Annotated in this window: 50 protein-coding genes and 3 tRNA genes (2 of these 53 running past the window's edge); 18 read left to right on the top strand and 35 right to left on the bottom strand. The window is 33.5% G+C overall.

The window, feature by feature from the left end:
* The 3 genes from JC605_RS00750 to sppA form a co-directional block, all read right to left on the bottom strand.
* Positions 1-888, bottom strand: partial view of an AsmA-like C-terminal region-containing protein gene (locus tag JC605_RS00750; RefSeq protein ID WP_198854420.1) — the 5' end (the start) only. 1,716 nt of this gene lie to the left of the window's left edge; 888 of the gene's 2,604 nt are visible here — the first part of the coding sequence; it begins with the start codon at positions 886-888; its stop codon lies off the left edge, out of view.
* A 174-nt stretch (positions 889-1,062) separates the two neighbouring features.
* Positions 1,063-2,010: a S9 family peptidase gene (locus JC605_RS00745; protein WP_198854419.1), complete on the bottom strand. Its 948-nt coding sequence runs from the start codon at positions 2,008-2,010 to the stop codon at positions 1,063-1,065.
* Between the two features lie 10 nt (positions 2,011-2,020).
* Positions 2,021-3,778, bottom strand: a complete 1,758-nt coding sequence (gene sppA, locus JC605_RS00740) for a signal peptide peptidase SppA (protein ID WP_198854418.1) — start codon at positions 3,776-3,778, stop codon at positions 2,021-2,023.
* A gap of 138 nt (positions 3,779-3,916) precedes the next feature.
* Here sppA and folK point away from each other — a divergent pair, with 138 nt between their 5' ends.
* A complete protein-coding gene (gene folK / locus JC605_RS00735) occupies positions 3,917-5,050 on the top strand; it encodes a 2-amino-4-hydroxy-6-hydroxymethyldihydropteridine diphosphokinase (protein WP_198854417.1) in 1,134 nt (377 codons plus the stop codon).
* A gap of 84 nt (positions 5,051-5,134) precedes the next feature.
* On the opposite strand, the gene JC605_RS23650 is transcribed toward folK, so the two are convergent.
* From JC605_RS23650 to JC605_RS00720, 3 genes are all read right to left on the bottom strand, one after another.
* Entirely contained in the window at positions 5,135-8,458 is a 3,324-nt protein-coding gene (locus JC605_RS23650) for a T9SS type B sorting domain-containing protein (protein ID WP_233074000.1), read from the bottom strand.
* Between the two features lie 115 nt (positions 8,459-8,573).
* The gene (locus JC605_RS00725) at positions 8,574-9,107 is read right to left on the bottom strand and encodes an RNA methyltransferase (protein WP_198854416.1); all 534 of its coding nucleotides are present in this window, start codon (positions 9,105-9,107) and stop codon (positions 8,574-8,576) included.
* Between the two features lie 75 nt (positions 9,108-9,182).
* On the bottom strand, positions 9,183-9,614 hold the full coding sequence (locus JC605_RS00720) for a DUF1573 domain-containing protein (protein WP_198854415.1): 432 nt from the start codon (positions 9,612-9,614) through the stop codon (positions 9,183-9,185).
* 159 nt (positions 9,615-9,773) lie between these two features.
* Here JC605_RS00720 and mutS point away from each other — a divergent pair, with 159 nt between their 5' ends.
* From mutS to JC605_RS00700, 4 genes are all read left to right on the top strand, one after another.
* Positions 9,774-12,380 (top strand): DNA mismatch repair protein MutS, encoded by a 2,607-nt coding sequence (gene mutS / locus JC605_RS00715; protein ID WP_198854414.1) that lies wholly within the window; start codon positions 9,774-9,776, stop codon positions 12,378-12,380.
* Between the two features lie 161 nt (positions 12,381-12,541).
* Positions 12,542-12,614, top strand: a tRNA-Gly gene (locus JC605_RS00710).
* Positions 12,615-12,629: 15 nt separating this feature from the next.
* Positions 12,630-12,715, top strand: a tRNA-Leu gene (locus tag JC605_RS00705).
* Between the two features lie 169 nt (positions 12,716-12,884).
* Complete coding sequence (locus tag JC605_RS00700) at positions 12,885-13,268, top strand: DUF1508 domain-containing protein (RefSeq protein ID WP_198854413.1); 384 nt, start codon at positions 12,885-12,887, stop codon at positions 13,266-13,268.
* Positions 13,269-13,395: 127 nt separating this feature from the next.
* Here the strand turns inward: JC605_RS00700 and JC605_RS00695 are convergent, their stop codons facing one another.
* Entirely contained in the window at positions 13,396-13,611 is a 216-nt protein-coding gene (locus JC605_RS00695; protein ID WP_008467260.1) for a hypothetical protein, read from the bottom strand.
* Positions 13,612-13,949: 338 nt separating this feature from the next.
* The gene (locus JC605_RS00690) at positions 13,950-15,179 is read right to left on the bottom strand and encodes a 3-deoxy-D-manno-octulosonic acid transferase (protein WP_198854412.1); all 1,230 of its coding nucleotides are present in this window, start codon (positions 15,177-15,179) and stop codon (positions 13,950-13,952) included.
* Positions 15,180-15,316: 137 nt separating this feature from the next.
* Here JC605_RS00690 and JC605_RS00685 point away from each other — a divergent pair, with 137 nt between their 5' ends.
* From JC605_RS00685 to JC605_RS00660, 6 genes are all read left to right on the top strand, one after another.
* The gene (locus tag JC605_RS00685) at positions 15,317-16,450 is read left to right on the top strand and encodes a DegT/DnrJ/EryC1/StrS aminotransferase family protein (RefSeq protein ID WP_198854411.1); all 1,134 of its coding nucleotides are present in this window, start codon (positions 15,317-15,319) and stop codon (positions 16,448-16,450) included.
* 2 nt (positions 16,451-16,452) lie between these two features.
* The gene (locus JC605_RS00680; protein WP_198854410.1) at positions 16,453-16,893 is read left to right on the top strand and encodes a nuclear transport factor 2 family protein; all 441 of its coding nucleotides are present in this window, start codon (positions 16,453-16,455) and stop codon (positions 16,891-16,893) included.
* 15 nt (positions 16,894-16,908) lie between these two features.
* Positions 16,909-17,925 carry a UDP-glucose 4-epimerase GalE gene (gene galE / locus JC605_RS00675; RefSeq protein ID WP_177210867.1) on the top strand — a complete coding sequence of 339 codons (1,017 nt, stop codon included), beginning with the start codon at positions 16,909-16,911 and terminating at the stop codon, positions 17,923-17,925.
* A gap of 78 nt (positions 17,926-18,003) precedes the next feature.
* Entirely contained in the window at positions 18,004-18,909 is a 906-nt protein-coding gene (locus tag JC605_RS00670; protein ID WP_198854409.1) for a DMT family transporter, read from the top strand.
* 50 nt (positions 18,910-18,959) lie between these two features.
* Complete coding sequence (locus JC605_RS00665; RefSeq protein ID WP_233073999.1) at positions 18,960-19,157, top strand: hypothetical protein; 198 nt, start codon at positions 18,960-18,962, stop codon at positions 19,155-19,157.
* Positions 19,145-19,462, top strand: a complete 318-nt coding sequence (locus JC605_RS00660; protein ID WP_198854407.1) for a hypothetical protein — start codon at positions 19,145-19,147, stop codon at positions 19,460-19,462. Before JC605_RS00665 ends, JC605_RS00660 begins: the two co-directional genes overlap by 13 nt.
* A 95-nt stretch (positions 19,463-19,557) precedes the next feature.
* On the opposite strand, the gene fabD is transcribed toward JC605_RS00660, so the two are convergent.
* Positions 19,558-20,430, bottom strand: a complete 873-nt coding sequence (fabD, locus tag JC605_RS00655) for an ACP S-malonyltransferase (protein WP_198854406.1) — start codon at positions 20,428-20,430, stop codon at positions 19,558-19,560.
* Between the two features lie 72 nt (positions 20,431-20,502).
* Positions 20,503-20,865 carry a DUF983 domain-containing protein gene (locus JC605_RS00650; RefSeq protein ID WP_198854405.1) on the bottom strand — a complete coding sequence of 121 codons (363 nt, stop codon included), beginning with the start codon at positions 20,863-20,865 and terminating at the stop codon, positions 20,503-20,505.
* 96 nt (positions 20,866-20,961) lie between these two features.
* On the opposite strand from JC605_RS00650, the gene JC605_RS00645 reads away from it, so the two are divergent.
* The gene (locus tag JC605_RS00645) at positions 20,962-21,825 is read left to right on the top strand and encodes a helix-turn-helix domain-containing protein (RefSeq protein WP_198854404.1); all 864 of its coding nucleotides are present in this window, start codon (positions 20,962-20,964) and stop codon (positions 21,823-21,825) included.
* 226 nt (positions 21,826-22,051) lie between these two features.
* On the opposite strand, the gene JC605_RS00640 is transcribed toward JC605_RS00645, so the two are convergent.
* The 5 genes from JC605_RS00640 to JC605_RS00620 form a co-directional block, all read right to left on the bottom strand.
* Positions 22,052-22,585 carry a YceI family protein gene (locus tag JC605_RS00640; RefSeq protein WP_198854403.1) on the bottom strand — a complete coding sequence of 178 codons (534 nt, stop codon included), beginning with the start codon at positions 22,583-22,585 and terminating at the stop codon, positions 22,052-22,054.
* Between the two features lie 272 nt (positions 22,586-22,857).
* Positions 22,858-23,088: a (4Fe-4S)-binding protein gene (locus tag JC605_RS00635; RefSeq protein WP_198854402.1), complete on the bottom strand. Its 231-nt coding sequence runs from the start codon at positions 23,086-23,088 to the stop codon at positions 22,858-22,860.
* Between the two features lie 164 nt (positions 23,089-23,252).
* On the bottom strand, positions 23,253-23,969 hold the full coding sequence (locus JC605_RS00630; protein WP_198854401.1) for a pirin family protein: 717 nt from the start codon (positions 23,967-23,969) through the stop codon (positions 23,253-23,255).
* A 518-nt stretch (positions 23,970-24,487) separates the two neighbouring features.
* Positions 24,488-24,847: a hypothetical protein gene (locus JC605_RS00625; RefSeq protein WP_198854400.1), complete on the bottom strand. Its 360-nt coding sequence runs from the start codon at positions 24,845-24,847 to the stop codon at positions 24,488-24,490.
* A 6-nt stretch (positions 24,848-24,853) separates the two neighbouring features.
* Complete coding sequence (locus JC605_RS00620) at positions 24,854-26,335, bottom strand: helix-turn-helix domain-containing protein (protein ID WP_198854399.1); 1,482 nt, start codon at positions 26,333-26,335, stop codon at positions 24,854-24,856.
* A gap of 197 nt (positions 26,336-26,532) precedes the next feature.
* On the opposite strand from JC605_RS00620, the gene aceB reads away from it, so the two are divergent.
* Positions 26,533-28,134 carry a malate synthase A gene (gene aceB, locus JC605_RS00615; RefSeq protein WP_198854398.1) on the top strand — a complete coding sequence of 534 codons (1,602 nt, stop codon included), beginning with the start codon at positions 26,533-26,535 and terminating at the stop codon, positions 28,132-28,134.
* Between the two features lie 166 nt (positions 28,135-28,300).
* A complete protein-coding gene (gene aceA, locus JC605_RS00610) occupies positions 28,301-29,581 on the top strand; it encodes an isocitrate lyase (RefSeq protein WP_198854397.1) in 1,281 nt (426 codons plus the stop codon).
* Between the two features lie 190 nt (positions 29,582-29,771).
* On the opposite strand, the gene JC605_RS00605 is transcribed toward aceA, so the two are convergent.
* The 9 genes from JC605_RS00605 to JC605_RS00565 all read right to left on the bottom strand — a co-directional run bounded on the left by JC605_RS00605 (position 29,772) and on the right by JC605_RS00565 (position 38,719).
* Positions 29,772-30,347, bottom strand: coding sequence for a Crp/Fnr family transcriptional regulator (locus tag JC605_RS00605; protein WP_066032734.1), 576 nt, complete (start codon positions 30,345-30,347; stop codon positions 29,772-29,774).
* Positions 30,347-30,667 (bottom strand): DUF6370 family protein, encoded by a 321-nt coding sequence (locus JC605_RS00600; protein ID WP_198854396.1) that lies wholly within the window; start codon positions 30,665-30,667, stop codon positions 30,347-30,349. The genes JC605_RS00605 and JC605_RS00600 overlap by 1 nt, the downstream gene beginning before the upstream one ends.
* Before the next feature lie 2 nt (positions 30,668-30,669).
* Positions 30,670-31,830 carry a formate-dependent phosphoribosylglycinamide formyltransferase gene (purT, locus tag JC605_RS00595; RefSeq protein ID WP_198854395.1) on the bottom strand — a complete coding sequence of 387 codons (1,161 nt, stop codon included), beginning with the start codon at positions 31,828-31,830 and terminating at the stop codon, positions 30,670-30,672.
* 404 nt (positions 31,831-32,234) lie between these two features.
* Positions 32,235-34,103 carry a U32 family peptidase gene (locus tag JC605_RS00590; protein ID WP_198854394.1) on the bottom strand — a complete coding sequence of 623 codons (1,869 nt, stop codon included), beginning with the start codon at positions 34,101-34,103 and terminating at the stop codon, positions 32,235-32,237.
* Between the two features lie 139 nt (positions 34,104-34,242).
* The gene (locus JC605_RS00585) at positions 34,243-34,788 is read right to left on the bottom strand and encodes a dihydrofolate reductase family protein (protein WP_198854393.1); all 546 of its coding nucleotides are present in this window, start codon (positions 34,786-34,788) and stop codon (positions 34,243-34,245) included.
* A gap of 62 nt (positions 34,789-34,850) precedes the next feature.
* A complete protein-coding gene (locus tag JC605_RS00580; RefSeq protein ID WP_198854392.1) occupies positions 34,851-35,441 on the bottom strand; it encodes a hypothetical protein in 591 nt (196 codons plus the stop codon).
* A 123-nt stretch (positions 35,442-35,564) separates the two neighbouring features.
* Positions 35,565-36,020 carry a PA2169 family four-helix-bundle protein gene (locus tag JC605_RS00575; protein WP_198854391.1) on the bottom strand — a complete coding sequence of 152 codons (456 nt, stop codon included), beginning with the start codon at positions 36,018-36,020 and terminating at the stop codon, positions 35,565-35,567.
* A gap of 335 nt (positions 36,021-36,355) precedes the next feature.
* Complete coding sequence (locus JC605_RS00570; protein ID WP_111376719.1) at positions 36,356-37,546, bottom strand: pyridoxal phosphate-dependent aminotransferase; 1,191 nt, start codon at positions 37,544-37,546, stop codon at positions 36,356-36,358.
* A 75-nt stretch (positions 37,547-37,621) separates the two neighbouring features.
* Positions 37,622-38,719, bottom strand: a complete 1,098-nt coding sequence (locus JC605_RS00565; protein ID WP_198854390.1) for an acyl-CoA desaturase — start codon at positions 38,717-38,719, stop codon at positions 37,622-37,624.
* Positions 38,720-38,826: 107 nt separating this feature from the next.
* Here JC605_RS00565 and rsmG point away from each other — a divergent pair, with 107 nt between their 5' ends.
* Entirely contained in the window at positions 38,827-39,456 is a 630-nt protein-coding gene (gene rsmG, locus JC605_RS00560; protein ID WP_198854389.1) for a 16S rRNA (guanine(527)-N(7))-methyltransferase RsmG, read from the top strand.
* A 51-nt stretch (positions 39,457-39,507) separates the two neighbouring features.
* On the opposite strand, the gene JC605_RS00555 is transcribed toward rsmG, so the two are convergent.
* The 7 genes from JC605_RS00555 to map all read right to left on the bottom strand — a co-directional run bounded on the left by JC605_RS00555 (position 39,508) and on the right by map (position 48,749).
* Positions 39,508-40,239, bottom strand: a complete 732-nt coding sequence (locus JC605_RS00555; protein ID WP_198854388.1) for a hypothetical protein — start codon at positions 40,237-40,239, stop codon at positions 39,508-39,510.
* Between the two features lie 301 nt (positions 40,240-40,540).
* A complete protein-coding gene (gene pruA / locus JC605_RS00550; RefSeq protein ID WP_198854387.1) occupies positions 40,541-42,166 on the bottom strand; it encodes an L-glutamate gamma-semialdehyde dehydrogenase in 1,626 nt (541 codons plus the stop codon).
* 153 nt (positions 42,167-42,319) lie between these two features.
* Complete coding sequence (gene apaG / locus JC605_RS00545; protein ID WP_008467225.1) at positions 42,320-42,706, bottom strand: Co2+/Mg2+ efflux protein ApaG; 387 nt, start codon at positions 42,704-42,706, stop codon at positions 42,320-42,322.
* Between the two features lie 79 nt (positions 42,707-42,785).
* Positions 42,786-44,039: a DUF5103 domain-containing protein gene (locus JC605_RS00540; protein WP_198854386.1), complete on the bottom strand. Its 1,254-nt coding sequence runs from the start codon at positions 44,037-44,039 to the stop codon at positions 42,786-42,788.
* Between the two features lie 75 nt (positions 44,040-44,114).
* Positions 44,115-47,018 (bottom strand): DEAD/DEAH box helicase, encoded by a 2,904-nt coding sequence (locus JC605_RS00535; RefSeq protein ID WP_198854385.1) that lies wholly within the window; start codon positions 47,016-47,018, stop codon positions 44,115-44,117.
* 119 nt (positions 47,019-47,137) lie between these two features.
* The gene (locus JC605_RS00530; protein WP_198854384.1) at positions 47,138-47,911 is read right to left on the bottom strand and encodes a class I SAM-dependent methyltransferase; all 774 of its coding nucleotides are present in this window, start codon (positions 47,909-47,911) and stop codon (positions 47,138-47,140) included.
* 19 nt (positions 47,912-47,930) lie between these two features.
* Complete coding sequence (map, locus tag JC605_RS00525) at positions 47,931-48,749, bottom strand: type I methionyl aminopeptidase (protein WP_198854383.1); 819 nt, start codon at positions 48,747-48,749, stop codon at positions 47,931-47,933.
* A gap of 204 nt (positions 48,750-48,953) precedes the next feature.
* Here map and JC605_RS00520 point away from each other — a divergent pair, with 204 nt between their 5' ends.
* Positions 48,954-50,204 (top strand): DUF445 domain-containing protein, encoded by a 1,251-nt coding sequence (locus tag JC605_RS00520; RefSeq protein WP_198854382.1) that lies wholly within the window; start codon positions 48,954-48,956, stop codon positions 50,202-50,204.
* Positions 50,205-50,388: 184 nt separating this feature from the next.
* Here JC605_RS00520 and gpmI read toward each other — a convergent pair whose 3' ends face one another.
* Positions 50,389-51,906: a 2,3-bisphosphoglycerate-independent phosphoglycerate mutase gene (gene gpmI, locus JC605_RS00515; RefSeq protein WP_198854381.1), complete on the bottom strand. Its 1,518-nt coding sequence runs from the start codon at positions 51,904-51,906 to the stop codon at positions 50,389-50,391.
* A gap of 140 nt (positions 51,907-52,046) precedes the next feature.
* Positions 52,047-54,476 carry a DUF5916 domain-containing protein gene (locus JC605_RS00510; protein WP_198854380.1) on the bottom strand — a complete coding sequence of 810 codons (2,430 nt, stop codon included), beginning with the start codon at positions 54,474-54,476 and terminating at the stop codon, positions 52,047-52,049.
* A 303-nt stretch (positions 54,477-54,779) separates the two neighbouring features.
* On the opposite strand from JC605_RS00510, the gene JC605_RS00505 reads away from it, so the two are divergent.
* Positions 54,780-55,505, top strand: coding sequence for a murein L,D-transpeptidase catalytic domain family protein (locus JC605_RS00505; protein WP_198854379.1), 726 nt, complete (start codon positions 54,780-54,782; stop codon positions 55,503-55,505).
* Here JC605_RS00505 and JC605_RS00500 read toward each other — a convergent pair.
* Positions 55,494-57,077: a murein L,D-transpeptidase gene (locus tag JC605_RS00500; protein WP_198854378.1), complete on the bottom strand. Its 1,584-nt coding sequence runs from the start codon at positions 57,075-57,077 to the stop codon at positions 55,494-55,496. The two genes, JC605_RS00505 and JC605_RS00500, sit on opposite strands and share 12 nt — an antisense overlap.
* Position 57,078: 1 nt before the next feature.
* Positions 57,079-57,516: a GNAT family N-acetyltransferase gene (locus tag JC605_RS00495; protein WP_198854377.1), complete on the bottom strand. Its 438-nt coding sequence runs from the start codon at positions 57,514-57,516 to the stop codon at positions 57,079-57,081.
* A 134-nt stretch (positions 57,517-57,650) separates the two neighbouring features.
* On the opposite strand from JC605_RS00495, the gene JC605_RS00490 reads away from it, so the two are divergent.
* Positions 57,651-57,671, top strand: a tRNA-Gly gene (locus JC605_RS00490) (it continues 152 nt past the right edge of the window).

The raw sequence follows: 57,671 nt of genomic DNA, 5'->3' as shown, positions 1-57,671 counted from the left end.
AAAATCTCCAGTCGTTTTTACACCTTCTAAGCTAGATGCATAAGCCGAAGGAATTAAACCTAAGAAATTGGTAAACGATGAAGTAGGAGTTTTAAATTTCAAATCATAAATCTGCGCTTTTTCAGCCATTTGAATAAATCCGTCAAACTCTAAAGGCAATTGATTGATAAGAGCCTTGTTTTCTTTAAAAGTATATTTGCTTTTTTCTAAATCAATTCCAAGAACAGCATCTAAAGTTAGTTTTACATTTTTCATGTAATTCATTTTATCCATGTCCAATGAAACTTTTGCAGAAGATTTTGTTGTTAAATCTAATTTTGAATTGGTAAAATCTCCAGTTCCTTCGTGGTTTAAACTGTCAATAACCATTCTAATTTTAGAACCTTGATCGATATATCTAAAAGTAAAATTCTCGATTTTATAATTCTGAATTTTTAATGCAAGTGGTTTGCTTGCTTCGTCTTTCGTTTCTTCTTTTTTGTCTTTTAAGGCAATATCGAAGTTTCCTACGCCATCTTTATTGAATATAATGTTTATTAATCCGTTTGTTGAACTAATTCCCTGAATACTTAAAGGTTCATCTTTTCCTTTAAAAAGTTCTTTCACGCTCATTTTTAAATTTAGTTGTCCTAAAGAAACCAGCGTGTCGCCTTCAAAAGGAGCTTTGTTGATAATAACTAATTTCTCGATTCCAACTGTTGCGTTAGGGAAATTCTTGAATAAACTTAAATCTGCATCTGTAAAACTTACTTTAGCATCAACACTTTCATTGATGGCTTCAACGATTTTAGCCTTGATTTGATCTTTAAATAAAAACGGAATGGCAAATAATGCAGCAACAAATACCACAATGACTATGGCACTTATTTTTAAAACTTTTTTTAGCATATAAATAGATTTGAGGGTTTAACGTGTTAAAATCGACTCTTGCAAAAATAGTTTTTTTTACTAGAGTTTGAAGATAAAGTTTTCTTAATTGCGTAAGAATTTTATTAAAATTTTCACATAAAAAAATCCGTTAAGAACTATTTTCAAAACGGATTTTTTAGGGTGTTTATTTTATTATTTCTGAATAAATGAAACTATTTTTTCAACTAGTATTTCAGAAATAGGAAGTGTTTCATTATTGTAACTGGCTAAATTATCTTCCTGATTGCCATCAATGATTTTCATAATATGATTCATCTTGTCAATTATCTGTAGATCTGCATTTTTATTAGCTTGTTTTAAATTTTCTGCATCTTTTACAGCAATCTGCATGTCATTATTTCCTTGCAGGATTAAAACTGGAATAGTAAGCTTTTGTATTTCGGTCTGCGGATTGTATTTAAACCAAGAAATCAAATAAGGCTGAATGCTTGGTCTGAAAAGAGAATTAAGCATAGGATCTACTTTTTTAACTTCAAATCCGTTTTTTAAACTATCAATAATAGGGAAGGTCAAGTCATTAAGTGGTTTCATTGACTTGGCGCCAATTTGAGTTTTTAAGATTTGATCTGCAGGTTCGCCTGCGCCTGCAATAGAAACAAACTTATCTGCTTTTGTACTGGCCACCATTCCAATCAAAGAGCCTTCACTGTGACCGATTATAATTACTTTAGAAAAACGTTTGTCCTGTTTTAAATAATTAATCCAGCTTTTGGCATCTTGAATATAATTTTCAAAAACCAGACTGCTTTCAGATCCGCCAGCTGCTTTGCTTTCTCCAATAGCTCTTTTATCATATCGCAATGATGCAATTCCGTTTTTAGCCAAAGCTTCTGCCAGCATTTTTAACGAGTTGTTTTTCATCATCGGATTGTTCCCGTTTCTATCCGTTGGACCAGAACCGGCAATAATTAAAGCAACCGGAAATTTTTTGGTCAAATCTGGAGTTGTCAGCGTACCAAAAATCTGATCGTTGTTAATCTTTAATATTGCTGGTGTTTCCTTAAACGTGGTTTCTTTTTTGTCTTGAGCGTTTATGAAACTCCAAAACAAAATCGTCAAAAAAAGAATTATTTTATTCATCTTAATTCAATTAATAAATATTGATTCCGTAAGGCAATATCGCTTGCACTCCTTTTTGTTTTTGAAATTTCTTAACCTGCTCTAGAAGTAGGTAATTTTCTTCTCCAATTTCTTCTTTTATAAAAGCTTCTTTAGATTTTGCAAAAGGTAGATTTCCTAGCAAATCGTTAAGTGTTTTTTCATATTCAGGATAATTTTGAGTGCTATATTTTTTTAGTTTAGCAATTTTAGCTGCTTCAGCAATAGCGTCATTTAATCCGCCAATTTTATCAACTAAACCAATTTTTAAAGCTTCGGTTCCAGACCAAACTCTACCTTGAGCAATTGAATCAACTTGTGAAAAAGTCATTTTACGGCCTTCTGCAACATGAGTAACAAATGTGTTGTAGATTTTTTCGACTCCTTCTAAAGTAAAAGCTTTAAATTTCTCGTCAACAGGCAAGAACGGACTGTAGTTTGCAGCGTTTTCATGAGTTTTAACCTGCTCAGAATTGATTCCTAATTTGTTAGCCAACGGACTGAAATTTGGCAACATTCCAAAAACTCCAATAGATCCTGTAATGGTATTGTTTTCGGCAAATATTTTATTGGCGTTGCAAGCAATATAATAACCGCCAGAGGCAGCATAGTTACCCATAGAAACCACAACTGGTTTTACTTTTTTTGTAATTTCAATTTCTCTCCAAATTAAATCAGAAGTAAGAGCACTTCCGCCTGGGCTGTCAATTCTAAGAACGATAGCTTTAACGTCATCATTTTTTCTGGCTTCTTGCAAAGAACGTCTCATAGAGCCTTCTCCAATTGTGTTTACATCTCCTTCCCCGCTTCCGATTTCGCCTTGAGCGTAAATAATCGCAATTTGATCGCTTGAAGCATTATCTAAAGCTGTTGCTAAGTGATTTTGAGTATAATCTGAGATTGAAATTTTATTGTAATCTTCATCTTTATCTACTTTCAGCGCTTTTCTAATGGCATCGTGATAAACATCTTCGTAAGCAACAATATCTACTAAATGCTGTTCTTTTGCCATTTCTGGAGTTCTAGCCAAAAGTCCGCTTGCAATTTCGTTTAGTTTAGGTAACGGAATATTTCTGCTTTTTGAAATATCAGCAGAAACGGTTGTCCAAATTGAGTTTAAAAGTGCCGTTATCTGTTCTCTGTTGGCATCGCTCATTTTATTGTCTAAGAAAGGCTCAACAGCACTTTTGTATTTTCCGTGACGAATCACTTCCATATGGATTCCAGATTTATCTTGGAAATCTTTGAAAAACATAACTTCAGAAGAAAGTCCTTTAAAGTCTAAATCTCCGGCAGGATTTATATAAATAGTATTGGCAACAGAAGTTAAATAATATTCTTTCTGCGAATAAGTATTGGCGTAAGCCCAAACAAATTTACCTGATTTTTTGAAGCTTTCTAAAGCGTTTCTTAAATCTTTATATTGCGCAAGACCAAGTGAAGATTCATCATTTAAAATCGAAATTCCTTTAATGTTGTCGTCTGTTTTTGCTGCTTCAATAGCATTGATTACATCGGTCAAACCTATGCCTTTTTTGTCTGAAAAGACACTTACCCAAGGATCTTTGTATTTTCCTGCGTAATCGTTTTTAATTTCTTTTAAATTGAATTCAATAACCGAATCCGATTTAACAGAAACACTGTCGTCTCCGCCAAAAACAACTCCGATAAAGATTGCTCCAAAAAAGAAGAGCATGATAAAAATAAAAATACCGATAACTGTGGCAATTACATTTCCTAAAAACTTCATATGTATATTTTTTTAATAAGTAGCAAAAAACGTCAAAACGTTACAAAAGAGACATCTAAATTTCTGATTGGATTTGAGACGTCGTTTCACAAATATATTGGTTAATTCTAAAATAGTTTTAGTTAATTTGCATTAATTATGAAATTACAGCATCAAGTCGTTTTATCGATAGGCAGCAACCAAGGCAGCAGACTAGAAAACATTCAAAATTGTATTGATTTGATACATCAAAATGTGGGGACTGTTATTGAGGTTTCTAAACTTTATGAAACTCCTGCATGGGGTTTTGAGAGTGATGCTTTTTATAATTGTGCACTTCTTTTGCATACCAATTCATCTGCGCAAAAAATATTAAATCAAATTTTAAAAGTCGAAAAAGAATTAGGAAGAATCCGCTTAAATCAAGAAGGGTATCAGTCTAGAATTATTGATGTTGATTTAATTGCTTTTGATGATGAAATAATAGATACAGAAAAACTTCAGGTTCCGCATCCATTAATGCAAAACAGAAATTTTGTTTTACTTCCGATGCAAGATTTAAAGTTAGATTGGAGGCATCCAATTTTGCAAAAAACAATTCCTGAGTTGATTGCAATTACTCCAGATGAAAGTGTTTGTACAGTTGTGCAAAAGTTGAAAAGCCCGATTGATAAAATTCCTTTAAATCAATTCAATTATGTTGCTTTTGAAGGAAATATTGGAGCGGGAAAAACTACTTTGGTGCATAAAATTGCAGAAGATTTTAACGGAAAAACTGTTTTGGAGCGATTTGCAGACAATCCGTTTTTGCCAAAGTTTTACAAAGACCAAAACCGATATGCATTTCCGTTGGAAATGTCTTTTTTAGCCGACCGCTATCAGCAATTAGCCGATGATTTGGCGCAATTTGATTTATTTAAAGATTTTATAGTTGCTGATTATCATATTTTTAAATCGCTGATTTTTGCCAAAATAACGCTTGCAGAAGATGAATATCGTTTGTATAGAAATCTATTCGACATTATTTACAAAGAAATGCCAAAGCCAGATTTGTATGTTTATTTGTATCAGAATACGGAAAGATTGCTGCAAAACATTAAAAAACGCGGACGTATTTATGAGCAGAATATAGAAGCAACATATTTAGAAAAAATCAATAACGGTTATCTCGAATACATAAAATCTCAAACCGATTTAAATGTTTTAATAATTGATGTCTCTAATCGCGATTTTGTAAAAAAACACGAAGATTACCTTTATATACTGAATGAAATTAAGAAGAAATTGGATTAAATGTGTCAATCATCAAATTTGATAATTAGAAAATTCCAAAAACAATTCTCTAATTATCAAATTGATATATTCTCTCATTAAAAACTATCTTTTCAGAGTAAAATGCCCTCTTAAAACTGGCATTGAATCATCTACTTTTAAAGCATACCAATAATCTGAAGCAGGAAGTGGAATTTGATTTAAAGTACCGTCCCAGCTCATTTTAAAACGGCTTAATTGTGCGACTAGTTTTCCATAACGGTCAAAAATAGTAACTACTGCTTGAGGATAATTTTCCATTCCGGTTACTTCCCAAACATCGTTGTAAGTATCGTTGTTTGGTGTAAAAAATAGAGGAAATACAAGTACTACAAATTGTTTAGTAGTTCCTCCACATCCGCTTTTTTCTCTAGCATAAGCCGTCTGAAGTCCGCCGGGAACATCATAAAAGATAGTTGAATCTTGAAAATTTACACCATCTACAGAATATTCAAAATAGTCTTCGGCTTTTACAGGATAAATAATAGCTCTAGTTCCTTCAACATCAACACGTGCAATCTGCGGAACTTTATGTTCTTCTACTGTGATTGTTTTTGTACTCGTGCAATTTTCTGGAGACGGACTTGTTACAGCAACAGTGTATTTTCCGCTGGTATTGACACTGATGGTTTGAGTTGTAGCGCCATTTGACCATAAATAATTCATTCCAGAAATTCCAGCATCTAATGTTATGGATTGAAATTGGCACAAAGGCAAAGTTTCATCAGAAACAGCTGGAGGAGTATAAATCTCAATATTTATTGGCGTTCTGGTCGTATTTGTACAAGAACCGTTTGATGCTTCAGCATAATAAGTTGTGTTTGATGAAATTTTTGGAGTTGTAAAAGCGGTCCCCATATAAAGACTCGTTCCGCCAGTTGCGGCATCGTACCAGTTTATAGATCCAACATTTGAAGTTGCTTTAATGGTTAAAGAACCTGGACCGCAATTAGTGTAAGTATCTTGCTCTGCAATAGGGTTTGAGGGAGTTGTATTTACAGTTGCTTTTACCGATTTACGATTTGATTCGCAGCCAGCATCAACATAATATGTTGTAGTTATACTTAATGTCGGAGTAGTGTAGGTGGAACCTGTTGCTAATAAATTTCCGCCAACCGCAGCATCAAACCATCTGATTGTTGCTCCAGCACTTGCAGTTGCATTAAAGGTAAAACTTCCAGAATCACAAACAGGAGTTGGATCAATGGCAGGTGTTGCAACAGGAATTGTGATTTTAGTGCTGGTTGCAATCTCTAATGGAGCTTCTCCGGGCATTCCGCCATATTCTACAATATATCCTTTTGGTTGATAAGCATCACCAGGTGTAAGTGAACCAGTATTTGATAAATCATTCCAAGAGCCTTGTATTCCAACACCGGGTTGAGTGATGTGCGCATAATCTTCATCACCTTGGTTGTTTGGCTCTCCTGTGTTCCAGAAAGCAAAATTTGGTGTAGAGCCGTTTGCGTTTCCATTCCAAAAAATAGTTCCTGCTTCAGGACCTGTAACCCATTTCCAAACACCTTCTGTTTCAGCATCACTTCCTCCAATCCATCCAGTTCCAGAAGCTTGTTCACCAATTAATTTAGCTTCATCTGCAGATAAAATAGTTGCTAAATATCCTTTAAGACCATAATAAGTACGAGCTGCTGCTGCATCTCGTGCCGCCGTCCATGTAATGGCAATATTTGGAACATATTCGTAATAATGTTGTGTAGACGGTAAATAATTTGCCTTGCCCATTGTTATAGAAAATGTTCTAATTCCAGAAGCTGTCGCAGAAGAATTTGTGAAAACTACATCTTTTATAGCATCAACATAATCAGAATATAAAACATCTGCTCCCGTCGGACTTGATAATGTTAGTTTTCCTGCCACGGCATCCCAGCTTGTGATAATAGTTGGGTGCGAGGTAGGATTTGAAAGTTCTAGTTTGTCAAAACCGCTTGAATATCCTGAAGAAACTTGAATGTAGATGGCTTCAGTTCCTGTTTCTAAAGGGTCATGAGTTATCGTGACATCTGTTACAATTTTTATAGTACCCTGTGGACAGTACAATTGGTCGCCAGTGGCTTTGATTACTGGCGGAGCAATAGCAGAAAATTTACTGCAATCGCTAGAATAGCTAGCCGTAGCATCTTTGTAAGTAGACCATCTGGCATTAGAATAGGTTGGATCGTCTACCTGAATGCACTCAAGACTTGGGTTGGAAACAAAACTTAAATTGTAAAGAGATGTATTGTTTCCGTTTTTTAAATTTAAAGAAGTTAATGAATTGTTATAGCAAATAACGGATACTAACTTAGGGTTTTTGGAAACATCTAAAGAAGTTAGTAAGGTATTGGAGCAATATAATTGTATAAGTTTAGGGTTTTTGGAAACATTAATTTCAGGAACATCTGTTGAGCTAAATTGTAATATCTCTAATGCTCCATTGTTCGTAACATCTAGATTTGATATATGATTGTTGGCAATTTGTAAATTGTTTAAACTTAAATGTTTGGCTACGTCAATACTCGTTAGTTGATTGTTTCCGGCATCTATAGCATATAATTGAAGATTTTTAGAAATATCGAGGACACTTACCTTATTGGTGTTTAAAGTTAAAGATTTTAATATGGTATTATTGCTGATATCTAAACTTGTAATTTCATTGACATCGCACATAATGCCTTGGATAATTGTATTTTGGCTAACATCGAGACTGCTTAATTTATTGAAACTGCACGATAGTACATCCAATTTTATGTTTTTACTAATATTAAGATTTGTTAGTTGATTGTAGTTACAGACTAAATTGATTAATGCTATATTGTTAGAAAGATCTATATCTGTTAATTTGTTTCTGTCGAAATTTAAAACTTCTAAAGCTGTATTTTGAGTTACATCTAGATCTGTAAAATTATTGCTGCCGCAATCAAGAATCCTTAAAAGTTTATTGTTAGAAACATTTATGCTGTTTAATTTATTGCCAACAATATGCAATTCGGTCAGATTGATGTTTTTTGATACATCAAGACTTGTTAGATTATTGTAATAGCAACTTAAGTACTTGAGTTTTGTGTTTTTGGTAATATTTAAAGAACTGATTTTATTGTTCCTATTAGGATCATTGTTAATTACCCCCAAGTCCAAGCTTTCTAAATTTGTAAAGTATTCAATTCCTGTTAAATCAAGAATATTTTTTCCTCGAAGCTCTAATGTTTTTAAATTTGTAATGTTTGCAGTCAGGACTTGACCGTCAATAGCTCCACTATCAATATTTAAATCGATTAAAGCTTGTTCAAAATTAGAGTCAGGAATGGAAGTATATTGTTGTGCAGAACCAATAAAATTGGATAGCAGTAAAATGAATAAAAAAGATATTTTTTGGGAGTAATTATTTTTCATTTTATAAAAGTATCACTTTTATAATAATAAAAAAATATATTTACATTTCTAACAATTTAAAGCTTAAAAATATTGTAAAATCACATTTTTTTAATAAAAACAGGAAAGGATTTTATTAAGGCCAGTTTATTTTTTGAAACAAATCCCAAACCACAATTCCGGCACTTACAGAAATATTAAGAGAGTGTTTTGTTCCTAATTGTGGAATCTCAATACATCCGTCACAGATTGCGACAGCTTCTTGAGAAACGCCATAAACTTCATTTCCGAAAACTAAGGCGTATTTCTGATCTTTTTCAATTTTAAAATCTTGAAGAAAAACAGCACTTTCAACTTGTTCGATAGCCATTGTTAATACATTTTCTTTCTTTAAGTTTTCAATAACTTCCAGAACACTTTCGTGATGTTCCCAAGCAACAGTTTCAGTCGCACCAAGAGCAGTTTTATGAATTTCTTTATTTGGAGGAGTTGCTGTAATACCGCAAAGAATTATTTTTTCAATCAAAAACGCATCAGCAGTTCTAAAAACAGAACCAATATTATGCAGACTTCGAATATCGTCTAAAACTAATATTAAAGGGGTTTTCTCCGATTTTTTAAAATCTTCAATTGATTTACGGTCTAGTTCGCTGTTTTCGAGTTTTCTCATTGTTTTTAAATTGTAGTCATAAAAAAAGCTTCCAAAGATAAGGAAGCTTTTTGATTATTTTAAATGTTTCTCAGATTAGCTTTTTACTGGATCTGGTAAAACTGTACCTTTAATAGTAAGGATTTTTGTTGGTTGCCCTTCTGCGTTAGAAGTTACAGTTACAGTTTTTGTAAAAGCACCAACTCTGTCAGTAGCGTATTTTACACCAATAACACCTTTAGCTCCTGGAGCGATTGGTTCTTTTGGAGTAGTTGGAACAGTACATCCACAAGATCCTTGAGTGTTAGTGATAATTAATGGTTTTGTACCATTGTTAACAAAAACGAATTCACGTTTTCCATCAGCATTGTGTGCGATAGTTCCGTAATCAATAGTTTCTGTTTCGAAAAGCATTCCAGCTCCTTCAACTTTAGCAACTTTCTCAGCTTTAGCTTTTTTAGTTGTTTGTGCATTAGTAGCTGTGATACCAGCTACAGCTAACATAGCGAATAAGATTATTTTTTTCATCTTTAAGGGTCTTTTTTTTAAATGATAAACAAAGCTATATAAAATTCTTAAATCACAACCTAAAAATATCTTAAATTATTTTAATTTTTGAAGCTTTCGATATACCGCTAAAAAAGCATAAATTCGCTGTCTTAATTTTTTCATTTAAAATATAATAATTTGGCAGCTAAAGAAAAAGTGGTGAAGGAAACACCTTTAATGAAACAGTACAACGAGATCAAGGCTAAATATCCTGATGCATGTCTGCTTTTCAGAGTAGGAGATTTTTATGAAACCTTTGGAGAAGACGCCATTAGAGCTTCTAAAATTTTAGGGATAACCTTAACTAAAAGAGGAGCTGGATCTGATACAGAAACAGCATTAGCAGGGTTTCCACATCATTCTGTAAATACGTATTTGCCAAAATTGGTAAAAGCTGGGCTTCGTGTAGCAATCTGTGATCAGTTGGAAGATCCTAAAATGACAAAAACTATTGTAAAAAGAGGTGTAACGGAACTTGTAACTCCAGGAGTTTCTTTAAACGATGAGGTTTTACAGTCAAAATCAAATAACTTTTTAGCATCTGTTTACTTTGCGAATAAAAATATCGGAATTTCTTTTTTAGATGTTTCAACAGGAGAATTTTTAACGGCTCAAGGAAATGCAGAATACATCGATAAATTATTGCAAAACTTTAATCCGAGTGAGGTTTTAGTGCCAAAGAATAATAAAGGCGATTTTAAAACTGCTTTTGGAGAAGATTTTCATAGCTTTTATTTAGAAGATTGGATCTATAAAGAAGATTATGCATTAGAAACCTTAACAAAGCATTTTCAGACAAATTCCTTAAAAGGATTTGGAATTGAAGAATTGAAAGAAGGAATTATTGCTTCTGGTGCCATTTTGTATTATTTATCAGAAACGCAGCATAATCGTGTACAGCATATTACAGCGATTCAGCGTATAGCAGAAGATGCTTATGTTTGGATGGATCGTTTTACCATTCGAAATCTAGAATTATATCACAGTTATAATCCAAATGCAGTTACGCTTTTGGATGTTATCGATAAAACGCTTTCTCCAATGGGAGGACGTTTATTAAAACGTTGGTTAGCATTGCCGTTAAAAGATGCTAATAAAGTTAAAAGCCGTCATGAGGTTGTGGCGTATTTAAAATCTAATCCTGAAATCCTTCATAATATCCAATATCAAATCAAGCAGATTTCAGATTTAGAACGTTTAATTTCTAAAATTGCTGCTGGAAAAGTTTCTCCTCGTGAAATCGTGTATTTAAAGGAATCTTTGGATGCTATTATTCCAATTAAAACTCTAGCGTTAGAAAGTCCGCAGGAAGCGGTAAAAGTTATTGGAGATAGTTTGCATGCTTGCGATTTGCTTCGTGAAAAAATTAAGACTACACTAAATCAAGATGCTCCAGTTGCCATTTCTAAAGGAAATGCCATTGCGAGCGGAATAAATGAAGAATTGGACGAACTTCGTGCGATTTCGACTTCAGGAAAAGAATTTTTAGAAGGAATTGAAAAAAGAGAATCTGAAAGAACTGGAATTTCGTCATTGAAAATTTCTTTTAATAATGTTTTCGGATATTATATCGAAGTTAGAAACACGCATAAAGATAAAGTTCCAGAAGAATGGATTCGTAAACAGACTTTGGTAAATGCGGAACGGTATATTACCGAAGAACTAAAAGAATACGAAACTAAAATCTTAGGAGCTGAAGAGAAAATCTATAAAATAGAAAGCGAGCTTTTCGAACAATTGGTAGCTTGGATTTCTACCTATATCAAACCAGTTCAAATGAACGCGTATTTGGTTGCGCAATTGGATTGTTTGTGTTCATTTACGCAAATGGCTGTCGAAAATCAATATGTGCAGCCTGAAATCGATGATACATTCGAATTGGATATCAAAAACGGAAGGCATCCTGTAATTGAAAAACAATTGCCAGTTGGAACGCCTTATATTGCCAATGATGTTTTCTTAGACAGAGAAACACAGCAGATTATTATGATTACCGGACCTAACATGTCGGGTAAGTCGGCTATTTTAAGACAAACGGCTTTGATTGTGCTTTTGGCTCAAATGGGGAGTTTTGTTCCTGCTGATAGTGTTAGAATGGGAATTGTAGATAAGATTTTTACCAGAGTAGGAGCTTCAGACAATATTTCGATGGGAGAGTCTACTTTTATGGTAGAAATGAATGAAACAGCTTCTATTTTGAATAACTTATCAGATAGAAGTTTGGTATTGTTAGATGAGATTGGAAGAGGAACAAGTACTTATGACGGAATCTCGATTGCTTGGGCAATTGCTGAGTTCTTGCACGAACATCCAGGAAGAGCTAAAACGCTTTTTGCAACGCATTATCATGAGTTGAATGAAATGACAGAATCGATGCCGAGAATCCAAAATTTCAATGTGGCAGTAAAAGAGCTTAAGGATACTGTTTTATTTGTTAGAAAACTGGTTAAAGGAGGAAGCGCACATAGTTTTGGAATTCATGTGGCTAAAATGGCAGGAATGCCTCAATTGGTTATTTCAAAAGCGCAAAAGCTTTTAAAGAAATTAGAAAAGAATCATTCAAGCGATGCTTTGAACGGAATAAAATCTGCAAATGAAGAAATGCAGATGAGTTTCTTTAATCTAGATGATCCTTTGTTGGAAGAGATAAAAGAAGAAATTTTAAATCTCGATATTAATGCAATTACACCAGTAGAAGCGCTGATGAAATTGAATGAGATTAAAAGAATGCTGGTAAAGAAATAAATTTTAAAAATTTTTCAAATTTAAACTTTAGGTTATCAGAACGTTATAAAATAAGTGGATTTTTTTTTGAAAAAACGCTTGTGTAATTGAATAAATGTCCTAAATTTGCACTCGCAATACGAAACAAAACAAGTGTTGCGGTTCTTAATAAATTTGAAAATGCGAAAATAGCTCAGTTGGTAGAGCGCGACCTTGCCAAGGTCGAGGTCGCGGGTTCGAGCCCCGTTTTTCGCTCTAAAACCATACAATGCTCGGATGGTGAAATTGGTAGACACGCTGGACTTAAAATCCAGTGAACAGCAATGTTCGTGCGGGTTCAAGTCCCGCTCTGAGTACTAAAGCCTCTTCTTTTGAAGAGGCTTTTTTTATTTGCAGACTTGCAGAAAATAAATTTACGCAGTAAATTTATTAGAATCTCAGAATCTCAGAATCTCAGAATCTCAGAATCTCAGAATCTCAGAATCTCAGAAAAAAAATCAACAATCTAAAATCTAAAATTTATAAATGGGTGCTTTTGTAATTAGCAAGCGGTTTAATGATGAATATAAGTTTACGTTTACTTCTCGAAAAGGGAAGGTGATCTTTACGAGTTTGAGTTACGAATTAAGATTTGAATGTGAAGAGGATATTGAGAAGTTTAAAGCGAATATAGAGCTTGCGAAATTCTTGAAGTTTAAAGGTTCTGGAGGGAAGTATTTTTTTAAATTGATGTTGGGTGAGGTTCATTTTGCTACAAGTCGAAAATACAGCACGGAATTGCTTTTGCAGAAAGGGATAAAAGAAATTGTAACATATTCTTCTAAGTCGGAAATTTTGGATTTTTCTTCGAGTGAGTCGATTTTTGGTGATGAGGAGGTTGAAGAAGAAATAGAAGAGGCGGCTGAATAAATAATAAAAAAAAAGCGTTCACAATTTATGAACGCTTTTTTTTATTGCTTGTAATTAATGGAAAAATTAATCACAAAAAAAAACCATCTAAAAGATGGTTTTAAAATCGTTAGAACTTAGGTTCTAATTATTTTTTTACTTCTTCTACTTTAGCAGCAGCAGAATCAACTTTAGCAGCAGCAGAATCAACAGTTGCAGCAGCAGAATCAACAACAGCAGCAGCTGAATCAACAGCAACAGCAGTAGAATCTACAGCAGGAGCTTCAGCAGCAGCGTCAGCTTTTTTACAAGATACAACAGTTAATACAGCAACAACAGCTAAACTTAAAAATACTTTTTTCATCTTACTTTATTATAAAAGGTTAATTATTAATTCGTGGCAAAGATATAAATTTTTTAATATGTAAAATATTTTTTCACTTTTTTTTTAAAATATTTTCCTTACTCACGTTTATCTTATTTATCAAAGAATATGCCAAAACTACAAAATTTTCTTAAATTATCTAATTTATAGGCTAAATAATTTTTTGTTGAATATTCTTTATAAAAATGGGCTATTTTATTTCTCTGATTAATGGTTTTTCTGATTTTTTAAGACTATTAATTTAGGTTTTCAAATGTAAAAAGCGGTCTTAATTGTGTTGTTTTTCTAAATTTAACACTTTTTATTGGTGCAAAAGGCTATACAACTAGTTTTATGATAGTCTCGGTTGCGCCTTTGTTGGTTTGAATGAATGATCTAGAGATTTCGCTTTTTTCTTCTAGAAAGTTTTTGTCCTTTAATAAATTATCAAAAATTTCTTTTAGTTCCGAACTTGTTGATATTGGTATGCAGCCTCCAATTTTGACTAAGGCGATAGCTTCTGCAAAATTTGAATAATTAGGGCCAATTACGATTGGCATTCCAAAAGTTGCTGGTTCAAGAATGTTGTGTATTCCAGGATTTCCAAATCCGCCACCTACATATGCAATCGTTCCGTAACTATAAATCTTGGTTAAGATTCCGACAATGTCGATTATAAAAACATTGTAGCCGGATAGGTCTTTGTTTTCTTTTTCTGAAAATAAAATTGTCGACTTTGTAATTTTTGATTGAAGATCTGTAATCTGATCTGGCTTTATATTGTGCGGGGCAATTATGAATTTTACATTTTCTGGCGCCTGATTGATGTATTCGGCTAGCAAAGCTTCATCTTTTGGCCATGAGCTTCCAATAACAATTGTCTGCTTGTTGTTTTTGAAGTTTTCTATATAATCCAAACGATTGTCTCTTTCTAAAATAGCATTTACACGATCAAAACGGGTATCGCCAGAAACAATTACATTTTTAAAACCTAAACTTTCGACTTTTTCTTTCGATTTTTCATTTTGAACAAAGAAATAAGTAAAAGCTTTTAAGGCATTTCTGTAAAATCCGCCATACCATTTAAAGAACATTTGATTGTCTCTAAAAATTCCTGAAATCAAATAAGTTGGAGTTTTATGGTCTTCAAGTTCTTTTAGGTAATTAAGCCAAAATTCATATTTAATAAAGAATGCTTTTTCTGGATGAACAAGCTTGATGAATTTTTTTGCGTTGCTTTTAGTGTCCAATGGGAGGTAAATGGTAACGTCGGCAACTGTATTATTTTTACGCACTTCGTATCCAGATGGTGAAAAAAAGGTTACAATAATTTTATGGGAAGGATATTTCTCTTTGATTTTTTCTATAACAGGAAGTCCTTGCTCGTGCTCTCCTAAAGAAGCAGAATGAAACCAAATCGTTTTGTCTTCTGGTTGTATTTTTTCTTTTAGTGTGCTAAAAACACTTTTTCGGCCTTCTACAAAAAGCTTAATTTTCGGACTAAACAAGGATATGATTCTTAAGAAAAATCCTGCGATATGTATGGCTAGATTGTATAAAAAAAGCATGTAATTTTTTTTGCAGCTAAATTACATTTCTTTCGACTATTTTCATTGGTTTGAAGCTATTAATAACTATTTTTGTTCTTCCTTTTAGAGATTTCTGTCCGAAAACAGTGTCTTTAATTTTTTTAAATACATTCAAAATGAAAAAAATACAAATGGTTGACTTAAAGAGTCAATACGAAAAAATAAAATCTACTGTAGACGCTTCAATTCAAGAAGTTTTAGATACAAATACTTATATCAACGGACCTTTAGTTCATCAATTTCAAAAGAATCTTGAAGATTATTTAGGGGCAAAACACGTTATTCCTTGTGCTAACGGTACAGATGCGTTGCAGATTGCCATGATGGGATTAGATCTGAAGCCAGGAGACGAAGTTATTACTGCCGATTTTACTTTTGCAGCAACTGTTGAGGTTATTGCATTGTTGCAATTAACTCCAGTTTTGGTTGATGTTGATTTGCATAACATGAACATCGATATCGAAGCAGTTAAAAAAGCAATTACACCAAAAACAAAAGCGATTGTTCCGGTTCATTTATTTGGACGTGCAGCTAATATGGATGCAATTATGGAAATTGCAGCTGAACATAATTTATATGTAATCGAAGATAACGCACAAGCAATAGGTGCAGATTATATTTCTAAATCTGGATCAAAAGTAAAAGTAGGTACAATTGGCCACGTTGCGGCAACTTCATTCTTTCCTTCTAAAAACTTAGGTTGTTATGGAGATGGAGGAGCGATTTTTACAAATGATGATAAATTGGCGCATATTATTCGTGGAATCGTAAATCACGGAATGTATGAGCGTTACCACCACGATGTTGTGGGTGTAAATTCTCGTTTGGATAGTATTCAAGCAGGGGTTTTAAATGCTAAATTACCGTTGTTAGATGAGTATAATGCAGCACGTCGTTTAGCGGCAACAAAATACAATGCAGCTTTTGCTGGAAATGCAAAAATTATCACTCCAGATTTTGATGCAAACGAGAATGATCACGTTTTTCATCAATACGTTTTAAGAATTTTAGACGCAGACAGAAATGCTTTAATGCAGCATTTATTAGATAAAGGAATTCCGTGCGCAATTTATTATCCAATTCCATTGCATTCTCAAAAAGCATATTTAGATCCTCGTTATAAAGAAGAGCAATTTCCAGTTACAAACCAATTAGTACAGGAAGTAATTGCTTTGCCAATGCACACAGAACTTGACGACGAACAAATTAAATTTATTACCGATTCTGTTTTAGAATTTTTAAATAAATAAAGATGAGAAAAGGTAGTCTTTTAATTTTAATGATTCTTCTTCAGTTTTCGGTTTTGGCTCAAAAAACGAATTCTAAAGAAGAGAATGCCGTTAGCAGTCAAATCGAAATTTTGCGTCAGGCAATGATTGATGCTGATGGAGCGAAATTGAAAGCGCTAACTTCGGACAAATTAAATTATGTTCACTCAAATGGTAATTTTCAAAACCAAGCTGAATTTATAGAAGGAATCGTAAGTGGAAAATCTGATTTTGTTTCGATCGATTTTCAGAACCAAACTATAACTATTCAAAATGATGTTGCCATAGTTCGACATGTTTTATCGGCTCATACCAAAGACGATGGAATAGATCGAGATATTAAAATAGGAATAATGCTCGTTTGGCAGAAACAAAAAGGCAAATGGGTTTTAATTGCTAGACAAGCTTATAAATTAACTACATAAAACAACCACAAAAAAATGAAAGTATTAGTAACAGGAGGATTAGGTTTTATCGGTTCTCACACCGTAGTCGAATTACAAAATGAAGGCTTCGAGGTAGTGATCATTGATAATCTTTCTAATTCTTCAGAAGATGTTTTAAAAGGAATTACTGCGATTACAGGAAAAACGCCTTTATTCGAGAAAATTGATTTAAGAGAGAAAAGTGCCGTTCGGGATTTTTTTAAAAAGCATAATGATGTTACTGGTGTCATTCATTTTGCTGCTTCAAAAGCAGTTGGTGAAAGTGTTGAACAGCCTTTACTGTATTATGAAAACAACATTAGCAGTTTAGTTTATCTTTTACAAGAATTACAGCAAAAACCTGAAGCAAGTTTTATTTTTAGTTCTTCTTGTACGGTTTACGGTCAAGCCGAAAAAATGCCAATTACAGAAGATGCTCCGGTTCAGGCAGCAATGTCTCCTTATGGAAACACAAAGCAAATTGGTGAAGAAATCATTACAGATACAGCTAAAGTTACCAATATCAGTGCTATTTTATTGCGTTATTTTAATCCGGTTGGAGCGCACGAATCTGTTGAAATTGGAGAATTGCCATTAGGAGTTCCTCAAAATTTAGTGCCTTTTATTACGCAAACTGGAGTAGGATTGCGTCAGGAATTATCGGTTTTTGGAAATGATTATCCAACACCAGACGGAACTGCAGTTCGTGATTATATTCACGTTGTTGACTTAGCAAAAGCACATGTAATTGCTTTACAGCGTTTATTAAACAAAAAGAACTTGGCAAAAGTAGAAACTTTCAATTTAGGAACAGGAAAAGGAAGTTCTGTTCTGGAAGTCATTCACAGTTTTGAAAAAGTCAGCGGTAAAAAACTGCCTTATAAAATGATGCCTCGTCGTGAAGGTGATATTACTGAAGCTTACGCAAATACAGATAAGGCAAATAATGTCTTAGGATGGAAGGCTGAACTAAGTTTAGACGAAGCAATGGCAAGTGCTTGGAAATGGGAACAAAAAGTGAGGAATAAATAGTTTTTTAAATAAAATTATAAATTTTTAAGATCCCAAATTATAGCAATATAGTTTGGGATTTTTTTTAACGGGCATTTTATGAAACAGAATTTAGATTATAAATTAATTATAGCCCTTGCAGCCGTTGGAATTGTTTGGGGTACAACATTTTTAGGAATTAAGGTAGCAGTTGAAACGATTCCGCCTTGGTTTGTAACTTCAATTCGTCAGGGACTGGCAGGATTGATTATGATGACGATTTTATTATTCAAAAAAGAATTAGAATGGATTGGTTGGGAGAATTTCAAGCAACAGCTTATTGCTTCGGTTTTAATGCTTGTGATTGCAAATGGTTTTACAACAATTGCAGAGCAGAATATCCCAAGCGGACTAGCATCGGTCATAAATGCGCTGACTCCAATTCTTATTTTCTTGGGTAGTATTATGTTTGGATTGCAAAAAATGAGTTTAAAGGGATTTACTGGAGTGATTATTGGTTTTTCTGGTGTAGTTTTTATTTTTAAAGATGGACTTGTATCGTTTTTAGATGCCAATTACAGAACAGGAATGATGTTTATGGGATTTGCAATTTTGGCTTGGGCAGCAGGGACAATTTATACCAAAACGCATGCTAATAAATCGAAGAATATAACTCTTAATTTATTTTATCAATTTACAATCGCATCTTGCATTCAGTTAGTTTTGGCTTCGATTTTTTCGCCAAATCCTGACTTTAGTTCGTGGAGTTCAAGAAGTATTTTTGCGGCTTTGTATTTGTCAATCTTTGGATCTGTGATTGCTTTCTTCTGTTATAATTATGCTTTAAAACATGTTACAGCAGTTCAAGTTTCTATTTTGTCCTATATCAATACTATAATTGCGGTTTTCTTGGGCTGGTTGCTTTTGGATGAAATAATTACAATTGATTTTATTATTGCTACAGCTCTTATTATTCTTGGGGTTTTTATTGTAAATTACAAAAAGAAGGAAAAGAAAGCTGTATAAATTTTGATTCAATTTATTTTGTAAATTTGTAAGATTAAAATGTAGGAATGATGAGTTCGGATAAAGAAAATAAAAAGAATAACAAGGTCGAAGAACCAAGAGTAGAATACGAAGTTCAAAAAACTAAACTTAAGGGAATAGATCCTGAAACTTTTGATTTTGATGCTGAATTTGCAAAAGGATTAACACCGGAGGAGTTTAAAGCTGAAATGTCTAAAAGAATAAAAGCTTATCCTTGGAAAAAATAATTTTTGAAAATAGCGTTCTAGAATATTTTGATAATTTAGTTTTTGTTCTTTTTGAAAAAGAGTATTTCGGGTTCGTTGAGTCAGCCCAAATTTATATCAACAAAATAGTAGATTATATTAAATCAAATATATCAACCTTTCCACACAGCAAAACTCCAGATTCTCTCCGTTATCTAGGTTCAAATTATATTTTCTATAAAACTAGCTCAAGAACAACTTGGTATATATTTTTTGAAAAGAGTAATCAAAACTACCTGATTACTGGAATTCTAAATAATTATAACGAAGAAGCAAAGGAATTATAAAATAAAATCCTCATAAACTTATCAAAGTATATGAGGATTTATTGTTTTATACAGTTAACCACTGAAAACTGTCAATAAGACTGAACACTTAAAAATTAAGCATTAGCAACGGCAGCTTCTTTGTCAATTTTATTAATCAAACCAGTTAATACTTTTCCAGGACCAACTTCAGTAAACAAAGTCGCGCCGTCAGCAATCATTTGCTGTACAGATTGTGTCCATCTTACAGGAGCAGTCAATTGAATAATTAAGTTCTTTTTAATTTCGTTCGCATCAGAAACTGCATTTGCAGTTACGTTTTGATACACTGGGCAAATTGGAGTAGAGAAAGTAGTTGCTTCAATTGCAGCAGCCAATTCTTCTCTTGCTGGTTCCATCATTGGAGAGTGGAAAGCACCTCCAACAGGTAAAATTAAAGCACGTTTTGCTCCGGCAGCTTTCATTGCTTCGCAAGCTTTTTCAACAGCAGTAGTTTCACCAGAAATTACCAATTGACCTGGGCAGTTATAGTTAGCAGCAACCACAACACCATCGATAGAAGCGCAAACTTCTTCAACAACATTATCAGCTAAACCTAAAACAGCAGCCATTGTAGATGGAGTGATTTCGCATGCTTTTTGCATAGCCAAAGCACGTTGAGAAACCAATTTAAGTCCATCTTCAAAAGACAAAGTTCCGTTTGCTACCAAAGCAGAAAATTCTCCTAAAGAGTGTCCTGCAACCATTTCCGGTTTGAAATTTTCTAAAGTTTTGGCTAAAATAACAGAGTGTAAAAATACAGCTGGCTGTGTTACTTTAGTTTCTTTTAGTTCTTCGGCAGTGCCTTCAAACATGATATCTGTAATTCTGAAACCTAATATTTCATTAGCTTTTTCGAATAATTCTTTGGCTAAAGCCGAATTTTCATAAAGGTCTTTACCCATTCCTGTGAATTGTGCACCTTGACCTGGAAATACGTATGCTTTCATTTGTCTAATTTGTTTTTTATTTTTTTTGAAATTGAAAATTAGCTTCAATTGAAAGGCAAAAATAATACTTTTTTATTTCGTATAATCCTTAAACATGTAAATCCATGCTAATCTGGAAAATCGGAGATTGAAAGAAGTTAATAAAGTAATCACAACAGCAATAATGGGAATGATTCTTAAATCGAAATTTTTCTCGAAGAAAAACTGAGCAATACAATAAGTGGCAATTCCTTGAGCAACTGTTAATCCGTAGTTTACATACATTGCTCCAAAGAAATAACCAGGTTCTTTTTGGAATTTATAATTGCAATGACTGCAGTATTCATTCATTTTTGGTAAACCAAAATTAAAGAAAATGTTTTTGTCTGTAAAAACTTTTCCTTTATGACAAATAGGACATTCGTTGCTTAAAATATGAGTTAATGCGCTTGACATGACTTTGTTGTTTTTTGTTTATACAAAGGTAATTCAGAGGTTTATAAAAGTCTTTTTTATATCTTCGCTTATTGTAGCACAATAAAGACATTTTTTATGAAACGATATCCGATTTATAGTGTTCAGAATTTTAGCTGTAACGATATTCACCGTGATTTTTATGTCAATACTTTTACAGAACATTTAAAGAATCACAGTTTTGTCGAAGAACCGCATAGGCATGATTCGTATTTAATGGTTTTTTTTACGAAAGGTTCTGGATTGCATGAAGTCGATTTTGACCAGTTCGAAATCAAAAGAGGAAGCCTTTTTGTGCTACAGCCAGGACAAATGCATCATTGGAATTTGTCTGAAGATATCGAAGGTTTTGTTATTATCTTTTCTCAGGAATTGTATAATTTGTATTTCGGACAAAAAAAGATCAATGATTATAATTTTTATCATTCCATTCATAATCGACCAGAAATGGTTTTTGAAGAAAATGAAATCCCAAAAATCCTTCCATATTTCGATTTGCTGATTCAGGAAAACAATCAAAATAGTAAACATCAATTAGATAAATTGTTGAATTTGTTAGATTGTATTCATATTGAAGTCGCTCGAAAATACAATGAAACTTATTCGCATCAAGCGCATTCCTACAATATCAAAATCAATGCATTTGAATCCATTTTAGAAGAATATTTCAGAACCCAAAAACTGCCATCATTTTATGCAGACAAGCTAAATATAACGCTGAAACATTTAAACAGAATCTGCAACGAGATTCTCCAAAAAACAGCAACAGAAGTAATCACAGATCGTGTAATTCTGGAAATAAAAAGAATGCTGATCGATAAACAATTAGCGGTAAACGAAGTTGCCTTTAAAGTAGGCTACGAAGATTATTCCTATTTCTCCCGTTTCTTCAAAAAACAAACAGGAATGTCGCCAACTGAATTTAGAAATACTGTGCGATGATTTTTTTATTAGCCACTATTTACAGTAATTTCCACGAATTTTTTCTTCTCAAATCCGAAATTTTGCCACAGATTTAAAGGATTTCCACAGATTAGAAAATCCAAATAATCTTTTTAATCTGTGGCTAAAAAATAATTCGTGGAAATTCGTGTAATTCGTGGCAAACAAAAAGCCCTGCAAAATGCAGAGCTTCAATAACCAACCAATTAAATCCGAGAATGCTTAATTAGGCTTGTTTTACAAATTGTAATTCAATGTTTAAACGAACTTCTTCGCCTACTAAAACACCACCTGTTTCAAGAGCTGAGTTCCAGTTTAAACCCCAATCTTTACGATTAATTTTTCCTTCTATGCTTAAACCTACTTTTGTATTTCCCCAAGGATCAGTCATGATTCCACTAAATTCAACTGGGAATTTTACTGTTTTAGAAACACCTTTAATGTTTAAATCTCCAGTTAATTCAAATTCACCATCATTGATTTTTTTGAAAGAAGAAGATTTGAAAGTTAATTTTGGATGATTTTCAGCATCAAAGAAATCACCGCTTCTTAAATGTCCGTCGCGATCTGCGTTTGCAGTATCTACTGAAGCGATATCAGCAGAAAAACTGAAATCTGCATTATCAAAACTATCTCCTTCTGTGATTGCAGAAGCTTCATAAGCTCCAAATTTTCCTGAAACATTTGTAAACATCATGTGTTTAACTTTAAAACCAATTTCTGAGTGAGTTGGGTCAATTGACCATTTTGTAGTTGCCATAATTTTATTTTTTTAAATATTTTAAATAATTAATTTCATTTTGATAGGACAAAGTTACGGTGAGAGTTGTCCTGTAGCACTTAACCTAGATTAAGAAATAAAAAAGGTGTTTTTTTTTTGCCACAGATTACACAGATTAAAAGGATTAAAAGAAATATTGCCACGAATTGCACGAATTTCCACGAAATAAATTGAATCAAAATTTGTGAAAATTCGAGCAATTCGTGGCGAAAAAATCAATTTAATCTGTGGCAAAAAACTATGTAAAAAGTTTAGGTTTTATTATTCATATAAAATGTCAATGCTCCCGATGGACACTTATTAACTGTTGAAATTATTTTCTCAGTTGTAGATTTTTCTGGAGTAATCCAAGGTTTTTCTTTTGGACGAAAGACATCTGGATTGTTTTTGACACAATTTGTCGAATGAATACATTTTCCAGATTGCCATACAATCGTAACTTCTCCGTTTGTATATTCTTTAATGAGGTTATTTGGATTCATGGTTTAAAATTTTAAGGATGAATTTAATTTTAAAGTCAGACCAATTTTCTTATTTATAAAGTTAGTCTTTCTTTTTAAAAATTGAGCAAAAAAGAAACGATAATAGTCTGATTTACAGATTTATTATCGTTTCAAGGTACAGGTATTAATTGTTTTTGTTTGAATTAATAATTCATTGGAATATCCATCAATAAAAATTCAGCATCTGTATTGGCTTTAATATTCAAAGTGTCAGTTCCTGAAATTCCTACCGCATCACGAGTATTTAATTCTTGACCGTTGATGGTAACATTTCCTTTTAAAATGAAAGCATAAACTCCGTTTCCTTCTTTTTTGATTTTATATTCTGTTGCAGTTCCTGCATCAAAATTTCCCATGTTGAACCAAGCGTCTTGGTGAATCCAAACTCCTTCATCGTCCGCATTTGGAGATAAAACTTGTGCCAATTTATTATGTCTGTCAGCAACATTTAAAGTAATTTGCTGGTAACGTGGCGTCACATTTCTTTTGTTTGGAAATAACCAAATCTGTAATAATTTAGTCTGCTGATCTGTGTTCGGGTTAAATTCACTATGCTGAATTCCAGTTCCGGCACTCATAACCTGAATGTCTTCGTTTTTAATTACTTCAGTATTTCCCATGCTGTCTTTGTGAGCCAAATCACCTTCTAACGGAATTGTAATAATTTCCATGTTATCGTGAGGGTGAGTTCCAAATCCCATTCCGGCTGCAATCGTGTCATCATTCAAAACACGAAGTGCTCCAAACTGAATTCTGTCTGGATTGTACCAGCTCGCAAAACTAAAGCTATGATAAGCGTTCAACCATCCGTGATTAGCATTTCCTCTTGTGTCTGCTTTGTGCAATACTATATTTTCCATGATTTTGTCTTTTATTGATTTTGATAGTACAAAGATACAGCCGATGAAAAGGAAAAGCACTTAATGTAGATTAAGAAAAGATTCTGAGGCTCTAAGATGCTAAGTTTCTAAGTTTTTTTCTGAAGCAGATATTTTCGTTTTCAAAAGACGTTTAGTCCCGCTATCCGTTGCAATCTTTTGTGGTGAACCCCACCACAAAAGGATTTTCACTTCTATCGGGGCTATGCGAGAAGTTTCATTTTTATAAGAAGGTTCAAAGGCACAAAGTTACAGAGGTTCAAAGGTTTTATCTCAAAGTAACCAAATGGTTTGTCATTTCGACGAAGGAGAAATCTTCGCAAGTAACTCTACAAAGATTAGAAATTACAATGTTTTTTACCTCAAAGTAACCACATAATTTGTCATTCCGAGGAACGAGGAATCTCCTCACAGTATGTCGCCAATCTTTGTCGAGCCACTTGCGGAGATTCCTCGTTCCTCAGAATGACAAAAAGCGTGTGGTAAAAGACCGGAATAAATTATTTAATTCTAATCAATTTTCCTTTCCCAACCACTTCATCAAGATAATTTGCAGAAGAGCTTTTTTTGTCATGCATGAAAAAAGGAATCGTATCTTTTTCGATTTGATCTTTTGCAATACTTATAACTAAATCGGTATTAATGAAATTATCCAATACTATTATGTTGCCATAAGAAACCTTTCCTTTTGGCATAAACTTGTTATCAAAAACAAAAATACTATCCTTAAAAGTAATTTTGTCTTTTTGGATATAAGAATTGTCATCTTCAATCAAATAATTGTAACGGCCAGTGAGTTTGTCCGTTTTTTGACTGAAGTTAATAGAAATCAAAGTAAAAAATAAAGCAAAATATTTCATGACATTCTAACTATATTGATTTATAAACTGTTGCACAACTGCATCTGTATTCTCGTGGCGTTTCTCTCTTTCTAAAACAGTCGGAGGGGCACTTCTTTCCAAACAATCTTTTACAGCACAAGTTTCGCAAGTTACACCTACAATTCGTTTTACCAAAGGTTTTCCATCAATGAATTTAAATTTCTTTTTCATTGTCGGATTAATTAGGATTCCGACAGAAATACTTCGAATAAAATTCTCGGCAAAAGGATCTTTTGTAGCCGAAGAAAAAACCAAATATTCATTTCCACTATTCGCATAGCTCGAAATCTGGGCATCAAAAAAATGAGATTTATTTTGTTTGATGGCTTCGTCAATCGTTTTAACCGAAACCCATCTCCTGCAATAATGTTCGTTGGTTTCGTTGGCGTGCGGTTCTTGCTGATGTGTAATATGTAATTCTTTATTGATCTGATAAAAATCTGAACCGATTTTGTGTGACAATCTTAAGAAAAATAAGTTTTTCAGCTGAAAATCTTTTGGCAATAAATTGGTCAGTCGCTGATAAAAAGATTCTGGTGAAACTTTAAAGCTTTCGATTAATTGAACAAATTCTTCTGGTTTTGGATTTTCATTTTCTAAAAAAGTATTGATTTTATTTACAACCAATTTTCTTGGCAATAATAAAGCACCAGCAAAATAAGAAGCATAAAAATTATTTAGAACCTGATCGAAATTATCAAATTTAATCCAGCTGAAAGTCAGTAAACGATCGGAAATTTTTAAATAATTATAAGCAATTTCTTTAGCTAAAATAAACGCTTTTTGCGGAGCGTCAAGTTCTGTAGAAAGCAATAAAGTCTTACTTTTCGGAACATAAATCGAACGCAAATCGTCTAAAGCTTCCTGATCTGCAAACGCAATTTCTTTGATATTGTATTCGTATTCTTCTTTTAAAATTGCCTCTAATTCTTCTACAGTAATTTTAGAATCCAGATTAATCTGAAACGACTTCGAAAACGAAATTACTTTTTCTTCTAAATCTTCAAAATAATTGCTGTGAGCTTCCTGATACGAACGCAAAGAAGCCAAAAAGAAGCTTTCACGACTTAAATTATAATGTTGCGCAATTTCGATAATCGTGCTAATAAATGCATTGACTTTTGCGGGAGCATTGGCAATAATATCAATTAGATCGGCTTCCTGAATTCCGAAAAGCTCGAGCGGAATCTCTTTTAAAATTCCGGATTTCAAGATTTCGCCAATCGGAGCGAGGTTGTTGTCGAGTTTTAAAGACACCATTTGGTCGTAAGTCACGTCCAAATGTTCGCAGAGCAATAAAATTTTATCTGTTTTTGGATATTTTTTTCCCTTTTCAATCTCGTTTAAGTACGATTTTGAAAGATTTGTCAATTTGGCCAAGCCAAAAAGTGACAGATTTTTTTGCGTTCTGACTTGCTTCAATTTTAATCCGAAGATCAGCTTTATATAGTCTTTTTCGATATCCATGAATCAAATATAGGTATTCTAAAAATAATCGCCAAAAAATTATTTTTCATTTTTAGCGAACGTTCGCTTGTTTTGTAAAAAACTTTTTTCTAATATTGTGGTGTAGAAAATATTAATTATCAGTTTGTTATGTATTTGTGTTTTTGAAAAACATAGAATCGATTCAATTGCTGCTAATGAAATTAAAAACCACAGCTATGAAAAACCAATTAGAAATTACCGAAACGGCAATGGAATTTTTAGCCGAAAAGAAGCTTCGTTATCCAAAAATCTGGACAGAAGAAGCGATTGTTTTTATAACCGAATTGCATAGAAGATTCGAATCACAGCGAAAACTATTGCTTTTACAGAGAGAACAAAAACAAGTCGCTTTTGATCAGGGAATTATGCCGGTTTTTATTCCGGAAACCAAAGGTGTCAGAGAAGGCAATTGGAAAGCTGGTGAAATTCCGAAAGATTTATTGGATCGTAGAGTAGAAATCACGGGGCCAGTTGATCGCAAAATGATTATCAATGCGTTGAATTCGGGAGCAAAAACCTTCATGGCCGATTTTGAAGACAGCACTTCGCCAACTTGGCAAAACCTTATGGACGGTCAAGTAAATCTAATCGATGCGGTAAACAAAACAATCACTTATACGGATTTGGTAAAACAGAAATCCTATCATTTAAATGAAAAAATCGCAACGCTAATTGTACGTCCGAGAGGTTTGCATTTGCCGGAAAAACATGTTCTAGTTGAAGGAAATGAAGTTTCGGGTTCTTTGATAGATTTTGGTTTGTATGTTTTTCATAATCATAAGCGACTTTTAGAAAACAATTCTGGACCGTATTTCTATATTCCGAAATTAGAGCATTATCTGGAAGCGCGCTGGTGGAATAACGTAATCGATTTTACGGAGGATTATTTGAAACTGAACAAAGGAACAATAAAAGTGACAGTTTTAATTGAAACCATAACGGCAAGTTTTCAGCTAGATGAAATTATTTACGAATTGAAAGAGCATATCGTTGGTTTGAATTGCGGACGCTGGGATTATATTTTCTCATACATTAAAAAGTTTAGAAAAAATCCAAAATTCATTGTTCCAGATCGTGATCAGGTAACTATGACTTCGCCTTTTATGAATGCTTATTCAAATCTGGTAATTCAAAGATGTCATAAAAGAGGCATTCATGCGATTGGCGGAATGGCAGCACAGATTCCGATTCGAAACAATGAAGAAGCCAATGCAGTTGCTTTCGCAAAAGTAAGAACCGATAAAGAGCGTGAAGTTAAAAATGGACATGACGGAACTTGGGTAGCGCATCCGGATTTAGTTTCAATAACAAAAGAAATTTTTGATAAAGGAATGCCAACTCCAAATCAGATTCATGTAAAAAGAGAACATCGAAAAATTACGGAAGCCGATTTGATTGAACCACCAATTGGAATCATTACTGAAAATGGCGTTCGAAAAAACATCAACGTTGGAGTTTTATATCTGGCTTCATGGTTAAACGGGCAAGGCGCCGCCGCTTTGCTTAATTTAATGGAAGATGCTGCAACGGCCGAAATTTCGAGATCGCAATTATGGCAATGGCTTCAGAATAAAGTGATTTTGGATAATGGACGAAAATTAGATTTGGCTTATTATCATGAATTGGCTTTAGATGAATTCAGAAAAATCAAGGAAGAACTAGGAGAAGAAAATTATGAAAAACAACAATTTCCATTAGCCGAAAAAATGTTAGAAAGACTAGTTGTAAACCTGCATTTTGTGGATTTCCTTACTCTTCCATGTTATAAATATCTATAAGCTTTTAAAATCTGCTCAATCTGCCAGATCTGCGAACGAATAAATTTTTCTCGCAGATTTAGCAGATCAGGCAGATAAAATGAGAGAAAAAATCAGTCTGGTTAAACTGAACACTTAAAACTTTGACTGAACACTAAAAAACGAACCACTTTAACTAAACTATATTATGAAAACAACAGAAGACAGAATTCAGGAATTGATTAACGATTGGATTACGAACCCGAGATGGAAAGGAGTAGAGCGTCCTTATACTGCAAGCGAAGTAGTAACACTTCAGGGGTCTTATAAAATTGAGCATTCTATTGCTAAAATGGGTGCAGAGAAATTATGGAGAAAGTTAAAAAGTCAGGATTATGTTGCGGGTTTGGGAGCGTTGACTGGAAATCAAGCGATTCAGGAAGTGGATGCTGGTTTAGAAGCAATTTATTTAAGCGGATGGCAAGTTGCTGCTGATGCAAATCTGGCTGGAGAAATGTATCCTGACCAATCGCTTTATCCAGTAAACAGTGTTCCGATGGTGGTAAAAAAGATCAACAACGCTTTATTGCGTGCTGATCAGATTCAGACTGTAAATAATATTGAAGATAGAAAAGATTATTTAGTTCCAATTGTAGCTGATGCTGAAGCTGGTTTTGGTGGAAACCTAAATGCTTTCGAATTAATGAAATCTATGATTGAAGCTGGAGCTTCTGGAGTTCATTTTGAAGATCAGCTGAGTTCTGCAAAAAAATGCGGACACTTGGGCGGAAAGGTTTTAGTTCCAACGCAAGAGGCGATTAATAAATTAATTGCGGCACGTTTGGCTTCAGATGTCATGGGAGTTTCAACTTTAATTGTAGCTCGAACAGATGCCGATGCAGCTAATCTATTAACAAGCGATGCAGATCCAAGAGATAGAAAGTTTTTAACAGGTGAAAAAACGGCTGAAGGTTTCTTCTATGTAAAAAACGGAATCGATCAGGGAATTGCAAGAGGTTTAAGCTACGCACCATACGCAGATTTAATCTGGATGGAAACCAGTAATCCCGATTTAGATTATGCAAGAAAGTTTGCAAAAGCCATGAAAAAAGAATTCCCAGATAAAATGCTGGCGTATAATTGTTCTCCGTCTTTCAATTGGGCAGCAAAATTATCAGTTGCTGAAATGGAAACATTTAGAGAAGATTTAGCAGCAATGGGATATAGTTTTCAATTCATTACTTTAGCAGGATTCCATGCTTTAAATACAAGTATGTTCGAATTGTCAAGAGCTTATAAGGAACGAGGAATGGCAGGTTATTCTGAATTGCAGGAACGCGAATTTGCTTTACAGAAAAACGGATTCAGAGCCGTAAAACACCAGGCTTTTGTTGGAACTTCTTATTTTGATGCCGTTCAGAACACAGTAATGTTAGGAAAATCAGCAATAACGGCGATGAAACATTCTACAGAGGTTGAGCAATTTTAATTCACTATACACGGTTCATTTTTGAGCCGTGTTTTTTTTAGCCACAGATTTCACAGATTGAAAGGATTAAAAAAATGTCGCCACGAATTACACAAATTTTCACGAATTAGATTGAAATAAAATTCGTGAAAATTTGTGTAATTCGTGGCGAAAAAAAATCTTTTTAATCTTTTTAATCTGTGGCAAAAAATTATTTCTTCAAAAGCCGAGCTTTCATTTTGCTGAAGAATTCTGGTGTTACGCCAATGAAAGAAGCGATTTGTTTTTGAGGAACTTTGTGTACCAACGTTCCGTATTTTTTTGTGAATTTTTCGAAACGTTCTTCCGCAGGTAAACTCAAGTTGTCCATTAATCGCTGTTGATTCGCAACCAATGAATTCTCAATTAAAATTCTAAAAAATCGCTCCAATTTTGGAATTTCAAGATACAATTGTTCCTGATTTTCTTTAGACAAAGAAACCACTTCAGCTTCTTCCAGAACTTCAATAAAAAGCTGTCCTGGTTTTTGCGAAAAATAACTGTACATATCGCTCATCCACCATCCTTCACAAGCAAATGAAAGAACGTGTTCAACAATATTGTCGTTGATATTGAAACTTCTTAAAATACCTGAATTTACGAAATAGGAATGTTTGCAGACTTCGCCAGCATTTAATAAAAGCGTTTTGGCTTTGTAAGTGTTGGTTTCTAGTTTAGATAAAAAAAGCGCCTGTTCTTCTGGTGTCAGAGAAACGTGTTTGGCAATGTTTTCAAGAATTAATGCCATTATTTTTTATCGTCGATTAAAGTAAATGAAGTTGCTTTGAATCTGTCTCCTTTAATTTCTCCTGTAACTAAAGCTTTGCTTATTGCATTACAAAACCCTTTTTCAGCGTGAGCGTCTCCATGATCGTGAATTGTAGTTCCATCAACAAAATAAGATTTTCCATCAATACGAACTGCTAAATCACAGCTTTTACCTTTCATTCCAAATTGGCATTCCCCGCAAGATGCTTCCACAATTGTTGGTTTGTCAAATTTCTTTTTAGTTTGAGCTTGTACTGCAATTCCAATAAAAAGGAATGCTGCTAATATTATATTTTTCATGATTAAGAATTTACAGTGATTAATTTCGCCGTTTCTTTGGCGCGTTCTATTACTTCGTTAATTGGAGTTGAAAGTGAATCATGACTTAAAACAACTCCCATTCTTCGGTAAGGTCTAGAAGTTGGTTTTCCGAAAATTCTGAAATCAGTTTTCGGTAAAGCGGCTACTTTTTCGATTCCGGTAAAAGTCGGATTAGTTGAATCTTCAGATGCTAGAATTACAGCACTTGCTCCAGCTTTTTCTAAAGTAATTTCGAAAATAGGGAGGCTCAAAATGGCTCTTAAATGTAATTCAAATTCGTTGAAGTTCTGTGTTCCAGCTAAAGTTACCATTCCGGTATCGTGCGGACGAGGGGAAAGTTCAGAGAAATAAACACCTTCATTTGTTAAGAAAAACTCTACACCAAAAAGTCCGGCGCCACCAAGTGCTTCCGTAATTTTTTCAGCCATATCCTGAGCTTCATACAAATCTTTTTCTGAAACTAAAGCGGGTTGCCAGCTTTCCTGATAATCGCCTCTTTCTTGTCTGTGGCCAATTGGAGCGCAGAATAATGTCGGATTGTTATTTTGAGTAATCGTTAAAAGCGTAATTTCTGAATGGAAATCGACAAAAGCTTCTACAATAACTTCGATAACATCGCCACGCGAACCTGCAACGGCATATTGCCATGCTTTTTCGATATCACTTTCTGTTTTGATTGTAGATTGTCCTTTTCCTGACGAAGACATTAATGGTTTTACCACGCATGGAATTCCAACTTCCTGAACGGCTTTTTGCAGTTCTTCTGCTGAAGTTGCGTATTGGTATTTTGCTGTTCTTAGTCCGAGTTCTTTTGCTGCTAAATCACGAATGGCTTTACGATTCATGGTAAAGTTTGCCGCTTTCGCTGAAGGAACAACGGTGATTCCTTGTTTTTCGTAATCGTAAAAACGTTCGGTGCGAATGGCTTCTATTTCAGGAACGATAAAATCTGGCTGGTGTTTGGCTACGATTCGGTCAAGTGCATCGCCGTCGAGCATATTGATGACTTCAAAGCCGTGTGCGACTTGCATGGCTGGTGCGTTTTCGTAACTGTCAACTGCAATTATGGTTTGTCCGATTCGTTGTGCGGCAATGACAAATTCTTTGCCTAATTCGCCTGAACCTAGGAGTAGTATTTTCATTTTGGAGTAGTGTATTGTTTGAGTAGTAAAAGTAGGGAAAAAGCTTTTTTTAACCGCAAAGTTCGCAAAGAATTACGCAAAGAGCGCTAAGTTTTTGTTTTTAAGTTAAATGAAAAGCAAAAAAATCTCGCGCAGATTTTGCTGATCGAGCAGATTTATTTCTGTTTGAGATTTTAATTTTAAGACAAAGTAACCATGCAGTTTGTCATTTCGACGAAGGAGAAATCTCCACAAGTAGCTCTACAAAGATTGGCTTATTGGAACGGAGTTACTTGCGAAGATTTCTCCTTCGTCGAAATGACAATGTTGAGAAAATAGCAGGATAAAAAAAAGGTTCGCAAAGATTATTTTCAAATCTTTGCGAACCTTGCGTAAACCTTTGCGCTCTTTGCGGTTAAATTTTTTTAATGAAAATGATCTTCTTCAATCTCAAATTCGGCATCTTTTTCCCAGATTTCCATTTCACAAGGTTTGCAGTTGAATTTTAGTTTGTATTCTAATTCTCCCTGTTTTAAAACCAATGGTTCTTTTACCTTAACACCAACAATGTCTTTTTGGTGTATAGGGCATTTTTTTAATTCGTATTTGATGCAATATTTTGTTGTCATTACACGAGATTTTCCTGGATCCCATTGTAATTCGAATGCTTTTTCGATTTCGGTAACACCGTGGCGTTCGTAGAATTTACGTGCTGTTTTGTTCGAAACGTTGTACATGAAATCCAATTTAGTTTCAGGATATGGATGTGACGTTTTTACCAATTGGTGTTCTTCACGAACGTAATTTGCCAAACGAATTTCTGATAATTGTTCGAAAACATTTCTTCTCATTTCGTTGATTTTTGAAATAGGTAGGAACCAGTTTTGTGAAAACATAATGTTAATTTCGTCAGCATTGTAAGGTGTGAAACCTGTTTTTGCCAATTGAACTTTTATGTTCTCTTCGATTGATTCGCCAGTTTTTGTTTGTTCTTTCGGATGCTCTAATTTTACTGTACTTACGTTTCCATCTTCGTCGGTTGCAATTAATTCAAAACCGTTTTCGTTTTCGGTAAGCAATAAAGTAGTTCCAATTTTACGGATTGCACTGTCTTCTCTTTCTACGATTTTGATGAAAGCAGCGTCGTTATTTCTATAGATGAAAGTTCCGTCTTTAATTTCTTTTAAAACGTTTGGATATACTTTTCCGTTCTCGGCTTTGTTTACGTAGATTCCGTCGGCTTCGTTATTTTCGTTGATGAAGCAAAGTCCGTCACCGTTGTTTAGTAATTCACCGTTTTCGATTTCGTAAGCATCTCCAATTGTTCGGATCAATTTACCAATATATTGTCCTTTTGATTTTGGACTTTCCCAAGAACCAATTGAGCTGTGTCTTTCGTTTACGAAATAATCGGTATAACCACGATTGAAAGTTCTGCTTAATGTAGAATCAAAAGTATACGTACATTTTCCAGAAGAAGCTTTGATGTATTTATCACTTCCTTCAAGATAACTGTCTAATTTTTGACGCAAATAAGATACGTTGTTTTTAACATAAGCAACGTCTTTTAATCTTCCTTCGATTTTGAAAGAAACGATTCCAGCCTCAATCAAATTCGGGATTTGATCTGAAACGTCTAAATCTTTAATAGAAAGCAAGTGGCTGTTTCTGATTAAAGTATCTCCGTTTCCGTCGATTAAGTTATAAGGTAAACGGCAGTTTTGTGCACAAGAACCACGGTTCGCACTTCTTTCTCCGTTAGCCACACTCATATAGCAGTTTCCGCTGAAAGAAACACATAATGCTCCAGTTACGAAAAACTCTAATTCAACATCAGCGTGGTCGTATATTGTTTTAATTTGATGCAGATTTAATTCACGTGCTAAAACCACGCGCTTAATTCCAGCATCTTTTAAGAATTTAATTTTATCTGCGTCACGATTATTAGCTTGTGTACTGGCGTGAAGTACGATAGGAGGCAAGTCCATTTCCATAATCGCCATGTCCTGAATGATCAATGCATCGACACCAATATCGTATAATTCCCAAATCATAGCGCGACAAGTTTCTAATTCGTTGTCGTATAAAATGGTATTCATTACTACAAAAACCTGGGCATTAAATAAATGTGCATATTTTACTAAAGCGGCAACATCTTCAATAGAGTTGTTGGCATTAGAACGTGCGCCAAATTGAGGTGCACCAATATATACAGCATCGGCACCGCTGTTAATAGCTGCCATTCCGCCAATTAAATCTCTAGCAGGAGCTAATATTTCGATTTTCTTCTTCATTTCTAAAACTTTAGACTTTTGTGGTATTCACGAAAAAAAGTGTGCAAAGGTCTAATAAATTATTCGAGTTTGCTAGCGATGAAGCGATTTTTTTGAAATTGTTAACTTAATATGGAATGATGATAAACGAAATTTTTGTTTATTTGGTTGGTTCGTAAATAAGCTGTACTACTCCAGATTTGAAAATATTAGTTTTAAGTAATGTTAATTCGAGTCGTTCTTTTAAGTCTTCAAATAATGGTTTGCCGTTTCCTAAAGCGATTGGATGAATTGATATTCTATAGGTGTCAATAAGATTTAATTGAATAAAAGTTTTAATAAGGCTTGCTCCGCCATAGAGCCAAATGTCACCCCCAGATTGAGTTTTGATCTCATTTACTTTTGTCGAAATATCAGAATTTATAAATGTTGCCTTGTTATCTTGTTTGCTTTGACTTGAAAAAACATATTTCTTTTTTGAATGTACTCCTTTCCAAAGCATTTGTTCGGTATTACTTGCATTTTCGTCCGGTTGATAATTACCCCAGGAATCATAACTTACCCGACCATAAAAGATAGTATCTATATCTGATAAAAATCCATCAAAGTCCATTTCCTCGTCCATAATGCACCAGTCAATCTCTCCATTTGGCCCCTCAATAAAACCATCTAAGGTCACAGCTAGATCTAGAATTACTTTTTTCACTTGTTAAATATTTTATGTTTGGTTTACTTTAATGTAAGCTAGTCTTTTTAATTTATATAAAACTAATCTAACGGAAAAGTATACCCTATAGCAAACACTCCGGTCGATTGTTTTGCAGCTGGATGAAAATACCCTGAAATCCCTATTTCAAAATTATTGTGTCTGCCGACTGCCAATCCAATACTGAAAGGAATATGTAATAAAACTGAGCTTTTGTTGAAATTAACATTTGGTGTAAAGGTTTCGAATTTGCCTATTGAAGTTCCGATTCCGCCTTCAATAAATGGCGCAACCCATGGAATTGGAGCGCAAAAACGAACTTTTCCACCCATTAAAAAAGCATTAGTTGTTACTTTATATTGAGGTTGATTCTGTATATTTTGATTTTTATCAACAGATTCAAAAATTGCACCAGCGTAGGGTCTTACGCTAAACCATGATTTTATTCCTATAATATATTCTCCTTGAAGATAAAGACCGCCTCCCATAACATCTACTTCGTCTTGACTTCCATAATCTTCAATGTAATAAGAACTGCTAGATCCATAGCCTATTGAAGCTTTGATGAAATTGCCAGGTGCTTGTGCTTGTATTAATGGAGAAAATAAAATTGCAAATAGTAAAATGATATAAAAGCGTGAACTTAATGGCATATGGTTTTTTAGTTTTTTGGTTGTGAATTGGTTGAAACGAATGTAAGATTTATTTTCAGTTTAACAAATAAAAAAACTGCTCAATCCGAAGACTGAGCAGTTTTCAAAAAAAGCATGAATCGTTTAGCTTGCTCTCATTTTAATTTGTGATAAAGTATTTTGAATACTATTTAATTGCTTAGAAACAATGTAAATTTGATCGTGTTCCAAATGATTTTCTTCGAGTGCCATTTTGTATTTTTTAATAGCAGCTTCTTCACCAGTAATACAAGCATTTATGATGGATTCTGTATCACCGCCAGTAAATGCTGATTTTATATCTATCCAAGTACGATGCAAGACTCCAAGCGGTCCTCCGCCAGAAGTATCTGTTGATTTTCCTAGTTTATTGATTTGGTTTTGCAATTCTACAATAAACAAGGCTCTTTCGCGCGCATATTCCAAGAAATCGGTTTTCATGGCTGGATTTTCTACATGTTCTGCTGCATCTGTATATCCTAGTTTTCCATCTTCAAGAATTGAAATTAATCCTTCCAAAGTTTTAACGGTTTCCTGTGTGGTTTCATCTGTATGTATCATGACATATAATTTTTGAAATTAATATGTTACAAAGTTTGTAATTATAACATGCTTTCTTTTACAGGATTACAATCGAGGTTTTATAATATTGTAGAATGGGAATTTTGAAATTTACGCATTTATTTGTCCTGCAGATTTTGCAGATAAAGCAGATTTTTTCTCGTATTATGGTTTGCGTGAGGGATAGGAGCGATATCCTTTTTTGGCGGTGTTCGCCATAAAAGATATAGCGGATAGCCCGGCCGTAGGACACGCCCATAAAAAAAACAGCTTAAAGTATAAAAGTGATGAAACTTTTGAACCTTAAGCCGTTTTTATAAAAACTTAGAATATTGTTATGCAGTCAAAGCTTCTTTGATTCTGCGTAATGCTTCTTTTAAGATATCGTTGCTTGTTGCGTAAGAGAAACGAATACAGTTTGGATTTCCGAAAGCGTCACCAGTTACAGTTGCAACGTTAGCTTCTGCTAAAAGATACATCGAAACGTCGTTTGCATCTTTAATTTCGTGTCCTTTTAATGTTTTTCCGAAGAAAGAAGAAACGTCTGGGAATACGTAGAATGCACCTTCTGGAACGTTGATTTTTACTCCTGGAATTTCTTTTAATAATCCAACCACTAAATCTCTACGACCGTGGAAAGCCTCAACCATATGGTTTAATACGCTTGGATCAGCATCTACTGCAGTGATTGTAGCGCGTTGAGCCACAGAATTTGCACCAGAAGTTACTTGTCCTTGAATTTTTGTACACGCTTTTGCGATGAATTCTGGTGCTCCAATATAACCAATTCTGTATCCTGTCATTGCGAATGCTTTTGCAACTCCGTTTACAGTGATTGTTTTTTCTAACATTCCTGGAATAGATCCGATGCTGCAGAAAGTTCCTGAGAAATTGATGTGCTCATAAATTTCATCTGAAACGACATAAATATTTGGGTGTTTTTCTAGAACTTTTGCCAAAGCTGTTAATTCTTCTCTGCTGTAAACAGATCCAGATGGATTGCATGGAGAAGAGAACCACATCATTTTTGTTTTTGGTGTGATTGCAGCTTCTAATTGTTCTGGTGTCATTTTGAAATCTGTTTCTACAGAAGTCGGAACTTCAACTGGAACTCCACCAGAAAGTTTTACAATTTCGAAATAAGAAACCCAGTAAGGTGCTGGTAAAATAACCTCGTCACCATCGTTTAACATTACTTGTGCAATATTGTATAAAGATTGTTTTGCTCCTGTAGAAACTACGATTTGAGTTGGTTTGTACTCTAAATCATTATCTCTTTTGAATTTTCTGCAAATTGCTTCTCTTAGTTCAAGATAACCTTCTACTGGAGAATATGTGCTGTAATTTTCGTCTACTGCTTTTTTTACTGCTTCTTTAATGAAGTCTGGTGTATTGAAATCAGGCTCACCTAAACTTAAACTGATAATGTCTTTTCCTTGTGCTTTTAATTCACGTGCTAAAGCAGCCATTGCTAATGTTTGCGAAGTCGCTAAGTTGTTGATTCTGTCCGAAAGAATATGATTCATTATAAAATTTTTGAATGTCCTTAATTTGCTGCGCCTATTAAGGAAGGTTAATTATTAATAGATTTTTTTTAGTTGCTAAACCGCTAATTTTGGTTTCATTCCCAAATCACGTAGATGCTTAAAGTGAGCAATAACAGCACTTCGCATTGTTTTGTATTCATAATATGGTAAATCACATTCTTTTGCTGTTTCTTTTACAATTTTTGCAATTTTACCGTAATGAATATGACTGATATTTGGAAAAATATGATGTTCTATTTGATGGTTTAATCCTCCGGTATACCAATTTACGATTGCATTTTTAGGTGCAAAATTAGTTGTTGTGTATAATTGGTGAACCGCCCAAGTATTATCCATTTCTCCTAATTCATTAGGAGTTGGATTTGTAGTATGATCCACAACGTGTGCCAATTGAAATACCACGCTCAGGATTAATCCTGCGGTGTAATGCATTGCGAAAAATCCAAGAAGCACTTTCCACCATGTAATCCCGATTAAGATTGGTAAAACAATCCATATCGAAACATAAATCATTTTGGTGATGATTAAAGTGGTCCAAAGAATCTTCGGGCTTTTTGGCTCGCCATAAGATAATTTTCGTTTTAAGTAGTTTCTCATTTGCTTAAAATCGGTAGTTAATGCCCAATTAAATGTCAATAAACCGTATAAGAAAACAGAGTAATAATGTTGAAAACGATGAAAGCGATGCCATTCTGCATGTTCAGTAAAACGAATAATCCTTCCTGCATCTAGATCCTCATCGTGACCAGGGATATTAGTATAAGTATGATGAAGAACATTGTGTTGTACTTGCCAGTTATAAACATTTCCGGCCAAAACATAAATTGTTCCGCCCATAAATTTATTAATCCAGCTTTTTGTAGAATAAGAACCATGATTACCATCGTGCATGACATTCATTCCAACACCAGCCATTCCAATACCCATTACGATTGATAAAAGCAACATTACCCAAAAAGGCATGTTAAGCGTAAGGATTAAAAAGTACGGGGTTAAAAAAACAGCAAATAGAATAACAGCTTTTAAATGTAACTGCCAGTTTCCGGTTTTTTTTATATTATTTTCTTTAAAGTAATTGTTAACGCGAGAGTTAAGCGTTCTAAAGAACTTTAAATTGTCTTGCCGTGCAAAAGTTGGAGCAGTGTTATTCATAATTGTTTTAAATAGATTTCAAAGGTAATTATTATAAATTTTCAATTTGCAAAATTGAGTTAAATATTTCAATCGTAAAGTAGTACTTTTGTTAAAAATTTAGAGCAATGGATGAGATATTGAAATATTTTCCAAATTTGACCGATCTTCAAATCGAACAATTTCAAAAATTAGACTTTTTATACCACGATTGGAATGAAAAAATCAATGTTATTTCGCGTAAAGACATCGATTCATTATATACAAAACACATTTTGCATTCCTTAGGAATTGCTAAGGTTATGAAATTCGAACCTGGAACAACCGTTTTAGATGTTGGAACTGGTGGAGGTTTTCCCGGAATTCCGTTAGCAATTCTGTTTCCGGAAACTCGTTTTTATTTAATTGATGTTATCGCAAAAAAAATAAAAGTGGTTCAAGGTGTTGCTGATGCGTTAGAATTAAAGAACGTAAAAGCAGAACAAAAACGTGCTGAATTGGTAAAAGGCGATTTCGATTTTATTGTAAGCCGTGCTGTAACTAATATGCCAGATTTTGTTTCTTGGATAAAAGATAAAATTAAAAAGCAGCACAAGCACAAATTAAAGAATGGTATTCTTTATTTAAAAGGAGGTGATTTAACGGAAGAATTGAAAGATTTTCCAAGTGCCACCTTGTATGATTTGGCTGATTTTTTTGAAGATGAATTTTTTGAAACCAAAAAAGTAGTCCATCTTCCTTTAAAGTTTAAACCTTAAATAAAAGAACCCGATTAGTATTTTCTAATCGGGTTCTTTTTCAATTAAAAATTAGGAAGCTTTCTTTGAAAAATTAAGAAAGGTATTTGCCTTTGGATCTAAATTGTCAATAAAATTATGAATTGCATTTTCTGATGCTTCAACGCTATATTGAAATTCCGGGTCAAAGAAAAATTCTCTCGAAATTAAAGGTTCATGTGAAGAATCATAAATAGCTTCATCACTTTCATCCAATTTATCATTTTTATACGGATTAGGATGAGAATGAGTCAACTTGATAATAGTTTGTTCAAACCAATTGTTGAAATTCTTTCTTTTAGGTGTAATATGATATGCTAGCAGAACCAGTCCAACAAGGTCATTTTGTAAAAAGAATGAACCTTTTCTGTATCTAGCATCAATTATTCTAACATTCATTAGAGCAATCCAAAGTGCTCCATCTACCGAACCATTTGCTGGTATTTCAAATTCGGTATCAAATAATAAAGGATTTGTCTGCTCAAGATTATTAATAGAGCACCAAAGTGCCTCAATACGTTTTTGTGTGTCGTGCGTAGCTTGACTATAACCCGTAAAGCGCCAGTAAATCCATTCTAATAGTGCTGCTGTTAGCCCCATAGAACCTTTATGATTAATCTGCATTAAAGTCTTTTCAAGTTCTTCATTTCCTTCGACGCAATCTAAAAGTTTATTTATTTTCTTTTTTGTCCATTTATAATTAATTGGGTGGCCTATACTTTTTGATTCCATAATAACTTTTGGAACATTGTTTAAATTTCTCATGCTTATATAGTTTGTTTTATAATATCTCTTAATGTTGTTTAATATTGAAACAAATTTATGAGGATAAGTTTTTTTTGAACGGAACAAGAAGCTTTAAAAGTATCAAAATAAGGTATTTGTGTTTTTAAAGTGTTGATTTATAATTAAATAAGAAAAGTATTACAAATAATATTTACAGGAAAAACTTGAAAAATTATCACTTATTATAATAGACATTTTGTCGATTTTTTTTGCTACAAAAGCAAAAGCGGGAATTTCAAATGAAATTCCCGCTTTTTATAATATAAACTCTAAAAACAGATTATCCTAAGAAAGGGTATCTGTAATCTTCTGGAGTTACAAAAGTTTCTTTGATAGTTCTTGGAGAAGCCCAACGCAATAAGTTCAATGCAGAACCTGCTTTATCATTAGTTCCAGAAGCTCTTGCTCCACCAAATGGTTGCATTCCTACAACAGCTCCAGTTGGTTTGTCGTTAATGTAGAAGTTACCTGCAGCGTTTTGTAATTTAGTTGTAGCAACTTCAATAGCATAACGATCTTGGCTAAATACGGCTCCTGTTAAAGCGTACTCAGAAGTAGTGTCAACTAATTCAAGAGTTTCTTCCCATTTAGCATCTTCGTAAACGTAGATTGTGATAACTGGTCCAAATAACTCAGTTTCCATTGTAGTATATTTTGGGTTTGTAGTTACAATAACCGTTGGTTCAATAAAGTATCCAACAGATTTATCATAATTTCCTCCAACGATGATTTCTGCATCAGCATCTTTTTTAGCTTGGTCAATATAGCTAGCTAATTTGTCAAAAGAACCTTCGTGAATAACTGCTGTAATGAAGTTTCCGAAATCTTCTGGAGATCCCATTTTCATAGATTTTACATCAGCTATTAATTGCTCTTTTACAGCTGGCCATAAACTTTGTGGAATATAAGCTCTAGAAGCTGCAGAACATTTTTGTCCTTGGAATTCAAATGCTCCACGAGTAATTCCTGTAGCTACTTGTTTTACGTTTGCGCTTGGGTGAGCAATGATAAAATCTTTACCTCCAGTTTCACCAACAATTCTTGGGTATGTTTTGTAATTGTTAATGTTTGCACCAATTTTAGCCCAAATATCTTTAAATACGTGAGTCGATCCTGTAAAGTGAACACCAGCAAAATCACGGCTAGCCAAAACAGTATCTGTAATCATTAAAGCATCTCCAAAAACTACGTTGATAACGCCGTCTGGAACTCCTGCTTCTTTGAAAACATCAACGATAACTTTTGCTGAAAATACTTGGCTATCACTTGGTTTCCAAACTACAACGTTACCCATCATAGCTGCACTTGCAGGAAGGTTTGCAGCGATAGCAGTAAAGTTGAATGGAGTAATTGCGTAAACAAAGCCTTCTAAAGGTCTATATTCTAAACGATTCCAAACAGTAGAGTCTGATTTTGGTTGATCGTTGTAGATTTGAGTCATGAACTCAACATTGTAACGTAAGAAGTCGATTAACTCGCAAGAAGAATCGATTTCTGCTTGGTGAATATTTTTAGACTGACCAATCATTGTAGCGGCGTTAATGCGAGCTCTGTATGGTCCAGCGATAAGTTCAGCAGCTTTTAAGAAAATAGCAGCACGTTGTTCCCATGCCATGTTTGCCCATTTTTTTCTTGCTTCAAGTGCGTTTGCAATTGCTTTTTCAATATGTTGTTTTTCAGCTAAATGGTATTTTCCAACAACATGTTTGTGGTCGTGTGGAGCTGTAATGTTTCTTGTGTTTCCAGTTCTAATTTCTTCGCTTCCAATATATAAAGGAACGTCAATTTGAGAATTCCACATTGTGGTATAAGCAGCCTGAACAGCAGCTTTTTCTGGTGAGTTTGGTGCGTAGCTTTTTACAGGCTCGTTTACCGCTTTTGGTACATGAAAAAATCCTTTAAGCATGTTATTTAAAATTTGTGAATTAGACAATTTAAAGTCAGACGATTTGTTTTGTTACGAATAATCTAACGCTGCACAAAAGTACAAAGGATAAATTAATAAATTGACAATTTTATGATTAAGATAACGATAAATGCTATAGATGTAAACTATATCTTAATTTAATGCAAAAGGAGCACACATTCTAAAAGTCGGAACAATTACTTTAAATGTTTTTGTTGTAGTAAAATTGATCATGTTAAAATGACCTTTCATTGCGCCGTAAGGAGACGATAATAAACAGCCAGAACTATACGTATGGTTTTCGCCAGGTTTTAGAACTGGTTTTTTACCAATTACACCTTCACCGTCTACCACTTCCAAATCATTTAAAGAATCAAAAATTTCCCAGTGGCGAGAAGTTAATTGTACAGAGTCTTTACTATGATTTTCGATGGTAACTACGTAGCTAAAAGCAAAATGAATCTTGTAGTTCTTGAAGTATGTACCTTCAAAACTAGTCAAAACAGATATTTTTATGCCTCGTGTAATTTGAGAAACCATACTAACGCCGTATATATGTGAGTGTTATAGTGGCAAAGCTACGAAAAAAAATCGTTTAACCTAAAACCTTAACATTGTTTTAATTGACTATATTGATAGAGTTTGCATTTCCTTTTCCAATTACACGCTGATAACGATCTGTTGCTTCTTTGTAATAAACCAAGATGGTGTACTCGTTTTCAGTCTGATAAAAGTTTCCGTCAATGGCATTTTCAAAATCAATAACCCCTTTTTTGTCTGCAACGGTATATTGAAAATTAGTAAAACCCTGCTTAATCATAATGGCTTTTTCAAAAACAGCTTTATCAGTATTGTAATCCATTTTGTATTCTGGAGAAAGGCTGTAATTATTGAACATTCCTGTAATATAAATATCTTTATTCATTCTAAAAGCAGGAGCAGAAAGCGTAAAATAAACCCAAGCATAATCAGCTTCAATATCGTTGTTAGATCCATTAATGTTCTTTACCACAAAGTTTCCGTTTACATCTTCATAATTAGTATAAATCTGATTTCCTCTTGCGGCATTGGTGTATAAAAATGAATTATAGATATCATTGTTCGAGCCTATTTTAGCAACATTATTACTGGCTGCGCGAATGTCTTTATTTTCAAAATATAAAAACTCATTTCCTCCCCAAAATTGAGTTTCTTTGTCATATTTGTAAATAAGCTGATTGCCAATGGTGTATTGAGGAACAATGTTTTTTATCTCAGTTTGAAAGTTTCCATTTTGCAATAAAAGCACTTTTACATTCTGCAATGGAGTCTGAAAAGCAATATCATTTGATAAAATTGTAAATTCTAGATTCTGCTTGTAATCAATATTACTCAGATTACGGCTTCTTTTTACTTGTACTCCAACGGTACAATGATTTTCATATAAAATAAATTTTCTTGAGAAAACGAGTTCCCGATCTTCATTTAAAATCCGAAGCATATAATTTCCCGAAAGACGTATTTGTTGTGTAAACTGATTCGGAAAAGTAAGCCTATAATGAGTATATACTTGAAGTGTATTAAACGAATTAGAAAAGTCTGTAATTCTCTGGTTATCCATGCCGACAACGTAGTCTGTTTTTGGAATAGCTGTTGGAATCCAATTGTAATCGCAATGAATGATTTCAAAATAATAATTAGCTTCATTGCCAAACAAATCATCAAATTGAAATGAAAATCCAGAACCCAATTCGAAAATTGGCGGAACATTACTTCCATTTTGAATAAAAGAAACCGTTTTAATATTATAAGGAGGATCAATTTCTTTTTCTTGAGCTTTCGCTAAAGTGAAAATAAAAAGGAAAATAAAGCTTGTATATAAAAATTTTGGCATCGTATTTTGTTGTAAGATTTGTAAATATAACAATTTTATACAACGAAAAAGATGCCAATCTGTTGGGTTTAACAATTACGAGCCTAAAATGTATTCTAAGTTACCTTCAATCTCATCATTGATGTAACTTTCTTCCAAAAGAGAATCTGATAATAGCTTTTTATTTTCTTGAAGTTTGATGATTTTTTCCTCAACTGTGTTTTTCGAAATAAATCGAACAACGTTAACTTTATTCATTTGTCCGATTCTATGCGCACGTCCAACGCCTTGTTTTTCTGCGAAAGGATTCCACCAAGGATCCAAGAATAAAACGTAAGAAGCTTTCGTAATATTTAAACCAACTCCACCTGCTTTTAATGAAATAAAGAACAATAACGGATTTTCTTTTTCTTGAAACATCTTCACCTGCTGTTCTCTTTTATCTGCTGGCGTTTCACCAGTAATTTCGCAGAATGCAATTTTGTTTTCCTTACACCAATCGGTATAAAAATTCAAATTGGTAACAAACGAACTAAAGATGATTACCTTTTGTTTTGCTTTTACCAAGTTTTCTAGATAATTTGTAACAGCAATAAATTTTCCAGAATCAATTTCAGAATCTGCATCAACCATTTTTGGGTGATTACTTAACTGACGCAATTTCATCAACGTATTAATAATGCTGATTTTATCAGGAGATCCATCCGTTTTAAGTAAGAAATTACGAGCTTTAGATTTTTCTTTTTCATATAATTTTTCCTGTTCAGGATCCATATCGCAGTAATAAATCTGCTCTGTTAATTCTGGTAAATCTTTTAAAACCTGTTCTTTGGTTCGTCTTAAAATATAAGGTTGGATGAGGTTTTTTAATTCTGATAAAACTTCTTCATTCTGTTTTTTCTCAATCGGATTTTTGAAATTCTCCATGAAAAAGGCATAAGTTCCCAAAATATCAGGATTGATAAACTGCATTTGTGACCATAAATCGTCAAGCGAATTTTCGATTGGTGTTCCGCTTAAAGCAATTTTATGTCCCGTACTAATTTTATTTATAGCTTTAAAAATCTTAGAATTTTTGTTTTTGATGTATTGGCTCTCGTCCAAAATCAGATAACGGAAATCGTACTTTTCTAAAATTGAAATATCACGATGAATAATGCTGTAACTTGTAAAAATCAAGTCGGTCGAATTGATTCTGCTTGCTAAAGATTTTCTGTCGTTACCAACATATTGCATTTTCGAAAAGTGAGGCGTGAATTTTCCAGCTTCATTAAACCAGTTAAAAACCAAAGAAGAAGGAAGAACAATTAGAGCTTTTAATGGTTCTCTTTCTACAGTTGTTTCGTTCGAAAACAAATCAAAATTGGTGGTTTTGGTTGTAAAGCCTAATTGTTCCTGTACGGAAACCAAAACAGATAAAGTCTGCAATGTTTTTCCTAGTCCCATATCGTCGGCTAAACAAGCTCCCATGTTAGAATTGAAGTGTCCTAAAAGCCATTTTACACCCTCAATTTGATACGGTCGTAGAGTTGCTTTTATCAAGTCTGAAGCAGTAAATTCGGCCTGATGAATTTGATCTAAATCACTGTCAATTTCTGAAATTCCGTCTAAAGCTGTAAAATTGCTTTTGCGTAACAAAAGAACTCCATTTTCTGTTTTAGCTAATTTCGCCAAAGAACCATATTTGCTAAACCATTCTAACGGAATCAAAAAGTAGTTTCCGTCAGGCAAAGGGAAAAGTCTTTCTTTGCTTTTTATGTTTGGAATAATTTCGCTGAAATTAATCTTATAATTTCCAACCGTGATGATGATTTTAATATCAAACCAATCTCCAGTTGTTTCTTTAGAAGCAGAAATACTGTGGTTTTCAGTGATAATTTCTTTGCTTTCCAGTTTTAAGTTTTCAATGTTAAAGCCTAGATCTTTCAGTTTTTCTTTATTGTCAATTATCAATTGAATGTTGATATAAGGATCTGAATTTTCAGCATCAGAAATTAATCCAAATAATTCATTTTTGATTTTTTCTAAACCAACTTCGAATAGTTTTTCTGCATATGAATTTTCATCAGCGCTTCGTTTAAACTGAATGATTCGAGGTTCATTGGCAACGCTGAAATCTACAAATGAATGTGTTTTTTTTGTTTTGCTTCCATCAAAAATATATCCGTTATAATCAAAATAAAGATTGAGATAATAACAGTTTTTAAAGAAATCAAAAACAGGCTGAATCGTACAAGAAGCGATTTGGTCACGAAGTTCAATTTCAAAACCATTGGCATCAATGTCAATTTTTTTAGCTATTTCGGGAATGAAATTCTTAAAATAATCATCAACCAATTTTGAAGGAATCTCGATTGATTTTTTCTTTAAAAATGGAGTCAGTTTTTTACCGTTTAGCTCTTTTAATTGTCCTAGTTTTTTATTGACAATCAACCAGCCAGGTTCATCAGAAAGAATATCTACTTTATTGTCCATTGGCAAAAATGTAGTCTCGTTTTCTTTTAAAGAAAGGGTATAAGTGATTCCTTCTGAATGTTTATCGAACTGAATTTGAGGTTCAAAATCTAATGGATCAATGCTGACTCTTGAACGATAAAAATCTTTTTCTGGTCCTAAATCAATAGACAGCGGATATTGCTCTTGAACAATTAAACTGTAAAACGGACTTAAATTAATTTTTAAATGCTGGCGAATAGCAAAATCAATTTTAGAATCTTTCTGCAAATCGGCAATTGTTTTAGCTGATTTTACTTTTGCGCTAAATTTTTTAAATACAAATTCAGGTTTTAAAGATTCGCAAATAGTAAGAATCTTTTTTGAATTGTGATCTAAAGTTTCATAATCAATACCAAAACTCTCCAGCACGCCTTTGGTTGCTTTTTTGTCAAGATATTTGATTTCGCTTGTATTTTCGACAATATACGCTGTTGGGATATAGGCGTTCAGATTTTTTTCAAAACTGATGTCAAAACAGAACTGAAAGGATTTTGTAGGTTCCAAGGTTTAGGGATTTGGTTAGGCTTGTATTTTAAGATTGGGCAAAAAAAGAAAGAGTTTTCAAAATATCAATAATTTGAAAACTCTTTTTAATGAACTTATATCACTTATTTGATGAAAAATTAGTTTTCCTGTTTAAAGCAAAGCGGAATAATTTCGCCCTTTGCTAAACAGTATTTTTCAACCAATTCTGGTGCAATTTTATTGGTATAATCTTCTTCGATAACAATAAAACCAATGCTTCTTAATTTGTCAAAATAATCGCGTCCGTAAACACGCACGTGATCGTATTGTCCGAAGATTTTAGCACGTTCTTTTTGATCTGTAATAGAATCATCTGCAAATGTAACTTCACGAGATAAATCTTGAGGAATCTGCAAAATTGCCATTCCGCCAGGCTTTAAAACTCTGAATAATTCCTGCATTGCTTTTGTGTCATCAGGAATATGTTCTAAAACGTGATTGCATAAAATAATATCATATTCATTGTCTTTGAAAGGTAAATTGCAGATATCTGCTTTTACATCTGCCAAAGGAGAAAGTAAATCGGTTGTTGTATAATCAAGGTTTTTTTGCTTACGGAATCTTTTATAAAAAGCTTGTTCTGGGGCAAAATGCAATACTTTTTTTGGCGCTGTAAAAAAATCAGTTTGATCGTTTAAATACAACCAAAGTAAACGATGTCTTTCTAAAGAAAGTGTACTTGGCGAAAGTACATTATTACGTTGTTTTCCGTATCCGTAAGGCAAAAACGATTTAAAGCTTTTTCCGTCAATTGGATCTGTAAATTTATCTCCTTTTAAAGAGAAAGCTAAAATTGGACGCGCCACATAACTCAAACGAATTAATATTGGACGCGGGATTGTATTTAAAACTAATTTGAAAAGTTTTTTCACTGGTTTGATTCGGGTTGTATTATAATACTAATGGAACTTGTCTGAATTCGTCTTCTTCGTTGCTTTCGATTCCTAAAGCTTTGTAGATGTATTGGAAAGTAGATAATAATTCAGGTTTTCCGTCAACCAAAGCTACATCGTGCTCAAAATGCGCACTAGGTTTTCCGTCAGCAGTCAAGATTGTCCAGCCGTCTTTTAGTTGTTTGATGTTTCTAGTTCCCATGTTGATCATTGGTTCGATTGCTACGACCATTCCTTCAACAAAAAGCTTTCCTCTTCCTCGTTTTCCGTAATTTGGCATTTCTGGTTCTTCGTGCATTTTTTGTCCGACACCATGTCCGACCAATTCACGAACTACTCCGTAACCGTGAGCTTCAGTATATTTTTGAATCGCATTTCCAACATCTTCTACACGATTTCCAGCTTTAAATTCTCTAATTCCAACGTAAAGAGATTCTTTAGTGACACGTAAAAGTTTTTTAACTTCTGGTGCAACTTCTCCAATTTCGAAACTGTACGCATGATCTCCGTGGTAACCATTTTTGAAAGCGCCACAATCAACCGAAATAACATCACCACTTTTTAGAGGAATATTATTAGGAATACCGTGAACAACTTGAGCGTTTGGGCTCATGCAAAGCGAATTTGGGAAATCGTACAATCCAAGGAAACTTGGAACTGCACCGTGATCACGAATAAATTCTTCGGCTAATTTGTCAAGATATAATGTGGTTACTCCCTCTTTAATTTCAGAAGCAATCATTCCTAATGTTTTTGATACGATTAAAGCACTTTCGCGCATTAATTCGATTTCTTCTCTAGTTTTCTGGATAATCATATTTTTCCCATTTTCAGTTGGCAAAAATACAATTTTTATCTCATTTTTTGCGCAAAATTTTTAGCCACGAATTTCGCGAATTTGCACAAACGATTTAGTCAAAGATTTTACGGTAAAACCAATTGGTGAAAATTGGAGGAATTCGTGGCAAAACTAATATCTCCAAAAAAAAGCAGTAAATTAGTAGTACAAACGCTTATAATTATGGAAACTATTATAGATCGAGATATTGCCAAAGTAAAAGCTCTAAAGAAAATGAAGAGAAATGCTTTGGGACTTTTGGGTATTGCAGTGCTGTTGTTTTTAATTGCTATTTATTTTAAAATTCCGATGCTGCAGGCTTTTAGCGAAGCGGCTATGGTGGGCGGAATTGCCGATTGGTTTGCTGTTGTGGCATTATTTCGACATCCGATGGGAATTCCGATTTGGCATACGGCAATTATTCCTACCAAGAAAAATGAAATAGGAGAGAATCTTGGGAATTTCGTTTCTGAGGAATTTCTGGATCGAGAAAAAATGGAAATTAAATTGGATGAATTTAATTTTGCGGTGAAAGCTTCAGATTGGATTTCGCACGAAGAAAATGCTAATAAAATAGCAAATGTTGTTACAGTTAATGTTATTCCTGGAATCTTACGAACGATTAAAGATGAAGATGTAAAAAGATTTATTCAGGTTCAATTTAAGGAAAAAATAGAAGGAATTAATTTCGGAAATTGGGTTGCTGTTGCTTTAGAACCTTTGCAAAAAGGAGAATTGAAAAATCAGATGCTGACGAATCTTCTCGAAGTTATGAGCACTGAATTGACTAATAATAAAGATTTAATTAGACAAAAAGTAAAAGCTTCGACTCCGCTTCTAAGTTTTGGATTGGCAGATAAAAGCATTACCGAAGGTGTTTTTAATGGCTTACAAGATTTTTTAAATGAAGCCAAAAAGCCAGAAAGCGCAGTTCGTTTAAAGATTGATGAATACATTTTTAATTTCTTAGAAAAGGTAAAGAATTCAGAAGAAATGAGAATTAAAATTAATGATATCATTTTGGGTTTTGTCGGAAAAAAAGAAGTTCAAGATTACATCAACGGAATTTGGGACGAAATTAAATTATCCATTACAAACGATTTGAGTAAAGGCGACGATTCTTCTATTAAAAATAGCATCGCAGGGTTAATTCAGACTTTTGGAAATGGAATTAAAGAAGATGCAATAATGATTGATAAGATCAATAATTTCATTAAAAATGATTTATTATCAATTCTTTTAAATAACAAAAAAGTGATTGGGGATTTAATTTCTTCAACTGTAAAAAGTTGGGACGGAAAAGAAGTTTCTGAAAAACTAGAATTAGAAATAGGAAAAGATCTTCAATATATCAGGATTAACGGTACATTAGTTGGTGGTGTTATTGGGCTTATTATTTATGGTGTGGAACAATTGTATCATTTATTTTTATAATGTGACACTCGTAAATTTTGTTGTTTCGACGAAGGAAAAATCTCTACAAGTAGTCCACAACGATAAGCCAATCTTTGTAGAGTTTCTCGCGAAGATTTCTCCTTCGTCGAAATGACAAAATAGAGATCAAAAAAAGAGGCAAATTTTTAAAATTTGCCTCTTTTTATATAAAGAAAAATATTTTCTACAATAATGAATGACAAGTCATAGCATTTGGTTGCTGAACTCCCATTAATTCTAAAATTGTTGGAGCAATATCACCTAAAACACCATCTTGAATGCTTTTAAGTTGTTTGTCAACTAAAATAATCGGCACTGGGTTTGTTGTGTGAGCTGTATTTGGAGATCCGTCAGGATTGATCATTGTTTCGCAGTTTCCGTGATCTGCAATTACGATTGTAGTGTAATCGTTAGCAAGAGCAGCATCGATAACTTTTTTCGCGCAAGCGTCAACCGCTTCACAAGCTTTAATTGCAGCTTCCATAATTCCAGTATGGCCAACCATGTCACCATTTGCGAAGTTTAAACAAACGAAATCAACTTCACCTTTGTTCAATTCTGGAACAAGAGCATCAGCCAGTTCGTAAGCGCTCATTTCTGGTTTTAAATCGTAAGTTGCTACTTTTGGAGAGTTTCTTAATATTCTAGATTCGCCTTCAAAAGGAGTTTCTCTTCCTCCAGAGAAGAAGAAAGTTACGTGAGGATATTTCTCTGTTTCAGCAATTCTGATTTGTTTTTTGCCAGCTTTTTCTAAAACCTCACCAAGAGTTTCTGTGATATTATCTTTATTGTAAACCACTTTTACGTTTTGATATGTCTCGTCGTAGTTTGTCAATGTTACATAATATAAGTTTAGCTTGTGCATGTTTTGCTCGTGGAAATCTTGCTGAGAAAGTGCTTCAGTAAGTTCGCGCCCTCTATCTGTTCTGAAGTTAAAGAAGATTACAACATCACCTTCTACAATAGTTGCAAGAGGTTTTGCATTAGCATCAACCATAACAACTGGTTCGATGAATTCGTCAGTAACGTCTTTTTCATAGCTTTCCAAAACACTAGAAACGGGATTTGTTGATGGAGTTCCAACACCGTTTACTACAAGATCGTAAGCTAATTTTACACGTTCCCATCTTTTATCACGGTCCATTGCATAGTAACGACCAATGATAGAAGCGATTTTTACAGGAGTATCTTTAATATAATCTTCAAGATCATGAATATATTTTGCTCCAGATTTAGGGTCAACATCTCGGCCGTCTGTAAAAGCGTGAATGTAAACTTGATCCAAACCATACTCTTGAGAAGCATCGATTAATCCGCGAAGGTGTGAAGTATGTGAGTGAACACCACCATCCGAAACTAATCCTAAAAAGTGTACTTTCTTATTGTTGTCTTTAGCGTAAGTAAAAGCATCAATCAAAACTTGCTCTTTTGCTAATGTTTTATGCTCTACAGCTAAATTTATTTTGGCTAAATCTTGGTATACAATTCTTCCTGCACCCAGATTCATGTGTCCAACTTCGCTATTTCCCATTTGTCCTTCTGGCAAACCAACATTTAATCCGTCAGTTCTAAGTTGTGCACTTGGGTAGTTTTTATAAAGACTGTTTATAAAAGGAACATTTGCATTGTCTATTGCAGATACTTTAGGGTCAGGAGATTTTCCCCAACCGTCTAAAATCATAAGGATAACTTTTTTGTTCATTACTTTTTGTTTTCTACAAAGATAAGTCATTTCTAAAAATAGGTAAGAAACGATTGTTACATTTATATTTAATAAAATGAAGCTCGATAAAAAATATTAATTTAATCGCAGAAGCCTTTATTTTTTAAAATTAATTCACCCTAAGCTCTTTTTCTGACTTTATTTTTGACGGCGTTGTAGTCAATAAAATATTTTACACTAATAGAAAAAATATGTTTTAGAGCATCATTATTTAATAATCCTGCAACATTATGTCTGTAGTCTTTATCAATAACTCGTTCAAAATTAGCTGCATTATTTCGGTACAAAGCAGAAAGCTGACTACCTGGGGCAAACCACCAAGAATAAGATAAATCGGCATTCCAAGAATAAAAACTTGAATTTTTATTGTTGGTATACTGCGGATAAGGATTAAGATCTCCATTTGAATCTAAAATTAGAATGTCTTTATTATCGGCATAAGACCAATATTGACGGACAGCTAAATTTATTGTCATGGTACTGTTTACAGCATATTTGCCTCCTAAAGTATTAGAATAAGTGATAACATTTCTGTTTGCAAAAATAATATCGTTTGGAGTTGTTGCATTATTGTCGCTATCAATTTGATCGATATAACCTTTATTGTTGTTTTTTCTAATGTAGCTAAAGAAGTAGTTTAATAAAAGCTTATCGCTGAAGCGATATCTTGGACCAATATCAAAACCATATGTAAGACGATCAGATTGGTCAAATACATTAAAAGTGCCATTTAAATCTATTGCAAACTTATGATTGTAGTTGGTAGAAATGCTTCCCCAAGTGTCTATTCTTCTCGGAATTGCAACATATCTGTTCGCAGCACGCGGTTCATAATAATCGTAAGTTTCTAACGGATAAAAAGTAATTCCGGTTCCGTAATAGTTGTTTTTTACGGTTGTAAGGTTTAAATTGGCATTGACGCTATTATCCTGTAGTTTTCCAGATTCTTTATTGAATTCGGTATACATATTATAATTAATCCTAAAAGTATTAAAACGTTTCGTTGGATTTAGGATTCTATAATTGGCATTTCCGTAAAAATTATAATAATTAGTGTAGAAATTAATACCCAAATCATTGGGATCGTAATCTTTTGTAACAAAATCTGAGCCTATGCTATATCTGTAGTTTCCGCTCGTTTCGGCCAAACCAATTGTAGAATAAACCCCGTTTTTGTCTTGAATATCGTTTATCATACTGTATTTAACATTTCCATACAAGCTATAGGTATTTGCTTTGGTGTTTAAGTCCCAAGCTAAACCAGTGACATTTGCATCTCTAACGTGGCCATTTCGAGTTACATTGGTATTGATAAAAGTAACCGACGAGTTTTTTCTAAAACGCTGGTCCAAGACCAATACATTATAATTCGTAAGCGGTTCAACGATTACTTGTCTCGTTTCGCCACTTTCTGTGTTTTTTATAGTAGCAAAAGTTTTTTCCGTCACAGCATTTAGAACTCCAATTCCGAGTCCGTCTTTTGTTCTTCCCGATAATTTTAAGGCGTTCACCAAATTTACAGCAGCGGGCAATTCTGTAATTTCTTCATTTTCATTTAGCGAAGGATCAATTGATGGTGCGCCTCCAATTCTTCGTGAATAAAATATATTCCCTTTGCTAAATAAGTCCGTCCCTTCTGTAAAAAAGGCTCTATTTTCGTTAAACTGCTGTTCAAAAGGACCAAGATTTAAAATCTGATCGTCATATTTTGTCTGTCCAAAATCTGGAATTAAAATAGCATCAACAGTAAAAGCATCTGTTATGCCGTATTTAATATCCATTCCTCCTTTAATTGTTCCGTATGTTTTTTGTCCGTCAGAAGCATTCAGATAATAAGAAGCATAAGGCATAAAAAACAAACGAGTAGGAGGTTTTATGTTTTCAATTCCTTCTAAAGTTCCTGCTTGCTGCGTAAAAGTACCAATCTTTCTATCGACAAAATTCCAAGTATATTTATAGCGATCGCGTTTGATTTCTCTAAAGAAATTAATTCCCCAAATTTGTTTGTTTTCTCCAGAAAAGCGTAGAGCTGAATACGGAATTTTCATTTCAACAATCCAACCGTTTTCTGTCAAAGAAGCTTTACTGATCCAAACAGCATCCCAAGAATAATCTTCCCCATTTGCATCGGTCATAATGCAATCACCTTGAACATCGGCTGCAGAAACATAAAACATAAAATCCTGCTGTCCGTCATTAAAACCATTTATAAAGACGCCAAAAAGATCTGCTGTTCCAAAATTATCACGCTGCGAGATTTCTTTTAGAATCTTAGATGGTTCGTTGTCATACATCATTGCGCCAATATAAATTGCATCATTATTATAAATGACTTTAACTTCGGTACGTTTCTCGTACGGAATAGCTTTGCCATTGTCTGGTTCCAGCATGATAAAATCTGTGGCAATTGGTACATTTTCCCAAGCAGGTTCGTCTAGTTTTCCATCAATAGAAATAGTATGAGAAGTTACTTGCGCCTGAATTGATTTTTTCTGGCCATAACTCAACATGGAGCATAATAGAAAACTGAGGAAAATAATTTTTTTCATTGAATTTTTTGATGCGAAATAAATGGCAAATGTATTTTTTATAGAAGCAATAGACTAAATTTTATTCTATTTGTTACAGTTTATATTTCAAGATTTCCATTTTTGTTCGTATTTTTTTAAGAAAACGGGTTAAAATGTTATGAATTTAACTATAAGATAAAATCTTACAGAAATAGTGTTTTTTATGTTAATAATGTTAAAGTTTAAGTAAAAAAGGTCTGAAAATCAGGCTTATATTTTGCAAGGTGTGATTTTTTTATATTTTTGCGATACCCAAATTTTTGTTTAACCTAAAGAAATTCAATGATTTACAAAATTTATCCGTTATTTGTGTTTTTGCTATTGTCTTTTGGAAAAGATTCAAAAAACACAGCCGATCTTAAAAAAAATGCCACTGTAAAGACGATTGCTAAAGTCGAAAAAGTTACAGTAGATTCTAAAATCGAGAGCGTTTATAACTCGCTAAATTCAAACAATTTTAAAATGCCTGAATTTAAAACTTTCACAGAAGCTTTAAAAGGATTTTATTTATTGAAAGAAAGAGGAGTGATCAAGAAAAATATCTTAACACTAATTGATTTTAGTTTGTCATCAAACACTAAACGTTTGTGGGTGATCGATTTAACTAGTAATACAATTTTGTTTAATTCTCTTGTAGCTCACGGAAGAAATACTGGAGAAGAATTTGCTTCAGCATTTTCAAATCTTAATTCATCATTTAAAAGCAGTTTAGGGTTTTATGCGACTGGCGAAATTTATCAAGGAAAACATGGTGCTTCTTTGCGTTTAGATGGTTTAGAAAATGGCGTAAATGACAACGCTCGCGAAAGAGGCGTTGTAATGCACGGCGCAGACTATGTGTCCGAATCTTTCATCAGAGATCATAAAAGATTAGGTAGAAGCCAAGGCTGTCCTGCAGTTCCAGTTGAATTGACAAATGAAATTATTCAGTTAATAAAAGACAAATCGTGTTTATATATTTATCATCCATCAAGAAGTTTCGAGATGGAAGAGAGGCTAATTTCTTAATTTCGCATATAAATCCGAATCTAAATCATAAATATCAGCTCTGAAAATGAGCTGATTTTTTTTGCTCCATGCTGTCCAATACCATTGGTACAAAGCATACTTTTTGGTAATCTTAAAACTCATGGTTGTTTTACTTGCAATAATGGTGTCAATTCTGTCTTGAGGCCAATTTCCGTCAACATCTAATATATGTTGAGCCAATTCCAGCGGATTTTCAACGCGAACACATCCCGAACTCATAGAACGATTATTGCGTCCAAAAATACCTCGGTGATTCGTATCGTGCAGATAAACACTGTGATGATTTGGAAACAAAATTTTCATTAATCCCAATGAATTATCATAACCAGGACTTTGTACATAACGATAATTGTTGGGTTTGTTTTCATTCCAAGCCATTGGAGAAACTACTTTTCCAGAAGTATCATAAATCGTAATATTTTTATTAGCCAAATAATTGCGATTTCTTTTCATTGCTGGAACAACATCTTCTTTTAGAATTGTTGGAGGAACAGTCCAAGTCGGGTTAAAAACAACTGTTTTTAGGTAAGAAGTAATAATTGGTGTTCTTCTTTTGCTAGTTCCAACTACAACATTTCTAACCAAAGTTGTATCATTACTTTCAACAACATTTAAGCTGTAATCAGGAATGTTTATAATAAAATAGTTTTCAGCTAATTCTGATGGGTACCATCTCCAACGCTCCAAATTAGCAATTATCTGTTTTTTTCTATCTTCCTTAGAATGGTTTAAAGCGCGAATAGTTCCAGCTCCAATAACTCCATCTGAAGCTAAACCGTGCCTTTCTTGAAATCTTTTTACAGATTCGAATGTTTTTTTGTCGTAAATCTTTGTAAGACTATCTTTTCCAGACATGTCGTTCCAATACAAAAGCCTTTTTTTAATATTAACTAAAGCAGGATTTGTATCGTTTAAAACGATTTTATCGACAGATTCAATAGTTTTTACATTGTCATCTGGAAAAGTATTTATGATTTCAAGTGCTTTTAGTAACTCTTTGTAAATTTGAGTTTTAGGTTGAATGTTCTCAACAATGCTGTCTAGTTTGTTTTTGTTGAATCCTTTAATTAATACAGAATTTACATCAAACTCTTTTTCATCTAAATCCCAGTTGGTGTATAATTTTTTGGGGTCTAACTTTCCCTTATATAAATGATTTAAATATTTTTCAAAATTATAAGTCAGCAAAACATCATAAGAAGCCAAGTCTTTATCGCTGAGTGAAGCAATGTTACTCTCGAATTTTTTAAGTTGAGATATTTTGTAATCCTCTGGTTCTAAGCCCAATTTATCTGATTTTTCTAATTGTGATAAAACAAAAGTTCTCTTTTTAAGATTTCCCCATATTGTCTGATTTTCAGACCCTATATAAAATTGTTTTAAAGTTTCGCTTTTATAAGTGCCAATTATTGCAGTATCAATTTCAACTTTTCTTTCATCAGTAAGTATAATTGCTGGTACCGTTTTTTTTATAATAGGTGTAAGTTTTGGGCTTTCTTTTTTGCAGCCCACAAAAAGACATATTACTACTAAAGAGTAAAATTTTTTCATTTTATAATTTTTTAAACATCAAATAATGTTCGCCAACATCTTTAATATCAAATGCTTCACCTTGGGGCTGGTAATTCATTTTTTGATAAAAGCCTACAGCGGCTGTTCTGGCGTTAAACCAAATCAAGTCAACTTTGTTTTCATTGCAGTAGGTTTCGCAATGCTTTACCAAATCTTCTCCAAATCCTTTTTTCTGATGAGTGTCTAAAACAGCCATTCCACGAATCTGCGCTTGATTTTGTGCGGCAAATATAGTGTTGATTTTTTCAAATAACGAAATAATTCCTATTAAATCTTCATCATCAAATAAACCAAAATGATGAGTAGTCTCTAAATCATCTCCTTCAAACATGCAACTTTCGATAGGTTTTCCTTTTCTTAAAACAGGTTGGCGAACAGCATAAGTCTCTTTTGATGGAATTTCTTTAATTGTGATCATAATTTTTTTAAAAATATTGCATTTATAACTTTTTAATTTTAAATCAGTTATAAAAAAATGTTGTTTTTCATTAATTTTTTTTGCTCAAAAGCTTGTTTTGAACTGAACTTTCTTTCTATATTTGCACAACCAATGCGAAAGTAGCTCAGTTGGTA

Source organism: Flavobacterium sp. IB48 (assembly GCF_016405855.1).
Taxonomy (GTDB): domain Bacteria; phylum Bacteroidota; class Bacteroidia; order Flavobacteriales; family Flavobacteriaceae; genus Flavobacterium; species Flavobacterium ginsengisoli.
The sequence above is the reverse complement of the archived record's forward strand: the minus strand, read 5'-3'. Positions and strand labels throughout refer to the sequence as shown.

What these genes read in the sequence shown, in the direction of transcription:
- JC605_RS00620 (WP_198854399.1), bottom strand. Translation starts at nt 26,335, where the DNA reads ATGGATATCGAAAAAGACTATATAAAGCTGATCTTCGGATTAAAATTG.
- JC605_RS00555 (WP_198854388.1), bottom strand. Translation starts at nt 40,239, where the DNA reads ATGAGAAATTTAAACAATGTTCCAAAAGTTATTATGGAATCAAAAAGT.
- pruA (WP_198854387.1), bottom strand. Translation starts at nt 42,166, where the DNA reads ATGCTTAAAGGATTTTTTCATGTACCAAAAGCGGTAAACGAGCCTGTA.
- JC605_RS00600 (WP_198854396.1), bottom strand. Translation starts at nt 30,667, where the DNA reads ATGAAAAATATAATATTAGCAGCATTCCTTTTTATTGGAATTGCAGTA.
- folK (WP_198854417.1), top strand. Translation starts at nt 3,917, where the DNA reads ATGAAATTACAGCATCAAGTCGTTTTATCGATAGGCAGCAACCAAGGC.
- JC605_RS00570 (WP_111376719.1), bottom strand. Translation starts at nt 37,546, where the DNA reads ATGAATCATATTCTTTCGGACAGAATCAACAACTTAGCGACTTCGCAA.
- JC605_RS00505 (WP_198854379.1), top strand. Translation starts at nt 54,780, where the DNA reads ATGATTTACAAAATTTATCCGTTATTTGTGTTTTTGCTATTGTCTTTT.
- map (WP_198854383.1), bottom strand. Translation starts at nt 48,749, where the DNA reads ATGATTATCCAGAAAACTAGAGAAGAAATCGAATTAATGCGCGAAAGT.
- rsmG (WP_198854389.1), top strand. Translation starts at nt 38,827, where the DNA reads ATGGATGAGATATTGAAATATTTTCCAAATTTGACCGATCTTCAAATC.
- JC605_RS00720 (WP_198854415.1), bottom strand. Translation starts at nt 9,614, where the DNA reads ATGAAAAAAATAATCTTATTCGCTATGTTAGCTGTAGCTGGTATCACA.
- JC605_RS00580 (WP_198854392.1), bottom strand. Translation starts at nt 35,441, where the DNA reads ATGCCATTAAGTTCACGCTTTTATATCATTTTACTATTTGCAATTTTA.
- JC605_RS00665 (WP_233073999.1), top strand. Translation starts at nt 18,960, where the DNA reads ATGAGTTCGGATAAAGAAAATAAAAAGAATAACAAGGTCGAAGAACCA.
- JC605_RS00520 (WP_198854382.1), top strand. Translation starts at nt 48,954, where the DNA reads ATGGAAACTATTATAGATCGAGATATTGCCAAAGTAAAAGCTCTAAAG.
- aceA (WP_198854397.1), top strand. Translation starts at nt 28,301, where the DNA reads ATGAAAACAACAGAAGACAGAATTCAGGAATTGATTAACGATTGGATT.
- JC605_RS00495 (WP_198854377.1), bottom strand. Translation starts at nt 57,516, where the DNA reads ATGATCACAATTAAAGAAATTCCATCAAAAGAGACTTATGCTGTTCGC.
- JC605_RS00630 (WP_198854401.1), bottom strand. Translation starts at nt 23,969, where the DNA reads ATGGAAAATATAGTATTGCACAAAGCAGACACAAGAGGAAATGCTAAT.
- JC605_RS00565 (WP_198854390.1), bottom strand. Translation starts at nt 38,719, where the DNA reads ATGAATAACACTGCTCCAACTTTTGCACGGCAAGACAATTTAAAGTTC.
- aceB (WP_198854398.1), top strand. Translation starts at nt 26,533, where the DNA reads ATGAAAAACCAATTAGAAATTACCGAAACGGCAATGGAATTTTTAGCC.
- JC605_RS00645 (WP_198854404.1), top strand. Translation starts at nt 20,962, where the DNA reads ATGAAACGATATCCGATTTATAGTGTTCAGAATTTTAGCTGTAACGAT.
- JC605_RS00500 (WP_198854378.1), bottom strand. Translation starts at nt 57,077, where the DNA reads ATGAAAAAATTTTACTCTTTAGTAGTAATATGTCTTTTTGTGGGCTGC.
- JC605_RS00680 (WP_198854410.1), top strand. Translation starts at nt 16,453, where the DNA reads ATGAGAAAAGGTAGTCTTTTAATTTTAATGATTCTTCTTCAGTTTTCG.
- apaG (WP_008467225.1), bottom strand. Translation starts at nt 42,706, where the DNA reads ATGGTTTCTCAAATTACACGAGGCATAAAAATATCTGTTTTGACTAGT.
- galE (WP_177210867.1), top strand. Translation starts at nt 16,909, where the DNA reads ATGAAAGTATTAGTAACAGGAGGATTAGGTTTTATCGGTTCTCACACC.
- gpmI (WP_198854381.1), bottom strand. Translation starts at nt 51,906, where the DNA reads ATGAACAAAAAAGTTATCCTTATGATTTTAGACGGTTGGGGAAAATCT.
- JC605_RS00625 (WP_198854400.1), bottom strand. Translation starts at nt 24,847, where the DNA reads ATGAAATATTTTGCTTTATTTTTTACTTTGATTTCTATTAACTTCAGT.
- JC605_RS00685 (WP_198854411.1), top strand. Translation starts at nt 15,317, where the DNA reads ATGAAAAAAATACAAATGGTTGACTTAAAGAGTCAATACGAAAAAATA.
- JC605_RS00540 (WP_198854386.1), bottom strand. Translation starts at nt 44,039, where the DNA reads ATGCCAAAATTTTTATATACAAGCTTTATTTTCCTTTTTATTTTCACT.
- JC605_RS00745 (WP_198854419.1), bottom strand. Translation starts at nt 2,010, where the DNA reads ATGAATAAAATAATTCTTTTTTTGACGATTTTGTTTTGGAGTTTCATA.
- JC605_RS00670 (WP_198854409.1), top strand. Translation starts at nt 18,004, where the DNA reads ATGAAACAGAATTTAGATTATAAATTAATTATAGCCCTTGCAGCCGTT.
- JC605_RS00635 (WP_198854402.1), bottom strand. Translation starts at nt 23,088, where the DNA reads ATGAATCCAAATAACCTCATTAAAGAATATACAAACGGAGAAGTTACG.
- JC605_RS23650 (WP_233074000.1), bottom strand. Translation starts at nt 8,458, where the DNA reads ATGAAAAATAATTACTCCCAAAAAATATCTTTTTTATTCATTTTACTG.
- JC605_RS00640 (WP_198854403.1), bottom strand. Translation starts at nt 22,585, where the DNA reads ATGGCAACTACAAAATGGTCAATTGACCCAACTCACTCAGAAATTGGT.
- JC605_RS00725 (WP_198854416.1), bottom strand. Translation starts at nt 9,107, where the DNA reads ATGAGAAAACTCGAAAACAGCGAACTAGACCGTAAATCAATTGAAGAT.
- sppA (WP_198854418.1), bottom strand. Translation starts at nt 3,778, where the DNA reads ATGAAGTTTTTAGGAAATGTAATTGCCACAGTTATCGGTATTTTTATT.
- JC605_RS00650 (WP_198854405.1), bottom strand. Translation starts at nt 20,865, where the DNA reads ATGTCAAGCGCATTAACTCATATTTTAAGCAACGAATGTCCTATTTGT.
- fabD (WP_198854406.1), bottom strand. Translation starts at nt 20,430, where the DNA reads ATGAAAGCATACGTATTTCCAGGTCAAGGTGCACAATTCACAGGAATG.
- JC605_RS00590 (WP_198854394.1), bottom strand. Translation starts at nt 34,103, where the DNA reads ATGAAGAAGAAAATCGAAATATTAGCTCCTGCTAGAGATTTAATTGGC.
- JC605_RS00575 (WP_198854391.1), bottom strand. Translation starts at nt 36,020, where the DNA reads ATGATACATACAGATGAAACCACACAGGAAACCGTTAAAACTTTGGAA.
- purT (WP_198854395.1), bottom strand. Translation starts at nt 31,830, where the DNA reads ATGAAAATACTACTCCTAGGTTCAGGCGAATTAGGCAAAGAATTTGTC.
- JC605_RS00690 (WP_198854412.1), bottom strand. Translation starts at nt 15,179, where the DNA reads ATGCTTTTTTTATACAATCTAGCCATACATATCGCAGGATTTTTCTTA.
- JC605_RS00695 (WP_008467260.1), bottom strand. Translation starts at nt 13,611, where the DNA reads ATGAAAAAAGTATTTTTAAGTTTAGCTGTTGTTGCTGTATTAACTGTT.
- JC605_RS00510 (WP_198854380.1), bottom strand. Translation starts at nt 54,476, where the DNA reads ATGAAAAAAATTATTTTCCTCAGTTTTCTATTATGCTCCATGTTGAGT.
- JC605_RS00700 (WP_198854413.1), top strand. Translation starts at nt 12,885, where the DNA reads ATGGGTGCTTTTGTAATTAGCAAGCGGTTTAATGATGAATATAAGTTT.
- JC605_RS00605 (WP_066032734.1), bottom strand. Translation starts at nt 30,347, where the DNA reads ATGGCATTAATTCTTGAAAACATTGCCAAACACGTTTCTCTGACACCA.